The organism is Micromonospora sp. C51 (assembly GCF_018070435.1).
GTDB lineage: Bacteria > Actinomycetota > Actinomycetes > Mycobacteriales > Micromonosporaceae > Micromonospora > Micromonospora sediminimaris.
The window spans coordinates 455,920-513,084 of record NZ_JAGPXQ010000001.1; the positions used below are offsets into that span (position 1 = coordinate 455,920).

Annotated in this window: 55 protein-coding genes (1 of these 55 only partly in view); 25 read left to right on the top strand and 30 right to left on the bottom strand. The window is 69.9% G+C overall.

The features are described from left to right. Nucleotides 1–28: 28 nt before the first annotated feature. From KBX50_RS02095 to KBX50_RS02110, 4 genes are all read right to left on the bottom strand, one after another. Nucleotides 29–892, bottom strand: a complete 864-nt coding sequence (locus tag KBX50_RS02095; RefSeq protein WP_210934088.1) for an alpha/beta hydrolase — start codon at nt 890–892, stop codon at nt 29–31. 106 nt (nt 893–998) lie between these two features. After that, nucleotides 999–2,606, bottom strand: coding sequence for a tryptophan halogenase family protein (locus KBX50_RS02100; RefSeq protein ID WP_210934091.1), 1,608 nt, complete (start codon nt 2,604–2,606; stop codon nt 999–1,001). 56 nt (nt 2,607–2,662) lie between these two features. Continuing rightward, nucleotides 2,663–3,391 (bottom strand): tryptophan 2,3-dioxygenase family protein, encoded by a 729-nt coding sequence (locus KBX50_RS02105; RefSeq protein WP_210934093.1) that lies wholly within the window; start codon nt 3,389–3,391, stop codon nt 2,663–2,665. Between the two features lie 41 nt (nt 3,392–3,432). Then, the gene (locus KBX50_RS02110) at nt 3,433–5,058 is read right to left on the bottom strand and encodes a (2,3-dihydroxybenzoyl)adenylate synthase (RefSeq protein ID WP_210934095.1); all 1,626 of its coding nucleotides are present in this window, start codon (nt 5,056–5,058) and stop codon (nt 3,433–3,435) included. Between the two features lie 123 nt (nt 5,059–5,181). Here KBX50_RS02110 and KBX50_RS02115 point away from each other — a divergent pair, with 123 nt between their 5' ends. The 5 genes from KBX50_RS02115 (at nt 5,182) to KBX50_RS02135 (ending at nt 9,213) form a co-directional block, all read left to right on the top strand. After that, complete coding sequence (locus tag KBX50_RS02115; RefSeq protein ID WP_210934097.1) at nt 5,182–5,949, top strand: thioesterase II family protein; 768 nt, start codon at nt 5,182–5,184, stop codon at nt 5,947–5,949. After that, nucleotides 5,946–6,692: an SDR family NAD(P)-dependent oxidoreductase gene (locus KBX50_RS02120; RefSeq protein WP_210934099.1), complete on the top strand. Its 747-nt coding sequence runs from the start codon at nt 5,946–5,948 to the stop codon at nt 6,690–6,692. Before KBX50_RS02115 ends, KBX50_RS02120 begins: the two co-directional genes overlap by 4 nt. 49 nt (nt 6,693–6,741) lie before the next feature. Then, nucleotides 6,742–7,998 carry a pyridoxal phosphate-dependent aminotransferase gene (locus KBX50_RS02125; RefSeq protein WP_307870807.1) on the top strand — a complete coding sequence of 419 codons (1,257 nt, stop codon included), beginning with the start codon at nt 6,742–6,744 and terminating at the stop codon, nt 7,996–7,998. Between the two features lie 91 nt (nt 7,999–8,089). After that, nucleotides 8,090–8,659 (top strand): flavin reductase family protein, encoded by a 570-nt coding sequence (locus KBX50_RS02130; RefSeq protein WP_210934101.1) that lies wholly within the window; start codon nt 8,090–8,092, stop codon nt 8,657–8,659. A gap of 20 nt (nt 8,660–8,679) precedes the next feature. Further along, the gene (locus KBX50_RS02135) at nt 8,680–9,213 is read left to right on the top strand and encodes a helix-turn-helix domain-containing protein (protein WP_210934103.1); all 534 of its coding nucleotides are present in this window, start codon (nt 8,680–8,682) and stop codon (nt 9,211–9,213) included. Between the two features lie 11 nt (nt 9,214–9,224). Here KBX50_RS02135 and KBX50_RS02140 read toward each other — a convergent pair whose 3' ends face one another. Next, nucleotides 9,225–11,189: a multicopper oxidase family protein gene (locus KBX50_RS02140; protein WP_210934105.1), complete on the bottom strand. Its 1,965-nt coding sequence runs from the start codon at nt 11,187–11,189 to the stop codon at nt 9,225–9,227. After that, complete coding sequence (locus KBX50_RS02145) at nt 11,186–11,605, bottom strand: DUF6220 domain-containing protein (RefSeq protein ID WP_210934107.1); 420 nt, start codon at nt 11,603–11,605, stop codon at nt 11,186–11,188. The genes KBX50_RS02140 and KBX50_RS02145 overlap by 4 nt, the downstream gene beginning before the upstream one ends. 153 nt (nt 11,606–11,758) lie before the next feature. Between KBX50_RS02145 and KBX50_RS02150 the strand changes: the two genes are divergently transcribed. The 4 genes from KBX50_RS02150 to KBX50_RS02165 all read left to right on the top strand — a co-directional run bounded on the left by KBX50_RS02150 (nt 11,759) and on the right by KBX50_RS02165 (nt 16,536). Continuing rightward, the gene (locus KBX50_RS02150) at nt 11,759–12,994 is read left to right on the top strand and encodes a sensor histidine kinase (protein WP_210934109.1); all 1,236 of its coding nucleotides are present in this window, start codon (nt 11,759–11,761) and stop codon (nt 12,992–12,994) included. A gap of 5 nt (nt 12,995–12,999) precedes the next feature. Beyond that, nucleotides 13,000–13,671 carry a response regulator transcription factor gene (locus tag KBX50_RS02155; protein ID WP_210934402.1) on the top strand — a complete coding sequence of 224 codons (672 nt, stop codon included), beginning with the start codon at nt 13,000–13,002 and terminating at the stop codon, nt 13,669–13,671. A gap of 76 nt (nt 13,672–13,747) precedes the next feature. After that, nucleotides 13,748–14,962 (top strand): cytochrome P450, encoded by a 1,215-nt coding sequence (locus KBX50_RS02160; protein ID WP_210934111.1) that lies wholly within the window; start codon nt 13,748–13,750, stop codon nt 14,960–14,962. Further along, complete coding sequence (locus tag KBX50_RS02165) at nt 14,959–16,536, top strand: NAD(P)/FAD-dependent oxidoreductase (protein WP_210934113.1); 1,578 nt, start codon at nt 14,959–14,961, stop codon at nt 16,534–16,536. Before KBX50_RS02160 ends, KBX50_RS02165 begins: the two co-directional genes overlap by 4 nt. Nucleotides 16,537–16,596: 60 nt before the next feature. Here the strand turns inward: KBX50_RS02165 and KBX50_RS02170 are convergent, their stop codons facing one another. From KBX50_RS02170 to KBX50_RS02245, 16 genes are all read right to left on the bottom strand, one after another. Then, a complete protein-coding gene (locus KBX50_RS02170; RefSeq protein WP_210934115.1) occupies nt 16,597–18,399 on the bottom strand; it encodes a non-ribosomal peptide synthetase in 1,803 nt (600 codons plus the stop codon). 144 nt (nt 18,400–18,543) lie between these two features. Further along, nucleotides 18,544–19,113 (bottom strand): helix-turn-helix domain-containing protein, encoded by a 570-nt coding sequence (locus KBX50_RS02175; protein ID WP_210934118.1) that lies wholly within the window; start codon nt 19,111–19,113, stop codon nt 18,544–18,546. Nucleotides 19,114–19,177: 64 nt separating this feature from the next. Further along, a complete protein-coding gene (locus KBX50_RS02180) occupies nt 19,178–20,581 on the bottom strand; it encodes a cation:proton antiporter (RefSeq protein ID WP_247673032.1) in 1,404 nt (467 codons plus the stop codon). Beyond that, the gene (locus KBX50_RS02185; RefSeq protein WP_210934122.1) at nt 20,581–20,844 is read right to left on the bottom strand and encodes an MbtH family protein; all 264 of its coding nucleotides are present in this window, start codon (nt 20,842–20,844) and stop codon (nt 20,581–20,583) included. Before KBX50_RS02185 ends, KBX50_RS02180 begins: the two co-directional genes overlap by 1 nt. Nucleotides 20,845–20,962: 118 nt before the next feature. After that, nucleotides 20,963–22,660, bottom strand: a complete 1,698-nt coding sequence (locus tag KBX50_RS02190; protein WP_210934124.1) for a fatty acyl-AMP ligase — start codon at nt 22,658–22,660, stop codon at nt 20,963–20,965. Nucleotides 22,661–22,784: 124 nt separating this feature from the next. After that, entirely contained in the window at nt 22,785–23,345 is a 561-nt protein-coding gene (locus KBX50_RS02195; RefSeq protein ID WP_210934126.1) for a 4'-phosphopantetheinyl transferase superfamily protein, read from the bottom strand. Between the two features lie 9 nt (nt 23,346–23,354). Next, nucleotides 23,355–23,609: a phosphopantetheine-binding protein gene (locus KBX50_RS02200; RefSeq protein ID WP_210934128.1), complete on the bottom strand. Its 255-nt coding sequence runs from the start codon at nt 23,607–23,609 to the stop codon at nt 23,355–23,357. Nucleotides 23,610–24,113: 504 nt separating this feature from the next. Beyond that, the gene (locus KBX50_RS02205; RefSeq protein WP_210934130.1) at nt 24,114–24,713 is read right to left on the bottom strand and encodes a GNAT family N-acetyltransferase; all 600 of its coding nucleotides are present in this window, start codon (nt 24,711–24,713) and stop codon (nt 24,114–24,116) included. Continuing rightward, on the bottom strand, nt 24,710–27,430 hold the full coding sequence (locus KBX50_RS02210; RefSeq protein WP_210934132.1) for an aminotransferase class III-fold pyridoxal phosphate-dependent enzyme: 2,721 nt from the start codon (nt 27,428–27,430) through the stop codon (nt 24,710–24,712). Before KBX50_RS02210 ends, KBX50_RS02205 begins: the two co-directional genes overlap by 4 nt. Beyond that, entirely contained in the window at nt 27,427–27,687 is a 261-nt protein-coding gene (locus tag KBX50_RS02215; RefSeq protein WP_210934135.1) for an acyl carrier protein, read from the bottom strand. The genes KBX50_RS02210 and KBX50_RS02215 overlap by 4 nt, the downstream gene beginning before the upstream one ends. Nucleotides 27,688–27,789: 102 nt before the next feature. Beyond that, the gene (locus tag KBX50_RS02220; RefSeq protein WP_210934137.1) at nt 27,790–28,656 is read right to left on the bottom strand and encodes an alpha/beta fold hydrolase; all 867 of its coding nucleotides are present in this window, start codon (nt 28,654–28,656) and stop codon (nt 27,790–27,792) included. Between the two features lie 10 nt (nt 28,657–28,666). Then, a complete protein-coding gene (locus KBX50_RS02225) occupies nt 28,667–29,644 on the bottom strand; it encodes a nitronate monooxygenase family protein (RefSeq protein WP_210934139.1) in 978 nt (325 codons plus the stop codon). Further along, the gene (locus KBX50_RS02230; protein ID WP_139233173.1) at nt 29,644–30,471 is read right to left on the bottom strand and encodes a hypothetical protein; all 828 of its coding nucleotides are present in this window, start codon (nt 30,469–30,471) and stop codon (nt 29,644–29,646) included. The genes KBX50_RS02225 and KBX50_RS02230 overlap by 1 nt, the downstream gene beginning before the upstream one ends. Further along, nucleotides 30,468–30,716: a phosphopantetheine-binding protein gene (locus KBX50_RS02235; protein ID WP_198413196.1), complete on the bottom strand. Its 249-nt coding sequence runs from the start codon at nt 30,714–30,716 to the stop codon at nt 30,468–30,470. The genes KBX50_RS02230 and KBX50_RS02235 overlap by 4 nt, the downstream gene beginning before the upstream one ends. Further along, nucleotides 30,713–31,591 carry a diiron oxygenase gene (locus tag KBX50_RS02240; protein WP_093406872.1) on the bottom strand — a complete coding sequence of 293 codons (879 nt, stop codon included), beginning with the start codon at nt 31,589–31,591 and terminating at the stop codon, nt 30,713–30,715. The genes KBX50_RS02235 and KBX50_RS02240 overlap by 4 nt, the downstream gene beginning before the upstream one ends. A gap of 41 nt (nt 31,592–31,632) precedes the next feature. After that, a complete protein-coding gene (locus KBX50_RS02245) occupies nt 31,633–32,502 on the bottom strand; it encodes a hypothetical protein (RefSeq protein ID WP_210934141.1) in 870 nt (289 codons plus the stop codon). 941 nt (nt 32,503–33,443) lie between these two features. Here KBX50_RS02245 and KBX50_RS02250 point away from each other — a divergent pair. Then, nucleotides 33,444–34,313: an alpha/beta hydrolase gene (locus KBX50_RS02250; RefSeq protein WP_210934144.1), complete on the top strand. Its 870-nt coding sequence runs from the start codon at nt 33,444–33,446 to the stop codon at nt 34,311–34,313. Between the two features lie 36 nt (nt 34,314–34,349). On the opposite strand, the gene KBX50_RS02255 is transcribed toward KBX50_RS02250, so the two are convergent. The 5 genes from KBX50_RS02255 to KBX50_RS02275 all read right to left on the bottom strand — a co-directional run bounded on the left by KBX50_RS02255 (nt 34,350) and on the right by KBX50_RS02275 (nt 39,302). Beyond that, nucleotides 34,350–36,071 (bottom strand): fatty acyl-AMP ligase, encoded by a 1,722-nt coding sequence (locus tag KBX50_RS02255; RefSeq protein WP_210934146.1) that lies wholly within the window; start codon nt 36,069–36,071, stop codon nt 34,350–34,352. A 352-nt stretch (nt 36,072–36,423) separates the two neighbouring features. Further along, on the bottom strand, nt 36,424–37,029 hold the full coding sequence (locus KBX50_RS33500) for a response regulator transcription factor (protein WP_210934147.1): 606 nt from the start codon (nt 37,027–37,029) through the stop codon (nt 36,424–36,426). A gap of 296 nt (nt 37,030–37,325) precedes the next feature. After that, on the bottom strand, nt 37,326–37,691 hold the full coding sequence (locus KBX50_RS02265) for an MmcQ/YjbR family DNA-binding protein (RefSeq protein WP_210934148.1): 366 nt from the start codon (nt 37,689–37,691) through the stop codon (nt 37,326–37,328). A 265-nt stretch (nt 37,692–37,956) separates the two neighbouring features. After that, the gene (locus tag KBX50_RS02270; RefSeq protein WP_210934149.1) at nt 37,957–38,280 is read right to left on the bottom strand and encodes a plasmid stabilization protein; all 324 of its coding nucleotides are present in this window, start codon (nt 38,278–38,280) and stop codon (nt 37,957–37,959) included. Nucleotides 38,281–38,420: 140 nt separating this feature from the next. Further along, the gene (locus KBX50_RS02275) at nt 38,421–39,302 is read right to left on the bottom strand and encodes a hypothetical protein (RefSeq protein WP_210934150.1); all 882 of its coding nucleotides are present in this window, start codon (nt 39,300–39,302) and stop codon (nt 38,421–38,423) included. A gap of 180 nt (nt 39,303–39,482) precedes the next feature. On the opposite strand from KBX50_RS02275, the gene KBX50_RS02280 reads away from it, so the two are divergent. Next, nucleotides 39,483–39,713, top strand: coding sequence for a hypothetical protein (locus tag KBX50_RS02280; protein ID WP_210934151.1), 231 nt, complete (start codon nt 39,483–39,485; stop codon nt 39,711–39,713). Between the two features lie 192 nt (nt 39,714–39,905). After that, nucleotides 39,906–41,348 carry a cellulase family glycosylhydrolase gene (locus KBX50_RS02285; protein ID WP_210934152.1) on the top strand — a complete coding sequence of 481 codons (1,443 nt, stop codon included), beginning with the start codon at nt 39,906–39,908 and terminating at the stop codon, nt 41,346–41,348. Between the two features lie 65 nt (nt 41,349–41,413). Here KBX50_RS02285 and KBX50_RS02290 read toward each other — a convergent pair whose 3' ends face one another. Continuing rightward, entirely contained in the window at nt 41,414–42,859 is a 1,446-nt protein-coding gene (locus KBX50_RS02290; RefSeq protein ID WP_210934153.1) for a glucose-6-phosphate dehydrogenase, read from the bottom strand. Nucleotides 42,860–43,090: 231 nt separating this feature from the next. Between KBX50_RS02290 and pgi the strand changes: the two genes are divergently transcribed. The 10 genes from pgi (at nt 43,091) to KBX50_RS02340 (ending at nt 52,879) form a co-directional block, all read left to right on the top strand. Then, a complete protein-coding gene (gene pgi, locus KBX50_RS02295; protein ID WP_210934155.1) occupies nt 43,091–44,725 on the top strand; it encodes a glucose-6-phosphate isomerase in 1,635 nt (544 codons plus the stop codon). A 31-nt stretch (nt 44,726–44,756) separates the two neighbouring features. Beyond that, nucleotides 44,757–46,001 carry an RNA polymerase sigma factor gene (locus KBX50_RS02300; RefSeq protein ID WP_210934157.1) on the top strand — a complete coding sequence of 415 codons (1,245 nt, stop codon included), beginning with the start codon at nt 44,757–44,759 and terminating at the stop codon, nt 45,999–46,001. Between the two features lie 103 nt (nt 46,002–46,104). Continuing rightward, nucleotides 46,105–46,479 (top strand): YciI family protein, encoded by a 375-nt coding sequence (locus KBX50_RS02305; RefSeq protein WP_210934159.1) that lies wholly within the window; start codon nt 46,105–46,107, stop codon nt 46,477–46,479. Nucleotides 46,480–46,599: 120 nt separating this feature from the next. Continuing rightward, nucleotides 46,600–47,658 carry an AAA family ATPase gene (locus tag KBX50_RS02310; RefSeq protein ID WP_210934161.1) on the top strand — a complete coding sequence of 353 codons (1,059 nt, stop codon included), beginning with the start codon at nt 46,600–46,602 and terminating at the stop codon, nt 47,656–47,658. Then, nucleotides 47,655–48,638 (top strand): DUF58 domain-containing protein, encoded by a 984-nt coding sequence (locus KBX50_RS02315; RefSeq protein WP_210934162.1) that lies wholly within the window; start codon nt 47,655–47,657, stop codon nt 48,636–48,638. The genes KBX50_RS02310 and KBX50_RS02315 overlap by 4 nt, the downstream gene beginning before the upstream one ends. Next, a complete protein-coding gene (locus tag KBX50_RS02320; protein WP_210934163.1) occupies nt 48,635–49,585 on the top strand; it encodes a VWA domain-containing protein in 951 nt (316 codons plus the stop codon). The genes KBX50_RS02315 and KBX50_RS02320 overlap by 4 nt, the downstream gene beginning before the upstream one ends. A 37-nt stretch (nt 49,586–49,622) precedes the next feature. Further along, nucleotides 49,623–50,552, top strand: a complete 930-nt coding sequence (locus KBX50_RS02325; RefSeq protein ID WP_210934164.1) for a S1C family serine protease — start codon at nt 49,623–49,625, stop codon at nt 50,550–50,552. A gap of 7 nt (nt 50,553–50,559) precedes the next feature. Continuing rightward, nucleotides 50,560–51,255 (top strand): response regulator transcription factor, encoded by a 696-nt coding sequence (locus tag KBX50_RS02330; protein WP_210934165.1) that lies wholly within the window; start codon nt 50,560–50,562, stop codon nt 51,253–51,255. Next, the gene (locus KBX50_RS02335; protein ID WP_210934166.1) at nt 51,252–52,460 is read left to right on the top strand and encodes a HAMP domain-containing sensor histidine kinase; all 1,209 of its coding nucleotides are present in this window, start codon (nt 51,252–51,254) and stop codon (nt 52,458–52,460) included. Before KBX50_RS02330 ends, KBX50_RS02335 begins: the two co-directional genes overlap by 4 nt. A gap of 119 nt (nt 52,461–52,579) precedes the next feature. Then, the gene (locus KBX50_RS02340) at nt 52,580–52,879 is read left to right on the top strand and encodes a BON domain-containing protein (RefSeq protein WP_093407153.1); all 300 of its coding nucleotides are present in this window, start codon (nt 52,580–52,582) and stop codon (nt 52,877–52,879) included. A 67-nt stretch (nt 52,880–52,946) separates the two neighbouring features. On the opposite strand, the gene KBX50_RS02345 is transcribed toward KBX50_RS02340, so the two are convergent. Further along, nucleotides 52,947–53,516 carry an STAS domain-containing protein gene (locus KBX50_RS02345; RefSeq protein ID WP_210934167.1) on the bottom strand — a complete coding sequence of 190 codons (570 nt, stop codon included), beginning with the start codon at nt 53,514–53,516 and terminating at the stop codon, nt 52,947–52,949. 214 nt (nt 53,517–53,730) lie between these two features. Here KBX50_RS02345 and KBX50_RS02350 point away from each other — a divergent pair, with 214 nt between their 5' ends. Together KBX50_RS02350 and KBX50_RS02355 are read left to right on the top strand one after the other, a co-directional pair. After that, nucleotides 53,731–54,837 (top strand): L-dopachrome tautomerase-related protein, encoded by a 1,107-nt coding sequence (locus KBX50_RS02350; RefSeq protein WP_210934169.1) that lies wholly within the window; start codon nt 53,731–53,733, stop codon nt 54,835–54,837. Nucleotides 54,838–54,942: 105 nt separating this feature from the next. After that, the gene (locus tag KBX50_RS02355; RefSeq protein ID WP_210934171.1) at nt 54,943–55,113 is read left to right on the top strand and encodes a hypothetical protein; all 171 of its coding nucleotides are present in this window, start codon (nt 54,943–54,945) and stop codon (nt 55,111–55,113) included. 3 nt (nt 55,114–55,116) lie between these two features. Here KBX50_RS02355 and KBX50_RS02360 read toward each other — a convergent pair whose 3' ends face one another. Next, nucleotides 55,117–56,754, bottom strand: coding sequence for a glycosyltransferase 87 family protein (locus tag KBX50_RS02360; RefSeq protein WP_210934174.1), 1,638 nt, complete (start codon nt 56,752–56,754; stop codon nt 55,117–55,119). Nucleotides 56,755–56,972: 218 nt separating this feature from the next. On the opposite strand from KBX50_RS02360, the gene KBX50_RS02365 reads away from it, so the two are divergent. Beyond that, on the top strand, nt 56,973–57,165 hold the 5' portion of the coding sequence (locus tag KBX50_RS02365) for a PHB depolymerase family esterase (RefSeq protein ID WP_210934177.1). Its footprint extends 1,169 nt past the window's final position; only the first 193 of its 1,362 coding nucleotides appear in the window; it begins with the start codon at nt 56,973–56,975; the stop codon falls past the right edge of the window.

The window sequence follows — 57,165 nt, forward strand, 5'->3', positions numbered from 1 at the left end:
CCGTCATGAGAAATGCACACCGGATCGACTACCGGTCCGCGTCGATCAGCTCGGTCAGCGAGTCACCCAGCATTGTGCCGCGGACGCCGAGATCGAAAGCCAGATCGAAGTGGTTCCGCGACGGCACGACGAGGTCGACCACCTGACCGCCGCCGGCCCGGACGGCGTCGACGAACTCCGTCTGCTGCCGGCCGAACTCGTCGGTCTCGTTCTCCCCCCTCGCGACGACCAGCGGCGGCAGCGGCGCCGGCAGCCGGTGGATCGGGCTGTAGGCGTGGGCCGTCTCCGGGTCCAGCCCCAGCGCCTCGTTCACGTATGTCCGGCGGACCGGCTCCAGGTCGTAGACGCCGCTGAGCAGGACCGCACCCGCCACCGCCCGATCGGGACGGTCTCCGTGCCGCCGCCAGCCGGGCTCGTCGAGCAGCGACATGACGGCCAGGTGCGCCCCCGCCGAGCACCCGCTCAGGTAGATCGATCCGGGGCTCGCCGGCAACTGGTCGGCGTTTCGGCAGATCCAGCGGACTCCCTCGGCGGCCATCTCGACGATCTCCGGAAGCCGGTACGCCGGCGCCAGGCCGTAGCCCAACGCCGCGACGGAGATTCCTCGTGGCACCAGGTCCAGCGCCATGAAGGCCGATTCGAGTCGGCTCAGCTCCTGCCAGTACCCACCATGGATGAACACGAACAGCGGACCGCCCGTCCCGGGCGCCGGGAAATAGTCGAGCAATTGCTCTGGTCGCGGCCCGTAACGCACACCGGAACGCACTTCGAGTCGGTTCCGGGCCAACGCGCTGCGTTCGGCGTACTCACGAAGGAAGACATTGATGTCCGCGACGCAGGAACTCGGCGAGTACTGAATGTCCAGGGTTCGTTGGTCGTAGGTCAGATACACGTCATTTTCGCTTCCGGGCCGAAACGGTCGCTGCTGAACCTTCACCACCTTCCCCCGCGGCCGGTCGACCGCGGGGGAAGGTGTGCGTACGACGCGGTCGGAAGGTTCACTGCTTGGCGCGCATGGCGGCGAAGTACTCGTTCTGGGTGGGCAGCTCCTGGACCAGCTTCTCGGCCTTCACCCGGATGCGCTCGAACTCCGCCAGGGCCGCCCGCTCGTCGGCCAGCTCGACGGCCGGCGAGTGCCGCACGTCGATACCGCCCGTGCCCAGCAGGATGCAGTTGTACGAGTAGGGCGGCAGACCGTGGTAGTGCGGGTAGATCGACTCCGAGTCCGGCACCTTGTGCTGCCAGATCTCGATCCGCTCCGCGAGCGCGTCGGGGATCACCCGGGTCTTGGTGTCCTTCCAGTACTGGTTGTCCACCCGCTTTGCCCCCCGGTAGTGCAGGCAGAGGAACTCCCGCACGCCGTCCATGACGTGGGTGACGGACCGGTTGTACTGCTCGCGCAGCAGGTCGTCGCCGAGCCCGGACGGGAAGTACTTGACCATCTGTTCGATGGCGTGGTGGATGAAGAAGATGCCTGTCGACTCCAGTGGCTCGACGAAGCCGCTGGAGAGGCCGACCGCGACGCAGTTCTTCACCCACGACCGCTGGCTGCGGCCGATACGCATCCGGATGTGGTTCGCGGGCACGTCGGCCGCCTCGGGGCCGACGAACTCGCGCAGCACCCGCTCGGCCTCCTCCGGGGTCGCGTAGTCGCTGGCGTAGACGTAGCCGGTGCCGATCCGACTGATCAGCGGGATCGTCCAGATCCACCCGGCGTCCTGCGCGGTCGCGGTCGTGCACGGCCGCAGCGGCTTGGTCTCCATGTCCAGCGGCACCTGGAGGGCGACCGCGCTGTCGTTGGGCAGGGTGTCCTGGTAGGACACGAACGGTTCGCCGAGGGCCTTGTTCAGCAGCAGCGCCCGGAAGCCGGTGCAGTCCACGAACAGGTCGCCGGCGATCTCGCCGTGCTCGGCGGTGCGCACGTGCGAGATGAACCCCTGATCGTCGAGCGCCACGTCGACGACGTTGTCGACGACGTGCTTGACGCCCCGCTGGGTGGAGTAGCCGGTCAGGAACTTCGCCAGCAGGTGCGCCTCGAAGTGGTACGCGTACGGGATCTGCGCACCCTGGTACTCCGCGATCGTCGACCGGGCCGACGTCTCGTCGCGGGTCTGCTCGACGAAGCCCTGGTCCACCAGGCTGCCGTCGAGGTACCGGGGCGAACGCTCGGCATCACACAGCGATGCCATGACGAAGCAGTCCTTGTCGAACCGCGACGTCGTCGGGTAGCGCAGCCACCAGTCGCTGAGGGGGAACCCGTCGACCGAGGCCATCTGCTCGAACGGGTGGTAGAAGTGATGGCCCGGCTCGCGCCAGTTCTCGAACCGGACGGCCAGCTTGTACGTGGCGTTACAGGCGGGCATCCATTCGGACTCCTCCAACCGCAGGAACTCGAAGAAGTGCCGGATGTCGCTGAAGGTGGCCTCGCCGACCCCGATCGTGCCGACGGTGGCCGACTCGACGACCGTCACGTCGATCCGGTCACCGAAGGCTGCCGCCAGGTACGACGCCGTCATCCAGCCGGCCGTACCGCCACCGACGATGACGACTCGCTGTGTCCTGCCGGGGTCGCGCGTGCTCTTGGCGGCGGCACCACTGACAGTCATTGCGGTTCCTCCTTGTACCCGAAAACCCGGGACTCGACGAATGTGTCTGCTTCGGCTCAGTTCTTCACGACTCCGCCGTTGAGCCCCGGCGCGAAGACCTCCGGGAACAACGTCCGCTCGGTCGACCGCCACAGGTAGGCGGCACCGGCTGATCCGGCCGTACCTCGGGCAGCGCCGAGAAACTGCTCGGCCAGCTCGGCGTGCCGCGCACGCCACGACCGCACCGCGTCGTCGAAGGCCGCCAGCGCGGCGCGGACCCGCTCGGCCGCCCTCAGGCCACCGTCGGTCCGGACGCGGTCGCGGTACTCGACGAAGGCGCGCGACAGGGACTGTTCCTCGGACCGGGCGACGAGCCGGGTCCGCTCCCCCGGGGTGAACCCGGGTGTGTTCAGAAAACGCGGATCCCGGGCCCCGCAGAGGAACTCGATCTCCCGATACTGTGCGGACTGGAAGCCACTCGACGAGCCGAGGGTCGCCCGGATCTCGTCGAACGACTCGGGTGTCAACGTGCTCAGCACGTCGAAGTGCCCGCTGAGCACCCGCATCGCCGCCGGCAGTCGCTCGATGTGCGCGGCGGCGACGTCCGCCCGGTCACGGGTCAACGCGTCCCGGGCGGACTCGACATGTCGCAGGATGACCGCGAACCACAACTCGCATGCCTGGTGGGCGGCGAAGAAGAGGGTGCGGTCCGGCTCGTCGCGTACGCAGGCGATGTCGAGCAGCTCGTCCAGTCTGAGGATCTCCCCGTACGCGCGGTCGCGCCGGGTGTCCGTCGGATTGGTCATCGGTGTGCAGGCCCTCCTCAGCAAGGTGCCGGGACGGTGGCTCAGCGGTGCTGAAGCTCCCGCCGCCCCGCGCGCAGGGCACTCTTGTCGATCTTGCCGACGGGCGTACGAGGCAGTTCCGGCACCACGACCAGTTCGTCGGGCAGCTTGTACGGCGCCAACCCGCGGTCGCGGATGTGCTCCCGGATCGTGCGCAGCGACAACGTCGTCGCCGCCGCCTCCGCCTCGGCGGTGAGCACCACGAACACGCAGATTCGTTCATCGATGGCGTCGTCGGGGATACCGACGACCGCAGCGTCCCGCACCGACGGATACGTCAGCACATGGCCCTCCACCTCCTCGGCGGAGACCTTCTCGCCAACGTGGTGGATGATGTCCTTGAGCCGACCCTCGATGACGATGCGCCCGTCCTCGGTGAGCTTGGCCAGATCACCGGTCCGGTAGAAGCCGTCGGTGGTGAACGCCCGGAGGTTGTGCTCCGGCGCGGCGAAGTAGCCACGGATGGTGTACGGGCCGCGGGTGAGCAACTCGCCGGTCACCCCGGCCGGAAGCTCGCGATCCTCGGGGTCAACGATCTTGACCTCGTCGTCCGGGCAGATGGGCGTGCCCTCGGTGGTGTAGACCACCTCCAAGGGATCATCGAGGCGGGTGTGGGTGATCAGCCCCTCACCGATGCCGTAGACGTTCATGATGCGGCACCGCAGGCCCGACCTGACGCGTTCGGCCGCTGCGGGGCTGAACTTCGAACTGCCCACCTGGAGGGTCATGCCGCTCATGTCCACCGGCATGGTCTGCGCCGCCTCGGTCCACAGCAGGGCGAGTGCGGGCACCAACGCGGTGTGGGTGACGCCCTCCTGAGCGATCAACGGAAAGACATGGTCCGGGCTGGGGTTGGCAGCCAGGACGGCCTTGCCGCCGACGAGCAACGCGCCCAGTACGCCGGGACAGCCGAGCGCGGCGTTGTGCGGTACCGGGTTGGCGGCCAGGTAGACGCTGTCCGCGCCGAAACCGGTGACCTCGGCGCACGCGAAGATGTTGTAGGCGTAGTCGTCGTGGGTACGGGGGATCAACTTCGGCACGCCGGTGGTCCCACCGGAGAGCAGCAACAGGGCGACTTCGGCAGCGTCGACCGGTGGCAGTTGCCTCGGCTCCGACCTGGCCAGCTCGGCCAGCGAGGTGAACTCGGCGCTGTCGCCGGCGATCACGACGTGCCGCACGCTCGGCACCTCGGCGCGGACCTCGCGGGCCAGCTCACGGTGGTCGAACCCCTGGAACCGGTCCGGGCCCAGGTATGCCACCGCATTCGCGGCACGGGCCAGGTGAGTGATCTCGTCGCGGCGATGGCCGGGCAGGGCCAGCACCGGTATCGCGCCGATGCTGAACACCGCCAGCAGGACCGACAGGAATTCGTTGACGTTGGGCAGGTGCAGGACCAGGCGGTCACGACTGCCGATACCAAGGTCGAGCAGCCCCGCGGCGATCCGGTCGGCCTCGTCCGCCAGCTCCGCGTAGGTGACGCGACGGGTGGCGTCCACTGCGGCCACCTTGTCCGGATGGCGGCGGACGCTGTCGTCGAAGAGCTGCCGAAGGGAGAAACCCTGCCAGTAACCCACCTGTCGATAGCGTTCGGCGACGTCAGGCGGCCAGGGCACGAACCCGTCCAGCATCTGTCTGTCCTCCTTCGGTGTGGCGCTAACAGATTCCGGTAGCAGCCCAGAGCCCGCGTCACACCCGACAGAGCCTTGACAGATTGTCGGGAGGAACGGGCGGACTCGGTGACGCTCGATGTCGTGAGCCGAACACGGAGATCCGACCGTCGGTGGGTACGGACGCTCACCGGCGTCGAAGAGCCCACCGCGCGGCTGGTCTGCTTCCCGCACTCCGGAGGCACGGCCGCTGTCTACCGCCCCTGGTCCCCGCTGATGCCGGCCGGCGTGGCCCTGCACGCCGTGCAGTACCCGGGCCACGCCGATCGGCTTGCCGAGGAACCCGCCGGCAGCATCGCCGAGATGGCCACGCAGGTGGCCGCCGAGCTGCTGCGGATGCCGCCCGCCCGGTGTGGCCTGATCGGACACAGCCTGGGCGCGCTGGTCGCCTACGAGACGGCGCGGGTGCTGCGGAACAACGGCAGCCCCGTGCACCATCTGTTCGTCTCCGGCGCGGCCGGGCCGTGGCTGGCGGGCGGCGGAACCATTCACCAACTCGGTGACGAGGAGCTGTGGTCGGCGATCGCGAAGCTCGGCGGGATCGAACCGGAACTCGCCGACCAACCCGAACTACGCGACCTGCTGCTGCCGGTGCTCCGATCGGACATCACCCTGCACGAGACCTACCGGCCCGCGCCGGACGCCGCCCCGCTGGACTGCCCGGTCCGCGGCTACTACAACACGGAGGACCCGCTGGTCGACGCCGACCGGGTCGCCGCGTGGGCCGCGGTCAACGAGCGCGAGTTCAGCCTGCGTGCCTGGCCCGGCGGCCACTTCCGGTTGCTCACCCATCCGGAGGAGCTGGTCGCCGACGTGGTGGCGACCCTGACGGAAAGCGGTGTGCGGCGGTGACCCTCGACGGCAGGTCGGTCGTCGTCACCGGCGCCGCCACCGGTATCGGTCTGGGCATCACCGAGTGCCTGGTGAAGTCGGGCGCGAACGTGACGATCGTCGGCCGTCGCGAGCAGCCGTTGCGGGACCTGGCGGAGCGGTACCCCGCCGCCGTGACGGTGGTGGCGGCGGACGTCTGCGCGCCGGGCACCGCCGACCGGGTCGTCACCGTCGCCGCGGATACCTACGGTGGGCTCGACGCGGTGGTCAACAACGCCGGACTGGCCCGGTTCGGTCCGATCGACGCACTCGATCCGGCGTACCTCGACGAGATGTTCGCGGTGAACGTCCGCGCGCCCGCCGACCTGATCCGATGCGCGCTGCCGCTGTTGCGGGTCAGCAGCGGCAGCGTGGTCAACGTCTCCTCGGTCGGCGGCGTCCTGTCGATGCCGGGACGTGCCTACTACGGCGCGACCAAGGCGGCCCTCAACAGCCTCACCCGGTCCCTGGCCCGCGAACTCGCACCGGACGTACGCGTCAACGCCATCCTTCCCGGGCCGGTGGACACCCCGATGTGGACCGACACGGGGCTGGACGACGCCGGCATCGATCGACTGCGGACCGACCTGGTCGCGTCGACCCCGATGGGGCGTTTCGGCGACCGCGCGGAGATCGGCCAATGGGTCTGCACGCTGCTCGACCCGGCGCTGTCGGGCTGGGTCACCGGCGCGCTGATACCCGTCGACGGCGGCCGCACCGCATGAGACCCGCCCAGTCAGCACCAACCCTTCCCTGAACAGAGGTGGTCAGAGCGTGAGCCCCGAGATCTCGTCCGCTGCCAGCTTCATCCCCTCCTCGTGTCTGCACACCATCTTCCGCGCCGCCCAGGAAACCGAGCGGCGAACCGGTGTCGAGGTGGTGAAGCTGCACGTCGGCGACCCGTACTTCCATCCTGCGGGGAACGTCGCCGACGCGTTCGTCGACGCGGTGCGGCGCGGCGACACCAAGTACACCGGCCCCGACGGGCTGCCCGGGCTGCGCGAGGCGGCGGTCGAGAAGTTGCGTACGGACAACGGTGTGGACACCACGGTCGACCGGGTACTCGTCACGCCGGGCTCGTGTGAGGGGCTCGCCGCCCTGTTCCAGACCCTCACCGAACCCGGAGCCGAGATTCTCCTGCCCGAGCTGCACTGGCCGGTCCACCTGCAGCAGAGCCTGCTCGCCGGACTCCGGCCGGTGCTCTACCCGCTGGGGCCGGGTTTCCGACCCGAGGTCGAGCGGATCGCGGCCGTCGCCGGCCCTCGGACCAAGGTGTTGCTGATCAACTCGCCCGCCAACCCCACCGGTGTGGTGCTGGACCCCGGTGAGATCACCGCCCTGCTCGACCTGGCCCGCGCGCGCGGCTGGCACGTGGTCAGCGACGAAGCGTACGAGCACTTCTGCTACGAACGCGAGCACCTCTCCGTCGCCTCGCTGGAACGCGACGTCCCGGTCGAGGAGCGCATCGTGCACAGCGTCTTCAGCTTCTCCAAGAGCTTCGCGATGACCGGCTACCGCCTGGGGTACGTCGCGTTGGCCAACGACCGTGCCGCCGACGTCATGCGGGTGGTCCAGGAGGCGAACATCATCGGCACCAACACCCCGGTGCAGCACGCCGGGTTGGCCGCGCTGGCCAGCCGGTCCGACGCCGCCGCCACCAACCGCAAGTTGGTGCAGCGTAACCGGGACGTGGCCCTGCCACCGCTGGTCAAGGCCGGGCTGCTCAGCGAGCTGCCGGCCGGCGGCTGGTACGCGATGCTGGACGTGGCCCGGACCGGACTGGACGCCGAGACGTTCGCCCTGCGACTGCTGGAACGCAAGGGCGTCGCCGTGGTCGCCGGCAACGGCTTCGCCATGCGTCCCCAGCTCGACGATCAGGGCCACATCCGCGCCCACGACTACGCCCCCTGGGCACGGCACCTGGTCCGAGTGGCCTTCTGCGTCGATCCCGGGTGGCTGGAGACCGGGGTACGCAAGATCCTGGAGTTTGTCGACGAGTGCGGCGACGACGGTCATCAGCCCGCCGAATGAGCCGGTGCCCTGCCGTCGGGCCAGCACCCGGCCGGCAGGTACGGCAGTCCGGAAGACTCCCTGTGCGTTCGAGCGAGGAGGTGGGCACGCCATGCCGGAGCCCGTGACAGGCACCGTCGCGCAGCCACTGGTCGACCCGGCGCAGTTCCGTTCCCTCATGGCCACGCACCCCGCCGGGGTCGCCGTCGTGACGACCACGGCGACGGACGGTGCGCCCTGGGGTATGACCTGTTCGTCGGTGTGCAGCGTCGCGCTCCAGCCGCCGACCCTGCTGGTGTGTCTACGCGCCGCGAGCCCGACGCTGGCGGCACTGCTCGACGTGTCCGCCTTCGCGGTCAACCTGCTGCGCGACCACGCCGAGCCGGTCGCGCAGTTGTTCGCCTCCGGCGCCCCGGACCGGTTCGAGAAAGTCTCGTGGGTCCCGGATCCGCAGTCCGGGATGCCACACCTGATCGACGACGCCCACACGGCCGCGGACTGTCGGGTCAGCAATGCCCTGCCCGTCGGGGACCACGTCGTGGTCTTCGGGACGGTGCTGCGGGTACGCACCCACGCGGTCGCCCCGGTCAGCCCGCTGCTGTACGGCATGCGGCGGTACTGGTCGCTGGCCGTCACCCCGGCCCCCGAACGTGGCGGGCCCGACCTCGACGGCCGACGGTGAACGAGTCCTCTGGAGTTGAGATGAGCATTGTCCACACCGGCGCACCGTCCGGCACACCCCGTCCGACCGGCCCCAGGGCCCGGATCCCCGACTGCCCGCTGGGACGCACGGTGGAGGTCGTGGGCGCCTGGTGGACGTTGGAGATCCTGCACGAGATGTTCAACGGCCACACCCGGTTCGGCACCATCCGCCACAACCTCGGGACACCCGCCGAGCTGCTGCTGGAGCGTCTCGGTGAGCTGCGGACCAGGGGCCTGATCGAGCAGGTGGCCGATGCCCCGGACCTGGAGGTCCGGGAGTACCGGCTGACCCCCTTCGGTAGGACGCTCCGTCCGCTGCTGCTGGTCATCGCGGCGTGGGGCAACCATCGGCTCGTCCCCCAGGAACGCAGCGTCATCCTGGTCGACACGGAGACCGGTGTGGAGGTGGAGCCGGTCGTGGTGGACCGGCGGACGGGCCGGCGGATCGACAATGAGAACGTGGTGTTCGCCTGTGGCCCGAAGGCGAGCGAGTTGGTCACGGCGCGGTACCCGAAGATCATGCTGACCGCCTGAGGTTGTCGTCGTCAGGAGGGGTGGCGGTGTCCCGCCGCGTGTGCGCCGTGGAACGGCGTGCTGACGCCGTCGTACCGCAGGCGGAGCATCATGCCCTGGTCGGCGTGCGGCAGATTGTGGCAGTGGTTCATCCAGATACCCCGGTTGTCCGCCTGGAACACGACCTCCCACACCTCGCCGGGGCGGACGTCGAACGTGTCCATCCACAGCGGGCTGCCCGAGGACTGCTGGCCGTCGCGGGACAGGATCAGCACCGGGTGGCCGTGCAGGTGCCAGGGATGGGTCTCCAGACTCCGGTTGACCACGGTGAACCGGACGATGTCGCCCTCGGTGACCAGCTGGTCGGGGATCGACGGATGGCCAAGCCCGTTGACGGTCTGCGCGAACGCGGGTCGTCCGTCGACCATGGCCAGCCCACGGTCGAGCACGAGGGTGAAATGCCGGTCCGCGGTCGCGGTGCGCAGCGGCACGGAGGTCGAGGTCCCGTAGGTGAGCAGGTCCAGTTCCGGCCATCCGGCGGTGTCCTCCCCGGCCGCCGCACCGTCCGGCGCGCCCGGGTGGGGCCGTAGCCACACCGCGGCCACACCGTCGACGAACAGCGCGACGGCGGTCTCCGGCATGGCGAACACCAGGTCGCGCCGCCCACCCGCGGCGACCCGCAGCGCGGTCCGGCTCGTCTCACCGGGCCCGTGCAGGTCCCGGCCGTCGACCGCGACCACCCGGAACGGGGTGCCCGCCAGCGCGAAGCGACGCGGGTCGGAGTCGGTGTTGATCAGACGCAGCCGGACCGTCGCGCCGGCCGCCGCGACATGCTCGACGCCCGCGACCGCCGCGCCGCCGCTGAAGGTGTGCACGGGGACGACCACGTCGAGATCCGCCGGCTCGGGATCCGTGCGGGGGGTCACGACGAGCACGCCGTAGAGGCCGCGCCGCACGCCCACGTGGGACGCGTAGTGGGTGTGATACCAGTACGTGCCGACCTGGTCGGCGCGGAACCGGTAGACGAAGGCGGCGCCGGGCGCCACCGCCGGTTGGCTGAGGCCCGGCACCCCGTCCTCCCCGCATGGCACGTCGTAGCCGTGCCAGTGCAGGGTCACCCCCCCTTCGATGTCCTGGTTGACCAGGCGCACTTCGAGCAGGTCGCCCTGGGTCGCGCTGAGCTGCGGACCGGGCGCCGCGCCGTCGAAGGTCCAGGCGTCGACGTCCTTCCCGGACGGCAGGCGCACGGCGGCCTTGCGGGCGGTCACCCCGTACGCGCGTCGAACGCCGCCCGGCGCGGGAGTGTTCGGCCCACGCAGGTCGGCCACCGACACCAGCGATCCCCGGCTCGGGCCGGGACCACCGCCAACTGTGTGCGCCACGCCGGAGGAGAGCACCGACAGACCCGCGCCGGTACCGGTCGCGCCGACAGCCGCCACGCCGCCGGCGATGCCGAGGAAACCACGGCGGGACAGGCCCGTTCCGGCATTGGGGACCGCCTCCCCCACGACCTCAGCGCCGGGTGCCGGGAGCGACCGCGCGGTCAGCAGTACGGCCGCCACCACCAGACCGACCGTGATCAGCGCTGTCGGCAGGGTCAGCGGGTACCCCACGAGGTAGGTGGTCACGAAGCCGGCCACCGCTGCGTACCCGGCGGCGAACAGCGCGACGACACCCACCTTCTCGCCACCGGATCGCCGGGGCACTCCGGTGGCCCGAGCGAGCAGCATCGGTCCGGCGGTCACCGCGGCGGCCAGCGCGGTGACCGCGAGCAGCGGCATCCCCAGCAGGACCTTCTCCTGGACGAACCACCAGCCCCGCCCGGCCAGCACCGCCACCGACACCGCCTTGGCCAGGGTGAACACCAGGGCAGCGCCGAGCAGCACCAGGGCGGCTCGGGCGCGACCCCGTACCGCGGTCACACCGGCGGCGAGCCACGCGGCGGCGCCGAGCAGCGCCCAGGCGTGATCGAAGACGGTCAGCGCCGCCGTGGTCATGACCGGGTCGCGTGGCTGAGCTCGGTGCGCGGCCAGGCGATCTGGCGAGCCTCACGCACCACCCAGATGGTGGCTCCGACGATGATCAGCCCGTTGACGGCGTGCACGCCGAAGATGAGGTGACCCGTCTCGGAGCCCTCGCCGAAGGACCTGGCGACCTCCCGGATGAGCGACTGGATGAGCACCAGCCCGGCCACCAGGGCCGTCCTGCCGATGACCCGGCCCGGCATCCGGGCGACTGCGGAGACAACCACGAGCACCACAGCGGAGAAGAGGATCAGGTAGCCGAGAAAGCGATGAGGGGAGAACGCCTCCTCGATCGGCGCGGAGTCGAATGCTCCGCTGGCGGCTAGATAGAACTGTGCGACCTCGGCGAGCAGCAACAGTGACGCCAGGCCCGCGAAGAGCTTCTTCATGGCACCGATCCTGGTGCCGAGGCCACCCGTCGCGCATGCCCCGAGACGTGTCTCCGGCTACGCGGATTCGCGTAGCCGGAGACGGTCCGGATACGTCGCAGGGCGTAGTTGGCCACGCACCGGAGAGTGCGAGAGGTGCCGTAGGATCGCGGCATGACCCTGCGGGTGCTGCCGGAACGACTGCGGGCCTGGCTCGCCCGTCGGCCTGCCTGGTTCGCGGACGTCCTGTTGGCACTGTTCGTCACGGTGGTCCAAGTCCAGAGTGTCAGCGAGCACGGTGCCGTCCTTCCCGAGCCGATCGCCCGCCCCGCCTCGGATTTCGGGTACGCCGGCTACGGCCTGGTGGTGTTGAGTGGTGTGGCCATCGTCGCCCGACGCCGCTGGCCGGTCGCCGTGTTCGCGCTCACCGGAGCGGCCAGCCTGGTCTACTTCGGTCTCGGGTTTCCCGACCGGATGGCCTGTCTCGGCCTGTTCGTCGCCCTGTACACCCTCGCTGCCTTCGGCGACGGGCGTCGGTCGCTGCTGATCGCCGGCACCGGCACCGCGGTGCTGGCCGTCGGTTGGTTGATCGCCGGTGCGGATGTCCAGCCGAGTGAAGCCCTGGGCTGGGTGCTCTTCCGGATCGGGGCGTCGGTCATCAGCATCACGCTCGGCGAATCCGTCCGGTCCCGCAGGGTCATCGCCGCCGACGCGCAGCGACGGGCCGAGCTGGCCGAGCGGTCCCGCGAGGAGGAGACCCGGGCCCGGGTCGACGCCGAACGGTTGCGGATCGCCCGCGAGGTCCACGACACCGTCGCGCACGCCATCGCCATCATCAACGTGCAGGCCAGCGTCACGGCGCATGTGCTCGACAAGCGGCCGGCTCAGGCGCGCGACGCGTTGCGGGCCATCGAGCAGACCAGTTCCCGGGCGCTGCACGAGATGCGCGCCGTGCTCGGCGTCCTACGCGAGGACGACGGACGCGAACCACACCCGGGTCTCGACCAGGTCGACGCGCTCGCCGGCAAGGCCCGCGAGGCCGGTCTGGACGTCACCATCGAACAGAGCCCGGCCATGGCGCCACTGCCGAGCGCGGTGGACAGCGCGGCCTACCGCATCGTCCAGGAGTCGATCACCAACGTGATCCGTCACGTCGGGCCGACCCGGGTGACCGTGACGATCGAGACGACGTCCGACGCGCTACGCATCCGGGTGCTCGACGAGGGTGCCCGGGACCCTGTGCTGGTCGCGGTGGGTGCGGGCGGTCCATCGTCGGGCGGGCGTGGGATCGTGGGCATGCGGGAGCGCTGCCAACTGCTCGGCGGGGAACTGCACGCCACCACACGTACCGGTGGCGGCTTCGAGGTCGTCGCCCGCCTGCCGCTCGCGCCGGTTGCGTCCCTCCCGTGACCGGCGTGCCCATCAAGGTGCTGCTCGCCGACGACGAGCGGCTGGTCCGCTCCGGTTTCCGGCTGCTGCTCGACCTGGAGGACGACATCACCGTGGTGGGCGAGGCCACCAACGGCGCCGAGGCCGTCGAACTGGCTCGCGCCACCCGACCCGACGTCGTCCTGATGGACATCCGCATGCCTCGGCTCGACGGCATCCGCGCCGCCGCGCAGATCGTCGAGATGCCCGGCATGGAGCAGGTCCGCATCCTCATCCTGACCACCTACGACACCGACGAGAACGTGTTCGAGGCCCTTCAGGCGGGTGCCAGTGGTTTCCTGCTGAAAGATGCCGGCCCTGCCGAGCTGCTGCACGCCATCCGGGTCATCGCGGCCGGCGACGCACTGCTCGCCCCACGGGTCACCCGCAGGCTCATCAGCCAGTTCACCGCGCAACGCAAGGCAGCGCAGGCGGGCGAGGAGCGGCTCGCCGTGCTCACCGAACGCGAGCGTGAGGTGCTCACACTGGTCGCGCAGGGGCTGAGCAACGACGAGATCGGGGCCGCCCTGTTCCTCAGCCCGGCCACCGCGCGCACCCACGTCGGCCGCATCATGGGCAAATTGGGTGCCCGTGACCGTGCGCAACTGGTGGCGATCGCCTACCAGACCGGTCTGGGCCAGTACACCGAGCAGCACTGATCCGGTCCCGTACCGAGCCGGAAAGGAACAGGCAAGAGTCCACACGGGAGCGTCATCCGCCTGCCACCATCGGGCCATGAGCGAGCCCGCCCTCGGCGTCCGGTCCCTGGACCTGGTCGATCCAGCCACCTTCGTCGACAACGACGTGCACGGGTTCTGGCGGGACGTGCGGGCGGAGAGCCCGGTCTACTGGCATCCGGCCACCGACAGCAATCCGGGGTTCTGGGTGGTCTCCCGGTATGCCGACGTCCAGGCGCTTTACCACGACCCGGCGCTCAGTTCCGAGCGCGGCAACGTCCTGGACGTCGTGCTGCGGGGCAACGACTCCGCAGGCGGAAGCATGCTCGCGGTCACCGACGGACCGTCGCACCGGAAACTACGCAACCTGATGTTCAGCGCCTTCACGCCGCGGGCGCTCGCGGAGGTGGTGACAAACGTCCAGCTCCGCTCCACCGAACTCGTGTCGGCGGTCGTCGGCGCGGGCTGTTTCGACTTCGCCGCCGAGGTGGCCGAGCAGATCCCGATGAACACCATCTGCGACCTGCTGTCGGTGCCGATCGCCGATCGCAGGGACCTGCTCGGATGGAACAAGATGGCGCTGTCGTCGGACCGGGCCGACAGCAGTGACCTGGACGCGCTCAGCGCGCGCAACGAGATCCTGCTCTACTTCGTCGAGCTGGCCGAGGAGCGGCGGCGCAAGCCGGGTGACGACGTGATCAGCATGCTGGCGAGCGCCGAGGTCGACGGGGTGGCGCTGACCGTCGAGGAGATCGCGGTCAACTGCTACAGCCTGATCCTCGGCGGCGACGAGACGTCCCGGATCTCGGCAATCTGTGCCGTGCTGGCCCTGATCGAGTACCCGGACCAGTGGGACGCCCTGCGGACCGGCGCGGTCGACGTCGACTCGGCCGTGGAGGAGGTGCTGCGCTGGGCGACCCCGGGGATGCACGTGGCGCGTACCGCGCGCGCCGGTCTCGCGATCCACGGGCACCGGGTCGAGGCCGGCGACATCGTCACGCTGTGGAACATCTCGGCGAACAACGACGAGTCGGTGTTCCACCAGCCGCGACGGTTCACCCTGTCCAGGTCGCCCAACAAGCACCTTTCGTTCGGCCACGGTCCGCACTACTGTCTCGGCGCTTTCCTCGGCCGCGCGGAGCTGCGGGCACTGCTGACCGCCTTGACCACCCAGGTGACCCGGATGGAGCTGTGCGGCAAGCCCCGCCCCATCTACTCGAACTTCGTATCCGGCTACGACACCCTGCCAGTCCGTTTCGAGATGTCGAGGTGACCGTGAAGAAAGCCGTCTGTGTCATCGGCGCGGGCCCGTCGGGTCTGATCGCGATGAAGGAACTGATCGACGAGGGCCACACCGTGACCTGCTTCGATCACAACGCCGAACTCGGCGGTGTGTTCCGCGCCGGTGCGGGCACCGACGAGCCGGGTGCCTACGACTCGACGCTGCTGACCATCTCCAACTACATGATGGCGTTCTCCTGCTTCCCGCCGCCGGAGAAGCAGGAGCGACGGTTCTGGACGGCGGTCGAATACCGGAAGTACCTCCACGACTTCGCCGACGCCTTCGGCCTGCGTCCCCTCATCCACCCTCGCACCGATGTGCTGAGCGTCGCGAGGAGCGACAGCGGCGAGGGCTACGTGGTCGAGACCGCGCCCGCGGACGATCCCACCGCCCGGGTCAGTCACCAGTTCGACGCGGTGGTCGTGTCCAGTGGCACCCACCGGGTTCCCAACAAGGTCAACCTGCCGGGGCAGGAGGACTTCGCAGGCGTGGTCACCCACTCGGCCTTCTACCGCAACGCCGAACCGTTCCGCGGAAAGCGGGTTCTCTGCGTGGGCATCGGCGAGACCGCAGCCGACGTCGTCAACGAGATCGCCCAGGTGGCGGCGAGCTGCACGCTGTCGATACGCCGTTGGCAGTCCGTCGTCGCACGGTTTCCGGGTGACCGGCCGCACCCGAACGACGCCTACACCTCGGAGATGCTGAACGCGCTACCGCTGTCGGCTGCCACCGCCGTCCACCGCATCGGCACGCGGATGGGCAAGCGGTTCGGCAAGACCGCCGCAAGTCGGGCGATAGCGGCGTGGAACTCGAACAACAAGAGTTTCTTCAACCACTTCCTGACCAAGAACGATGCGTTCATCCATCGGATCGTCGATGGCACGCTGACGGTCAACGCCTCCGGCATCGAGCGGCTCGGTGCGGACTACGTCCTGTTCAAGGACGGCCGGCGGGAGACGATCGACACGATCATGCTGAACACCGGGTACACCGAGGACTTCACCCTCCTCAAGGACGTGCACATCACCGATGTGCGCCAGATGTACAAGCACATGATCCACCCGGAGCTCGGTACGGGCGTGGTCTTCATCGGATGGGCGCGGCCCGCCGCGGGCGGGGTTCCGGCCTGCTCGGAGATGCAGGCCCGTTACTTCGCGCTGCTGTGCAGTGGCAAACGGACGTTGCCGCCGCCGGAGCAGCTCAACCAGCTGATCAAGCGGCAGGCGACGTACGAGGACGAGTTCTTCACCGGCAACCCCGAGCTGCGCACGCTTGTGCACTACAACCGGTACATGATTGATTTCGCCAGGGTGATCGGGTGTTCGCCGTGGCGTCCCGAGGTCTTCCGCAATCCACGGCTGGCCTACCACCTGTGGTGCGGTTCGCAGGTGCCGCTCGTCTTCCGCCTGCACGGGCCGCACAGCGACCGCGAGACGGCACAGCGTCGGATTCTGGAGCTGCCGGTCGCCTTCAACCCCGCGGAGATCATCCTGGCCACCGCGCTCACCGGTGTCACCCGCGCACTGGGCGCGGTGGGCCTGGCCAAGCGCGACGGGGTCTACTGACCTGGCCCCGATGCTCGGGTGCTGCCCGCGATCGACCGACGGGCAGCACCCGAGACCTGCCTACCTGGACCGCGCCATCAGCTCGACCAGATCGGCCAGGCTCTCGGCCTCGAACACCGAACGCATCGGCACGGTCACGCCCAACTCCTTGCGCATCCGGCTGGCCAGCTTGGCGGCGAGCACCGAGTGCCCACCCAGCTCGAAGAAGTTGTCCTGCGGCGTCACCTCGGTGATCTCCAGCGTCTCGGCCACCAGGCCGCACAGCAGATCCTCCAGCGACGGCGCGGGACCCGATCCGCCGGCTGCCGGCTCACCGTCGGGCGTACCGGCCGCCGGTGACGGGGCAGGGCGCTGCTCGGCCGGGGCCGTCGCCGCCCGCTCGGCCAACGCCTTGCGGTCGATCTTGCCGTTGGGCAGGGTGGGCATCCGGTCGAGCACGACGACGGCGGACGGCACCATGTGCTCGGGCAGTGCGGCCCGGGCGTGCTCGCGGACCTGCGTCGCCACCATCGGCTGCTGTCCCGAGGCCGTCACGTAGGCGACGATGTGCTGCGACGAGGCGTCGGTGCCGCCGAGTACCGCAACCGCCAACTCCACCGCCGGGTGGCCTTCCAGCCGCGTCTCGACCTCGCCCAGTTCGACCCGGAAACCGCGAACCTTCACCTGGTCGTCGACCCGGCCGGTGAAGTAGAGCTGGCCGTCGGCGGCGCGTCTGCCCCGGTCGCCGGACCGGTACATCCGGCTACCCGGCGGGCCGTACGGGTTGGCGACGAAGCGTGCCGCGGTCAGGCCCGGACGGTGCAGATAGCCCCGGGCCACGCCGCTGCCGGCCAGGTAGAGCTCCCCCTCGTCGCCGTCGCGCAGATCGCGTAGGTGCCCGTCGAGCACGTACACCGCGCTGCCGTCCCAGGACGAGCCGATGCTCACCGTCTCCTGCACGCCCTCGACCGGTCCACCGATCGACGTGCCGACGGTCACCTCGGTCGGACCGTAGCCGTTGAACAGCCGCCGCCCCTGCGACCACTGCGTCGCCAGAGCTCTGGTGCAGACGTCTCCGGTCGAGGTGAGCGTGCCGCCGGGCAGCAGCCCCGCGCTGTCGGTGATGCTCAGCGCCACCGGGGGCAGCGTGGCGTGGTCCACCTCGTACTTCAGCATCGTGTCGCGCAGCGCCTCGCCGGGCATCAGGTCGTCCTGCTCGGCCATCACCAGCGTCGCGCCGTGCATGAGGGCCATGGTGAAGTCCCAGAACCAGGCGTCGAAGCTGAACGAGGCCCACTGCAGCACCCGCTCGCCGGGGCGGATGCCGTACACCCGGGTCTGGGTGGAGACCAGGTCCGCCACCCCGGCGTGGGTGAGCGCGACTCCCTTGGGTACGCCGGTGGAGCCGGAGGTGTAGATGACGTACATCAGGTTGTCCGCGGTCAACGGCGCCAGCCGCTCCGCCGCGGTGACGTTGTCCCCACGTTCACCCGCGCACTCCGCCACGAAGGCGGGGTCGTCGAGCACCATCTCCGGCACACCCAGACCCAGCGTCGCGACGCCGCTGGTCCGGATCGACAGCATGGCACGTGCGTCGGTGACCATGTGGGTCAGCCGCTCGCCCGGGTAGGTCGGATCGAGCGGCAGGTACGCGCCGCCGGCCTTCAGCACGGCGAGAACCGCCGTGATCAGGGTGTCCGAGCGCGGCACCGCGACCGCTACCAGCGAATCCGGACCGACACCGGCCGCGATGAGCCGACGGGCCAGCCGATTCGCTCGTGCGTTCAGTTCCGCGTACCCGACGGCGGTGTCGCCGAAGATGACCGACGGAGCATCACCGGCCGTCAGCACGCTCGCCTCAAAGAACTCCGAAACAGTGTCCACTCCGCCTCCGACGCAGCTTTCCTGCCGATGTGGTTCCGAACATAACGGTGGTGGCACGGCCCTTCGCCGTACGCTTTCTCGGATCTGTCAATCTCCTTGCGGGTGGACGGACCGCGAGGTCGAATTCACCACGTACGCACCGACTCACCTCGACCGGTCCTTCTTCGACACCGCAGTGACGGCCCGCCGCGGGTCCACCCGAGGTGTCGACGCCCGTGATCCGGGCTCCACGAAGAAACCGCGCCCCCAGACGGTACGGATCGCGAGACCGACGATCTCCAAACGCCGGCGCAGCCGCATGACGTGCAGGTCCAGCGCGTTGCTCGACGAGCTGGCCCCGGAGCCTTCCAGGATCTCCCGCAGCTCGGTCCGGTAGACCAGCTGGCCGTACCTGGTCAGCAGCGGTGTCAGCATCTCGCACTGCATGAGAGAGAGCGTGACGGACGCGTTGTTGAAGTACAGCATTCCGGCCGGGTCCAACACCGGCTTCTCGTTGAGCACTGCCCGGGCCGCCAACTGACGAACCCGGACCTGGAGGTCTTCCCGTCCGATGGGCGGGCGTACCCAGTCCTCGTAAAGGCTGAGTTGGTCCGGCGGTGCCGCGCCGTGTTCCACGATCAGCAGACAGAGGTGCTGCTGTTCGTGGCATTCCGCGCGGATGTCACTTTCCGCAGGCCAACGAACGAACTTAACCCGGTTCTTGACATCGACCATCGCCTGCATCCCCCATAGCCACCATGTCTCGATGGGAATTAAGAAATGCCACCCTTGAGACTCCTCACAGGTCTGTCTTCTCTGCGTCCCAGTGCTGAACCGGTGCGCCGGTCACCAGCGGGTGGTCTCGTCGGTCCGGCCCGGAGGGCGACGCCGGCGACCCGAGCCTTCCCTCGCGCCTGAGCGACCAACGCACCAGCGGCCCGGTCACCGCCGTGGTGAGCACGGCGACGAGCACGAGGACGCTGTATCCCAACTGGTTGAGGAAGCCGGCCTGGTAGCCGATGCTCAGCACGACCAGCTCGGTTACCCCTCGGCAGTTCATCAGGATGCCGAACCGCAGCGCCTCGCCGTTCGGCATACCGGCCAACCGAGCCACCCCGCCCGCCCCGACGATCTTGGTCAGGACGGCCGCCACGAACACCCCGGCGAACACCAGCCAGGTGATCGGCGCGGTGCCGATCAGCCCGACCGAGGTCGTCAGGCCGACACCGGCGAAGAACAGCGGTAACAGGATGAGCAGGGTGAAGCCCTCCAACTGCTGACAGATCCGTTCCACGACCAGCGAGTCGCGCGGTACGGCGACGCCGAACAGGAAGGCGCCGACCACCGGATGGAGCTGGATGGACTCAGTGAGCACCGAGTAGCCGATCGCTCCGGCCACCAGCACCACCGTCAGCGACTGACCAGAGCCCAGCCGTCGGACCAGCGCCAGCAGCAGCGGGCGGACGCACAGGACGGTCACCAGAACCAGCGCGGCCCCGAGCAACAGGACGCGCAGCCCCCCGCCCGCGCTCTGCCCGGCCAGCAGAAAGGCCAGCACCAGCCAGAGCAGACCGTCACCGATGGCCGCTGCCGAGATGGACAGCACACCGACGCTGGTGTGCCGCAGTTTCAGGTCGTCGAGGATGCGCGCCAGCACGGGCAACGCGGTCACCGCCATGGCCAGTCCGACGAACATCATCGTGCCCGCCGGCGAGCCCTGCGAGCCGACGAACAGCCCGCCGGCAGCGGCGACGATGCCCATGCCGGCCAGCCACGGCAGGCCCATGCCGGCGACCACCACCGCCCCGACCACACCCTTGCGCTCGATCCGGTCGGTACGCAGTTCACAGCCGAGCAGGAAGACGAAGATGACCAGACCCAGTTGCGCGACCTTGTCCAGCCCTTCCGTCACCGCCGCGGGGAACAGGAACCCGGTAGCCGCCGGCCAGACCGCGCCGAGCAGGGACGGGCCGAGCACCAGACCGCCCACCATCTCGCCGACCACCGAGGGCTGACCGAACCGGCGGGCCAGCCCGGCGCACACCTGGCAGGTCACCAGGACCACCGCGACCGCGAGCAGGAACCGGGTGAGCGAGCCACCATCGTGCGGCCCTGCCGTGTCCCACAGCGGCACCGTGCTCACCAGCACGACGAGGCCGACGGTCGCGCCGAGCAGGGTCCGGGCCCGGGCGGACAGGTTCATCACGCCCGCGAGCCGGTCGACGGGGCCGGGTCCGGTCGACGGCCGGCACCGCCGTACTCGGGCACGGCGTCCCGCAGGCTCTTCGGCCGCATGTCGGTCCAGGACCGGTCGATGTGGTCCACGACCTCCCGTCGGGGCGCCGGACCGTACACCACCTGCCAACCGGCGGGGACGGTGATGCCGGTCGGCCACAACGAGTACTGCTCCTCGTCGTTGCACAGGGCCAGGAATTCTTGACTGTCGTCGTCGAACGGATTGGACACGCGGACAACCCCTCAGGATCTCGACTGTTTCCGGATGGCGACGGGTAAGGGTTGTGGCAGGCGCCGGTCCTCGTGGCTGGTGTGGTGGTGGCCGGCGAGGTGGGTGAGTGTCCGGTTGTCAGGCCGGTGCGGGTGCCGCCTTCTCGATGAACAGTTGTCGCGCTTTCGCTCGTTGCAGCTTCCCGCTGGTGGTCTTGGGAAGGCTGCGTCTCGGTACGAGGTGGACCTGGGCCACAGGCACACCGCTGCGTGCGCTGACCGCGGACCGCACCGCCTGGCGTAGTTCTTCCTGCTGATCTGCGGGCACGTACGACTCGACGATGAGGTGCAACTCTTCCGAGTCGCCGTCCTCGGGTCGATGGCCGACGGCGACGACCGTGCCGAGGCGGACGCCCGGCACCGATTCGGCAGCCTGCTCGAAGTCCGACGGGAAGTAGTTGGCGCCGCGGATGATGATCAGATCTTTGGAACGCCCGGTGATGCGGATCTCGCCGTCTCGCAGGTAGCCGACGTCGCCGGTCTTCCACCAGTCCGGCTCGGCGATGGCCGCAGCGGTCTCCGCCGGCAGGCCGAAATATCCGATCGTGCGCGACGGGCTGCGGAACTGGATGTCGCCGATCTGGTTGTCGCCCAGCGGCTCACCGTCACCGTCGACGACACGGATCTCGGTACCCACGACGGGCACACCGCAGGCGACGACCTGCATCCCGCTCGCCTCCCCCGGGTCGACGTCGATCACCTGACCGTGGGTGACGGCGGCCGTGCGGTCGATGGTGTCGACCCGGACCGGCACGTTGTGCGGCGACATGCTGATGGTCAGGGTGGCCTCTGCCATGCCGTAGCAGGGCATGAAGACGTCCTGCCGCAGACCCCAATGGCGGAAGCGATCGACGAAACGCCGGATGGTGCCGGGGTGGATGGGTTCCGCTCCGCAGAATGCCATCCGCCAGGACGACAGGTCGACGCCCTCGAGATCGCCGTCGCGGACCCGGTCGGTCGTGTAGCCGTAGGCGAAGTTGGGCGCCGCCGCGAGGGTGCCCCTCATCGCGGTGATGTTGCGTAGCCACTCCACCGGTGAGCGCAGGAACTGCGTCGGCGGCATGAGGACGCTGCTGCCGCCGGTGTAGATGGGAACCATGATCCCCGAGATCAGGCCCATGTCGTGGTACAGCGGAAGCCAGCTCACCGACGTGTCCTCGGCCGACCATCCCGTCGCCACAGCGCTCTGCGCCAGGTTCGCGGCCAGGTTCGCATGCGAGATCATGACGCCCTTGGGACGGCCGGTCGATCCGGACGTGCACTGGATGAACGCCAGGTCGTTCTCGGACGGCAGACGGAACCGTTGCAACGAAGCCTCGGCGGAGGCGGCACGCTCCTGCAGCAGGTCCGCGTCGATGAACACCGTGTCCGTCACGGCCTCCGACGCCTGAACCACCGCGGCCCTGGCCAGGACCGCCGCCGGCCGCAGGTAGGCCACCAGATCCTTCACCTGGCCGTCGAATCCCGCCGCCCGCCCGAAGCTGGTCGGCACCGCGATCGCCGTCGGGGCGGCGCCGAGCAGCTGACACCCGAGGAACGCCGTCACGAAAGTCCAACTCGTCGGTAGGCAGAACAGCACCCGGTCGCCACGACGCACGCCGTACTCGGCGAGGACGGCGGCACAACGCAGCGCGTCCTCGAACACCGTGTCGTAGCGGCGCGGCTCCACCTGTCCCGGTTCGGGTACCACCGACATTCCCGCCCCGTCCGAGCCGCGCTCCGCCTGGGCCGCCAGGGCATGCATCACCGTCGGATAACTCGGCACAACGTCACTCATCAACCCCGCTCCTCACAACCTGGGACGGCCTCACTGACAGCCCTCAACCACATCCAGCACATCGCGCTCCCCCGCACGCCGCGTCGTCCCGGCGGACCGCCGCGTTCGCCGGCACCGAAACGCCTCACCGCCGCACCGCCAAGGCAAACGCGAGGCCGTCCGCGTAGCGGGCCCACACCGGTACCGACAGGCCACCGAAGGTGGCGATCAGCCCATCACCGGCCCGGAGCAGCTTGATTCGCCAGAACAGCAGGCCGTCACCGACGGCCGTGCCGTCCAGCGCCTTGAACGCCGCCTCCTTGGCGGAGAACAGTTCGACCGGGCGGTACCGGCCATCGGGCGCGAGCAAGGTGCGCCGCTCCCGCTCGTACAGGACAAAATCGACCATGCGCCCGGTGACGGCCGCGTCCTCGATGTCGACGCCTACCCCGGCGGCACCGGGGACCACCACCGCGACCGCCACCCGGTCGGTGTGCGCGATGGACCCGGGGTAGCCGCGCGGAAAGGCCGGCCTGCCGCCGGCGACGCGCGGCACGCTCCGGACGGTCGAACCCGCCGCGGCCAGCGCCGCCGCGGCGGCCTGACGGCCGGCCGCGAACTGCTCGTCGGGCCCGTACGGCGGCGCTACCGGAGACCATTCGAGGTACGTGCCCGGTGTGACGAGGGTTCCGAGTCCAGCGGTCACCGAGTCACCTCAGACGCGCAGCGCCACGACGTGGTCGGCCAGCGAGCTGATCGAGCGCAACACCTCCGGTTGGATGTCGTCGTCCCACTCGAAGCCGAACGCGTCCTCCATCGCCACGAGCAGGCTGACCAACGCGGCGGAGGACAGCCCCTGTTGGCGCAGCGACACCTCGTCCGACACGGTCCGGACGAAGCTGTCCGGACCGTGCATCCCGATCAGCAGCTCGCGAATGCGTTGCCGGGCCTCCGCCACCTGGTCAGCCATTGTTATCGACCTCGTCGACGAACCTCGCCACCGACGTCGGCCACTCAATGCTCGTCGGATTCTTTTCGATGCGAAAACTGCTGAGTGTCACATTCGGCGGACACCCAGGAAGGTCACCAGCAGACACCACATCCCCCTTGTTCGTCCCCTGCGCGCCCGAGGCGCATTCGGGTGACTGCGTCACGTTCCGCCGGCGCACTCAATGGGCGCACCTCAGTCAGGTAAGCGTCCACCGGGCACCGCCTCCATGGCGTCGCCTGGTGGCGCGACAACCGCGCTGATCTCGTGGCATCGCGCGGACTGCGCCCTTTCCCCAAACCGGCGGAGCACTACCGTACGCTATCATCTGATCGACGTACTGCAATCCATTAATTCTGCATACCCCGTTGTGCGCTTCCCACGTAACAGGCTACGAAGAATGGGTCGAACCACACCTGTGAACCGTCGGGGAGGAAATTTCCATTTCCCGACGGTCCACCGATGTTGACAAAATCCGGACGCGACCTAACGCGCGTCGCGCCACATGAAAGAGGTATTGATGCCGAGAATCGCCTCCTGGGAGACCACCCGGAAGCCGAACCTCTCGTAGAGCACGACGTTGCGGTCGACATCCGCCTGGAGGAACGCCGGCACCTGCTGCCGGTCCACGTCAGCGAGAAAGGCCGTGAGCAGTGCCGAGCCGATCCCGTACCCCTGCTGGTGCGGGTGGACCGCGATCGGCCCGATGTGCCAGTGGGGTTTGTGGGGTTCGTGCCTGGCGCGCCCACCCACCACCTTCAAGGCACGCGGCAGCCCGAAACCCATCGTGCGGACCTGCGAGGGCACCGACTTGATCTTTTCGCGGACCGTCATCTGGCAGTGCGGCCACTCCGCGGCCTTGAGCACCCCGGCGAGTTCCCCCTCACGCTCGGCGACGAGCACATGGCTGGCCGTGTTGCCGAGCTTGAGGGTACGGGCGGCATGTTCCATGATCCGGGCGGCCTTGTCGCGGTTGCCGCCGGCGATCGCCAGGTTGCTCGGATTCAGGGCGAACGCGAGGCCGACGATCCGGCTCGCCTCGTCCATCTCGGCGGGCATGATCCGCCGTACGGTCACCACGCTCATATGCCAACCTCCGGGTGGGTCGTCAGTCCGGTGGAATGCCGCACCATCCACGGCGTCGTCGATACGGCCGCCGTGGTGATCCGGGTGGGATGGAAGCCGTGCCGACCGGCCAGTTCGAGAGCGGACAGCACACCGTCGACGGAGAGTCCGCCGTAGGACGGGCTCGCCGTGCCCGGTTCGAGGCCGAGCAGGATGGTCTCGGCCAGGCACGAGTAGACGATGCCCGGCGGCAACGTGATGCCCGGAAAGTTGGGCGTCTGCCCATTGGGGAGCCGGACGCGGCCACCGGACACGAGGGTGACGTTCGGCAGACCCGCCACCGCCGGGTGAGCGTCCCCCGGCACCGCGAGATCGCAGACGAGGACGTCCCGGTCGGCCGCCAGGTGGGTCGGGAGGATGACCGGGTCGGCCGCGTTCGTGGCGCTCACCACGATCGGGCAGTCACGCAGGGCGTCGAGGTCCTCGGCGACCGAGACGTCCACCAGGTGGGCCATTCGTTTCGCGACCGCGGCGAGCCTGCGCCCGGAGCCGGGTCGGCCGACGAGGACGAGCGAGTCGCAGTGTGGGGCGACCAGGTCGGCCATCACCGCGCCGATGTTGCCGATGCCGCCCACCAGCCCGACCCGACGCGCACCGGAACCGCTGCTGCTCAGATGGCGCTGGAGCAGGTCGTACGCGCAGGCGGCGGTGAGTGAGTTGCCAGAGGTGACGCGTACCTCGTGCTCGATCACGTCCCGCCCGGCGCCGGTGACGATCGAGGTGTAGCCGCCCAGACCGACCACGTCGCCGCCGAGGGCGACGCCCAGTTCCACCGCGTCCAGCACCGTTCGGGACAGCCAGGGCCGGTGCCCCGCGCGCAGCGCGTCGACCGCCTGGGCGGCGGTGAACGGCACCGCCACCACGCTGACATCGGCCTCGCGACCCGTTGCTGAGGTCACCCGGTGTCGGACGACCTCGAACGGGTCCAGTTCGCCGCGCATCCGGTCCAGGGCCGCCGCGCACCGACTCTCCGACCACTCCGCCAGTTCGGGTGCCAGGGACCGAACCGTGGCGGCGTTGTCGAGATTGGCGAGGAACACCACGTGCGGAACGTCCGCGTCGCGGCGCGCCCGGCGCAGGCGGGGAGGCGACGGCACGTGCTGACGCGGCCGCCAGGCTCCCGTCGGTGGCACGGCCAGGTGCGACAGCAACGTCGCGTAGTCGCCCTTGGCGAGCAGGCCGGCCACGTCGTCGAACGCCGCGACGGCCCGCTCGATGTCCTCGGGTGCGAGCAGGGCGGACGGTTGCACGCGTACGGTCGTGGGCGCGGACAGGGTCGGCATGACCCGGACCCGGTGCGCGTGCAGCAACCGACCCGCGATCAGGAAACCGAGCGACTCGGCGTCGAACACCGCACGCAACAGGGCCGACTCGGGCTGCGGCAGGCGAAACTCCACGCCGATGAGCAGCCCTCGGCCGCGGACCGCCACGACTGCTTCCGGCCACCGCGCCGCCACCTTGGCGAGTCGGTCCCGCAGCTCCGCGCCGGTCGCGGCGATCCGATCGCGGTGGCTCTCGTAGAGCTCCAGGGCGGCCGTGGCGATCAGCGCGGAGAAGTCGTCCTCGGCGAAGGTGGACGTGTGGTGGCGACCGAAGTCGGCGACGTAGCGGTCGGCGGAGACCATCATCGCCGAGATCTTGGCCAGTCCACCGCCGAGCGACTTCGACAACAGATAGTAGTCGGCGACCACACCGGAGGGTTCGGACGCCAGGAACGTACCGGTGCGGCCCATGCCGCACTGGATCTCGTCGAACACCAGCGCCGCGTCGTGCCGGTCGGCCAGTCTCCGCAGTGCGGCCAGGGTCTCGCTCGGAACCTCCCGTACCCCGGCCTCACCCTGGACCGGCTCGGCGAAACAGGCCGCCACCGGAGACAGGCTGCGGCCCCGCGACTGCGGCACCCCGTCCGCGTCCAGGGTGACGGTGCAGATCTCGACCAGCCGGTCGTCCAGCGCTGCCACCACCGCCTCGGGCGTCCAGTCGGCCAACCGCACTCGCCGGGGCCCCGGCACGTGCAGGTCCTCGGGCACGTTGGAGCCGTGGGTCAGGGTGCCCGCGGCGGTGGTCTTGCCATGGAACGCGTCGCGCAGCGAGACCAGGACCGGCTCGGCCCGCAGCAGCTCGGTGACCTTCTCGACCGCCGCACCGACCACCTCGCCGCAGCGGCGCCCGGCCGCCGGCCCGCTGCCGCACGGAAGGTCGGCGAGGTTGTCGCGGTGCAGCCGGCGCAGGGACCGTTCAAGCTCCTCGCGCAGCGCGCCGAGCCGCCTACGTCGCTCGACCACGGCGTGCTTCACCGCAGCCTCCACCGCCTCCGCACCGGTGGACCCGAGCGTCACGACATAGTCCACACCGGTGGTGGCCCGCACGAGTGCCGACAGCTTCGCGGCCAGCACGGCCGCCCCCGGGCGGATGCTGGCCTGCGCGTTGAAGGGAAGCTGCTCGTCGAGGCACCGTCGGGCCACCGCGACCAGCGCCGGGTGGTTGTGCCCGAACAGGGAGGAGCCGGCACCGCCGACCAGGTCGAGGACCTGGTCGGCGGTCTCGGCACCGTCCGCCGACTCCGGCGTGAGATGGTCGCCGTGCCCGCGGCGGTACGCCACGTCCAGGTTGAGTGCCTGGAACAGGCGGCCCAGTTCCGGGCGGGCGTAGCGGCCGAAATCGAGGTCGGTGCTCACGGCTGGCCGATCCCGTTTCCGACCCGTACGGTCATCGACGCGGTGACCTGGTCCACGACGTCACGCAGCGTGCGCATCGACGCCGCCTGTCCGTCGGACATCTGCACCTCGAAGAGAGACTCCATCTCCACGATCAGATCGATCGACCGCACCGAGTCCAGGCCGTAATCCGCCAGTGGCGTGTCCGGATCCAACTCCGGCACCTGCAACCGACGACGGAACAATTCGTCAACCACATCCAGAACTTCGCGATCCATTGCGCTCCCCCTCCTCACGCAAAGCGCCATCCCGCCCGGCGCCTTGGCAGCCGCCTCGTCGGTCGAGCGCACCTCGACCGGGCTTTTCCGACCGTCACCCGGTCAGGCACGGGTTTCGACCTCGTCGATGAACTTCGCGACCAACGCCTGGAAACCCGCCGCGTCGTCCAGGAACGGCAGATGGCCCGCCCCCGGCATGATCTCGTAGCGACCGTTGGGAAACTTCTCCGCCAGTTCCTTGGCCCCGGACGGGCTCAGCAACACGTCGTCGTCACCGATGACCACCAGGGTCGGTGCCTCGATCCGAGCCAACACATCCGCGCTCGTCTCACCGGTCAACGCCAGCTTCAACCCGTTGACCAGATCCTCCTTCGTCGACAGAGCCAGGAAGCTCTCCCGCAACCCGAGGAAACCCGGCGTACCCAACTCCTCGATCATTTCCGCGCCGAACACCTCCGGGTACAGGTGCGCGTACAACGCCGCCATCCCGTGCTGCTCCAGCGTCAGCAGCCACGCCCGCTGCACCAGACGATGACGACGCATCCCCCGGGGACCGAGCGCCGGACCGGCCAGCACGATCCCCTTGACCCGGTCCGGGTGCTTCAGGGCCACATCCCGCGCCAACACCGTGGAGATCGACGTCGACAACAGGTACGCCTGGTCGATCTCCAGCGCATCCAGCAGCCCGACGACGTCCTCGACGTGCTCGTCCCACGTCGGATACTTCTCCGGGTGCGACGACCGGCCATGACCGCACAGGTCGTAACTCACCACGCGATGGCCCACCGACAACTCGTCCGTGAACACCCGCCACGTCGGAGTCGTCATGAAGAAGTTGTTGAGCGTCAGGACCACCGGACCCGCACCGGTCGACTCGTAGTACAGCTCGACACCCTCTCGTCCACGGGCCCGCACCGCATCCTCGCGGTACGCCACCTCAAGACGTTCGAGAACCTCACCAGCAGACATCAGATCCCCCTTATCCCAGTTCAATGCGTTCAGCAGCAGGAAGTACGCCGGCGAACCCGGCGACGACATCGGCTGCCGACGTCTCGTCGGAGACCGATTCGCAGGACAGGCCGCAATACATCGCCATCTCCTCGATGCGGCCGGTGGTCGCCACGGTGGGCACCGCGGCGCTGAAGCGGGGCACCAGGTACGAGCGCTCCTCGACTCTCGTGCGGCCGATGAACTTCTTCGGTTGCCCCGGGTCCTCGGTCACCGGTGTGGCCAGCACCCGGTGACGCCGACCCGGCCACCCGATCTCGTAGACGTCGGTGATCACCGTGTCGGCACCGTCAGCCGCGCACACCGCCGTCTTGAAGTGAGGATGGGCCCAGGACTCCCGGGCGACGACGAACGCCGTCCCCAGCAGCACACCGTCGGCTCCGGCGGCTATCGCCTGCTCGGCGTCGGCCGGGGACCCGATGCCACCCGCCGCGACGACGCAGGCGCTGGGCGCCCGGTCGCGCAGCTCGGCGACCAACTCGTCGCGGCGCGACACACCGAGCAGGTGTCCGCCTGCCTCGATGCCCTGCGCCACCACGACAGCGCCCCGCTCCGCTGCCCGTACGCCATCCTCCACGGTGCCGACCTGGACCACGAGAACCCGGCCGGTGGCGGCGACCCGCTCGAACACCGCTTCCTCGGGCATGCCGAACAGCGACACGTGGACGTGCGGCGGCGTCTCGGTGAGCACCTGCGTCAGCTGGCGGTCGAGGTCGTCGGGACCGACCACCTCCGGGATGAGATTCACGCCGACCGGTCGCGACGTGCCCGCCACCAACCGGCTCAGCACCGCCGACAGTGCCTCACCCATCAGCTTGTAGCCGCCCACGCAGCCGGCCGCACCCGCGTTGGAGACCGCGCACGCCAACTCCGTGCCCGCGACGCCACCCATGCCCGACTGGAGCAGGGCCACGTCGGTGCCGAGCACCGTCGCCACGCTCGACCGCATCAGCCCAGGCTCTCCACTGCGGACAGCGCGGCCTCGACACCACCGAAACGCGCCGTCAGCGTGTGCACCCACCGCTCGACGCCGAACGCCAGACAACTGGTGTGGGCGGTGTCGTCTCCGGCCTGGATCTCGCACCGCTCGCCGAAGAAGTTCCGGTGGTAGTTGACCGAACCGATGGCCAGGCCATCGACGACGAACTCCTCCTTCACCGGGAACAACCGCTGCATCTTCGCCTTGCCGCTGTTCTTGTCGAAGAACGGATCCGTGGCGACCTCGAGCTTGACGTCGAGACCGAGTTCGGCGCACAGCGCCAGCACCGCGTCCTTGGCCCGGCCCAGGTGCTGCTTGGCGCCCTCCTCCTGGCCGACGAAGACGATCTCCCGCATGGAGAAGCCGAGCAGCCGCTGTAGGCCGTCGTAATGCTCCTCGTTGCGGAAACAGGTGCCCAACGTGGTCCGCAGGACTCCGTCTGCGGGCAGGACCGACCCGGCCAGGTCCAGGTAGATCGCGTAGCAGGCGGCCGAGGGCAGAGCGAACTCGGCGGGCCGCAGCACGTCGGCCGGCACCTGTTCCAACGGCCGGGACGCGGTAGCCAGCAGGGTGCCGACCCGCTCCGGGTCGAGCCGGGCGGCCGCCAACCCCAGATGTGGAAAGTTGTCGTAGTAGTCGAAGGTGTCCAGGTCCCGGGTGCGCAGCAGGAACGGGAACCGGAACTCAGCGGCACCCCAGCCGTCCCCGAATCGCCGGAACACCGCGTCGATCGCTCTCAGCAATCGCAGCTGGCCACCGTCGAGGACCCGCAAGCCATTGTCGGTAACGGTAGTCATGAGGCCGCCTTCTGCTTCAAGAACCGCGCCCCGATCGCGTTGAGGGTGCGGAAGTCGTCGAGGTCGAGTTCTTCGGGGTCGATCGACTCGCCGGTCAGTTCCTCCAGCAGGAAGATGAACTCGACGAAGGCCAGGGAGTTGATCGCCCGGCTGTCGATCAGGTCGAGGTCGTCGTCCAGCTTGTCGAGTTTGGGATTGCGGTCCAGGATGAACTCCCGCACCGCCTGCATCGGTTCGGTCCTCACTTGACCAGTTCCCTGCCCACGCCGGCCTTCGTCAGGAAGCTGCGCGTCCGCTTGAGGATCCGCTCGTGCGCGGCGTGTCGGGCCGGGTGCTCCAGCGCGCGGCGGCGCAACGCCAACGCGTCCGGGATGCCGGCGTCGCGGTAGGCCGCCGGGTTGTAGAGCGTGGCGATGCTGTACCGCAGGTAGTTCTCCAGGTACTCGGCGACCAGCGGCACCTCGGCCGGGTCGCGCTTGGCCACCTGGCCGAGCAGGTTGGTGAAGATCATGCGCCCGAACGCCACGTGCCGGCTCTCGTCCTGGTGGTGCACCCGGTTGATCTCGCGGGCGATGTGCGGCAACGACTCGTCGGTGGCCATGTACGCGTTGTAGTGGTCCACGATCTCCTCGAAGATGAGGATGCGGGCGAACACCACCAGCTCGCGGGCCACCGGCGACAGGTGTTCCACCGAGTCGGCCTGCAGGGACGGCTGGGCCGGGTACAGCTTGCCGCCGTAACGCAGGCAGAACTGCGCGAAGAACCACATGTGCTCGTTTTCCTCACCGATGAAGTGGTGCAGGAACTCCGAGACGTTCGCGTACGTCCGCTCGTGGATGCGCATCACGACTTCGCTCATCAGCTCGCGGATGCCGTGGATGTTGAGGCTGAAGAAGTTGATGGCCTCGTACTTGGTCAGCGCGATCTGCTGCTCACGGGTGAGCTCGTCCCACATCGGTGTGCCCGCGAGGGTGGTCAGGCTCTCGCTCATCCACGGCAGGTCCGGCTCGATGGCGTCCGGCCAGTCGAACAATGTGTACGGGTTGTAGTAGCCGGACTCGGCCATGTGCTCGAGCCGGTCCAGCTCCAGCTCGATCGGTTCGATCTCTCGTACCGCCATTGTCAGTCGTCCTCCCCGATAGGTGGTTCAAGAGGTCAGGTTCACCGCGCCGACCTGATGTCGGCACGCAACAGCGCCGGTTGTGGCGACCCGCATTCGTGGTGTCCGAAGGACGCGTTGCCGGAGGCGGTCGACGGGATGACCTTGTTGTAGATCGATCCGAGACACAGCTCCTGGAACTGCTCGGTGTCGGCGGACAGCCGCGCCGCGAGCTGGGCCTTGGCGATGTCGACCGTCTTGGTCACCCCGTCGTCGTCGGTCACCTCGACGCACGCGTGCGGCAGGTCGAGCGCGCCGCCGAGCACCCCGGTGAACCAGCCGCGCTTCGCCTCCGCGCGGTATCCCGCCGCACGGAACCGCTCGGCCAGCAGCAGGCTCGCCGCGATGCAGCTCGTCACCCCGAGCTCGTGCACCAGCGCGTAGTCGGCCTGCATCGGCACGGGGATCATCTGCCAGCGGTAGCCGGCGTGCAGGTAGTCGCGGGTCAACGTCCGCAGGGTCGGGGACACCAGAGGGGTACGCGCGCCGGTGTTGGTGACGGTCGCGGCGTACTCCGCCGACCCTTCGCTCGGCGTGAGTGGCGTGATCTCCTCCAGTTGGCCCCCGAACCGGACCACGTCGGGCCCCTCCAGCCGCCACGGCGCCACCCCCGAGCACTCGTGGCACTCCAGTCGGACCCGGAAACTCCAGGTCTTCGGCCGCAGCAGGTCGTCGACCGACCGGCCCGCGAACCGGAACAGCATCCGGAACGCCAACTCCGGCTGCGTGTTCGACCGGTACGAGTACATGCCGAGGTTGTAGAGGTCGTTGGGGTCGAAGTAACGTACGCCGTCCCGTTCCTCGACCGGCAGTCCGGCGTCGACCAGTCGATCCACGTCGGTCGAGTCACAGTGCAGCATTTCCCGGGCCACGGACTCCGGCTGAGTCTTGCGGGAAAACTGATCGGGAACGAATTCAATCGATTCGGCGACTTTTTCCCACGGTGGACAGGCAGTCGCTTGTTGCTGTGGCACGGTCTCTCCCCCAGGCAGCGTCAACCGGGTCTGCGACCGGGTCAACGCCGGTCGCGACCGCACAGGATTACGAAACACCCGACAATGGGCCATCAGTATGGTTCGCGACATTCAGCCGGGCCCTGCCTGGCCCTGCGGAACACCAACGCACGCTACCACCCGTCCAACGTCCCGCAATCCGTTAATTCTGCATATGCCGCTGTGCGCTTCCCACGCATCGCACGATTCCGACGATTCCTCCGCGATGCCGGCAGCGCCCCTTCACAGCTCAGCCGGCACTAACACTCCCACGACCAGCGGGAAAGCCTCTCGAAGGCTTGTCTGCGCAGCTCAGAGGGTCTCCACTGGTGTCGGGGATCCGATACGGAGCCGCCATCAACAACCATGTGGCAAAAGTCACACAATGAAAAGTGTATATGGCTTGGGAATGAAGAGCGGGTCACCGATCAGGGCTGCGACCACAACATCGCCGAAACCGCCCCCGCCAACGCCAGGATCGACAACCGGTGGCATATTCGTTATGCAGGTTGCACGGGAGGCCGAAGACGGGCCACCTCGTCACCACGTCGGATAGCCGACATGCCGCAGAAATTAAACCGCCATGACTGCGCCACCTCACATGCATTTCTCATGGTCGTATTCCGATCCGACGCCGGTATCGTAGGGTGCGGCACAACGGACGCCCAGCGCGGCGTCGAGGTGCGGCGTGGCGGGCGCGGATCGGCGGGCCACAGTCGCCCGATCAAGCCATCGAAGGAGCCGACATGCCGTTGGATCGGATACTCCGCAGGCTCATCGCCTGGCAACACGCCGACGGTGCGCCGCCTCCGCTCCGTACGATGCCTGTCGAACAGGCCCGCGAGCGCTACCGCGCAAGTGCCCTCCGCCCCCGACGCCAGGGCAGTGACCCGGATCAAACGGTAGCCGTCGACGAGAAGATCGACAGTTTGGACGGCACGCCGATCCGGTGCAGGGTCTACACACCGCGATCCGACACCGACCGGGTGATCACCTACCTGCACGGCGGCGGATGGGTGACCGGTGACCTCGACACGCACGACCTGGCTTGTCGGGTGCTCGCGACATCACTGGGCGCGGTCGTCGTCTCCGCCGACTACCGCAGGGCGCCGGAGTTTCCGTACCCCACTCCGCTGCACGACGCCATCTCGGCCGCGCGCTGGACCGGCCGGATGTTCCCCGACCACGACCACGTTCTCGCCGGTGACAGCGCGGGTGCCCAACTCGCCCTCGGCGTCGCCCTGGACGCCCGTGCCAACGGTGACCCGCGCGTCGCCGCGCTGCTGCTGATGTATCCCCCCGTCGACCCGAGCCTGCGGATCGCCGCCGCCGGTACGCACACCGAGGGGTACCTGCTCTCCGTCGAGGACCTGACCTGGTGCTACGAGCAGTACCTTCCCGATCCACGGCATCGGAGCGATCCCGCCGTCGATCTGCTGCGCGCGGACCTGCACGGTCTACCACCGACGGTCGTCGCCACGGCCGAGTTCGACCCGCTGCAACGCGAGGGCGAGCTGCTGGTGGAGCACCTGCACACCGCGGGCGTGCCCGCCCGGCACGTGCCCGGACCGGGCCTGGTGCACGGCGCCTTCCTGATTCAGGACATCGTGCCCGCGGCGGCGACCAACGCCCAGCAGGTCCTCCGGGAGGTCGACGCCGTCCTCACCGCCACCCACCGGCACACCGCATGATCGGCCGCCACCTCGCCGCCCGGCGGCCGGACGTGTTCACGAGGTCGCGGTCACCAGCGGCTGCCAGTCGGTGTAGACCGGGTCCAGGCCGCCCCCGAGGAACAGCCGGCGCATCTCCGAGCGCTTGACCTTGCCGCTGGTGGCACGCCGGACACCGCCCCGGCGCAGCAGGACGGTTCCGCCGGGGCGGACACCGAACTCGCGGGTGAGCGTACGCGTGATCTCGTCGGCCAGGTGGCGCAGCCGGTCCTCGGACGGGCGTCCGTTGACCTCGGAGACCACGACCAGGGCGTTGCCGGACCCGGATCCGTCGAGCGGTACCGTGAAGACCGCCCCGATGATGCCCAGACCGGGGATCTGCGCCCGCAACGCCCGCTCGATCTCCTGCGGGTAGAGGCAGCGTCCATCCACGACGAGCAGTTCGGCCGTCCGCCCGGTCACGTACAGCTCGCCCTCGTGCATGGTGCCGAGATCCCCCGTGCGGACGTAGCCGTCGACCGTGACCGTCCGGTCGGTCGCGGCCTCGTCACGCCAGTAGCCACGGGAGACGCTGGGACCGCGTACCCAGATCTCGCCGATGGCCCCGGCGGCCAGTGCCGCACCGGTGGTCGGGTCGGCGATCAGCACCTCGGCGTCGCGCGGTGCGCCGCAGCTGACCACGCCCGGGCCCGCGTCGGTGGGGGTGAACCTGTGCCGCTCCAACCCATGCTCGTCGACCCTGGTCACGACGGCCTTGCGGAACGGGTCCACCGAGACCAACAGCGTCGCCTCGGACAGGCCGTAGCAGGGGCACACCACATCGTCGCGCAGCCCGGCCGGAGCGAACCGCTTCGCGAACGCCTCCAACGTCTCGGCGTGCACCCGTTCCGCTCCGTTGACGCCGATGCGCCACCGGGACAGGTCGAGCCCGCTCAGTTGGCTGTCGGTGACCCTGGCGCGACACATCTCGAAGGCGAAGTCCGGGGCGGCGGAGACATGGATGTCGTACTTGTCGATCATGCGCAGCCAGCGGTGCGGCTGGCGGATGAAGGCGGCGGGGCGCATCAGTACGCAGCTCCCGCCGACCAACAGGGCAGGCATCAGGTGACCGAAGAGTCCCATGGCGTGGTGCAACGGCACCCAGCCGCCGAGCCTGGTCTCGGTGGTCAGCCCATACACGCGGCGCTGGCTCTCCACGTTGTGCAGGAGATTGCCGTGGCTGACCGGCACGCCCCGGGGCTCGCCTGTGGTACCCGAGGTGTACTGGATGATGGCGAGCGTGTCGTGGTCCAACTCGCTCGGTGACCACGACTTCGCCTCCGGGACGGACGCACCGTCGGTGGCCAGCAGGGGTAGGTAGCTCAACCCGACCGACTGCGCCCACGCCAGGACGGCAGGGCGGTTCACCGTGTCGGTCAGTACCACCGACGCCCCGGCGTTCTCCGCGATACCTCGGGCGCGTGACCGCTCGTGGGGATACCGGCCCGGCAGCGGTGCCGGCACTGCGACCATCCCGGCGTAGAGACAGCCCACGAGGGCCGCGGCGAAGTCGAAGCCGGTGGGAAACAGCAGCAGCACCCGGTCGCCGGCCGGGTAACGGGCCTGGAGCCAGGCCCCGATTCTCCTTGCTTCGGCATCCAGTTGGGCGAACGACCAGCGCTGGTCGCCGTCCGCACGATCGATGTCATCGACAACGATCAGCGCGGTGCGCTCCGGTGTCGAACGGGCGTGCTCACGGATCGCGGCGGCGGCACTCGCGGTGAGCGACAGATCCATCATTTCCCCGGTTCCTCTCCCTGCCGTGTGCACGAACCGTAAGCGCCACGAATGACTCGTCGAGGCGCTCCAGGAGGCCAGCGAACGACGGAAGACGCGTCGGTTGCGTCGTGTGCCGTCGGTGAGCGGAGAATCGCTCCGATCCGCAGGCTAGCACCGGCCAGATGGGTCATCCACCAAACCGTCGCCACTACTGAGAAATACATACTCCGAGTATTAGGAATACATCTGGATAGGGTGCCTCCTACACCGGGGCTTCGCCAGCATAAAGCTGCCTTTCACCGCAAGGAAAGGTTCCGTAAAGAAATTCCGACCGGGTGCACTGATTGGACCGAGGGCTACTCACCCGACCCACTCAGATCCAGTGCGACTCCCGGGCGATCCGCAGCGCGTCGATCCGGTTGCGCGCATTGAGCTTCGCGACGACCGACGACAGATAGTTACGCACCGTGCCGTCGGAGAGGCGCAGCCGAGCCGCGATCTCGCCGACGGTGTCCCCCTGATAGACGTGGGTGAGTACCGAGAGCTCGCGTGGCGTGAGTGGGCAGTCCCCATTGCCCAGGGCGGCCACCGTCAGTTCCGCGTCGAAGACGCGTTCGCCGAGGTGGACGCGGCGGATGGCGTCGAAGAACTGGCGCGGCGGAACGTCGCGCTGCACCAGCCCCGCGATCTCGCCGGCGAAGGCCCGGCGCACGACCGGCCGGGTGAACGAGGTCGCGAGCAGCATGCTCCGGCATCCCGGGACACTCGCCACCTTCTCGGCGAACGCGACCGCGTCACTCTCCTCGCGCTGAAAGCTGATGATCACCACGTCGGGCCGGTGCATCTCAGCGAAATCCAACGCGTCCAAATAGTTACTCATGGATCCGACGACGCAGAACTCCTCCTCCTGCCCCAAGAGGGCAGTGAGTGCAAAACGGGACAGATGCAGAACGTCGGACACGAGCACGTCGATTGCCACTTATTCCCTCCAGACGGTTCCCCGACCGCGCCGTTGGGGGCCCAGCGCGCACCCTCGACGTCATAATGTCACACGCGTACGAAAATCTGAAGGTCGATATCTGACAGCGCCGGACGTGCAATTTGCTACCACTGTGGACATTCGCTGGATCAAGATTGCGACAAGCATGACACTGTCAAATTCGCGATAGTTGTCCGGCCTTCGGCCGATCGGACCAGGAAGGTCGTCGGATCGCGGCGCCTCCGACCGGAGACGGTGGCGGACAGTCGCGCCACGTCGCCTGGTCGGCGTCCGAGTCAGGGGAGGCGGTTCGTTACCGGATGGTCCGGTACGCGCATCCGCCACGCGTCGGTGATCAGCTCGTCGAGCCGCTCGACGGTGACCGCCGCCAGACGCACCATGACCAGGGGCAGCCCGTCGTAGGCGGGAGTAGTGAAGAACAGTGCCGGCTCGCCGAGGAGCAGTGCCTGCTTCTCGGCCTCGTCGCCGACGTACAACACGGCGATGTCGGTGCGGATGACGCGCGGCTCGCCTGGCCGGCGCTCGGGATAGGACCAGACGAAGCCCTTGTCCGCGACCCGGAAGTCGAAGCCGTCGCTGTCGATCTCCACGGCGTGCGGTAACGCCAGGGCCAGCCGGCGTACGTCGGAGGCGTCAGCCATCGCCTACCCCTGAGCTCACCGATCGCGGCATGCCGAGAGGTTAGCCGCTGACTCCGACATCGACACCGCGTCGGGCGTCTCCCCTGCTCGCGGGCCGGTTGCTGCGGACCGGTTGCTGCGGGCCGCCGCGAGGGTGGTGCTGGGCGGGACCATCCGCTGGTCGCTGCCCGCAGGCACCGGCCGGCGGCCCACCGCCTCGTCGGGCTCGGCGGGCCGCCGTGCCAGCTCAGGAGTTGGGCCAGCTCCGGGGTCCCGGTCGAGGTTCCTAACGGGCCAGCGCCTTCTCCAGCTCCGCCTTCGACATCGACGAGCGGCCCTTGACGCCACGCTTCTTCGCCTCGTTGTACAGCTGCTCCTTGGTGCGCCCGCCGGCGCCACGGTGTGAGCGCTTGCCACCGCGGTGGCCGGACGAGACGTCGTCGAGCGACGATCGGCTCGCGGTCCGCGCCTCACCGGAGCGGGCCCGCTCCTTGTTGACCGTACGGGCCGCGATCTCCTCGGCCCGGCTGGTGGACACGCCGCGCTTCTTGGCGCTGGCCTTGATGTGCTCGTACTGCCGTTCTCTTTTCGGGCTGGATCCCGCAGGCATGGGTTGCCTCCCTCCACCGACAGTGTTCACCGCTCAGGTGCCCCACCGTCGGCAACCGAAACACCCGGCGCCCGGAGCCGGCGCAGCAGCGGGACGGCGGGACGCACGATGTCCGCCCCGCCGCCCGGGCTGCCGATGACTCAGGAGGTGAACTTGTCCAGCGCCAACTCGATGGCACCGCTGTCCGGCTGGGCGTACGCCCGCATGGTCTCCTTGTTGTAGGAGATGAAGCTCGGGCACCGCACCGCCGGGGCGTTGACCCGCCCGCCCTCACCGATCTTCTCGCCGGTCTTGGCGGCGTAGAAGGTCAGCGTGTAGCGCGAGGAGACGTAGTCCACGGTGACCCGCTTGTCGTCGCGGTCCTTGTACTGGCACTTGCGGGGCGTGCCCTCGCTGCCCTGCTCGAAGGTGAGGCAGCCGACGACGGAGACCGATGCCCACTCGGCGGTCTTGGCGTAGTACGGCTTGTCGAAGCCGACCGACTTGCTCAACCAGGACTCCGGACGCTCCGGCGAGTTGGCGAACGTGTAGACCTTGGTGCCCTTCGCCCCGGTGTAGGGCGCGGCGTTGAGGATCGGGCTGCCTTCGCACACGGCGGACATGTCGCTGGAGTTGCGAGCGGTGACCGCGTTGTTGTTGTCGGGCTGCTCCTCCGCGGGCGGAGCGATCGACGGCGCGCCGGTCGGGGCACCGGGCGCGTCGCTCGGCTGGCCGGCGACCGGCTCCCCTTCGTCGTCGCCGGCCAGCACGAAGAAACCGATGACGCCACCGCAGGCGACGAGCACCGCCATCACGGCGGCACCGATTCCCAGACCGAGCCAGAGGCCCTTGTTCGAGGACTTCGTCGGCTGGGGCCCGTAGGGCGGGGGTGGCGGGGGCACCGGTGCGCCGTACGGCGACGGGTAGCCGGCCGGGGTGACCGGCGATCCCGGCGGACCGACCGGAGAGCCGGGTGGGGTGCCCCAGGGGGCGGCGTTCGGATCCGGCTGTTGCCCACCGTACGGAGGGTGGCTGTCACTCATCTGATGCCCTTGTCGAAGTCGAGAGGTTACCTGGCCGATGATCACAGCCAGGGTAGTGAGCAGCGCAAGTTCGGACGCCATCGACTCCCCGGCCACCCGGCCGACGGACGCCGCGCGTGGGTTGCCGGTGTGCCGACGTCGCACGGCGGGTACCTGTCGGACACCGGAGAGGAGGACGAGATGACGACCGACCCGAGGTACACGCCGATCGCAATGACCGGGACCGGCAAGCTGGTCGACGACGACGGCGACACCGGCACCGAGCTGGTCGGCGCGGACGACGCGGCGGCCGATGCCGTACGCGCCGGCGCCGACATCGATCTGGCCACCGCAGAACGGGACACCGATCCGACTCCCGTCGGCGCTGCCGATGCCGAAGCCGACCGACGACGGGCCGCTGGCGAGGACTGAACCAGACCTGTACCGAACTGTGGCCCCGGGACGACGTTCCGGGGCCACAGTTGATCCCAGGCTTCGACGTATCGAAATATTGCATCATCGTTTCGAAGCCACGTAGGCTGCCGTGGGAGCGCTCCCGGCCCCTCGTCCCTGCCGCCGGAGTGCCGTGCCCCCACCACCACGACCAGATTGCGATGGTCCACCATGAAGCAACCTCCGCGCCGCCTGCGGCGCCTGTTGGTCGCGGCCGGTGCCGTCGGCGCATTGACCCTCGGCGCGTTGACGGCCCTGCCCACCACCAACGCGATGGCCGCGACCGGCTGTTCCGTGACCTACACGACGAACAGCTGGTCCGGCGGGTTCACCGCGAGTGTCACCGTCACCAACCTCGGCGACCCGGTCAACGGCTGGACGCTCGGCTTCAGCTTCCCCGACAGCGGCCAACGGCTCACCCAGGGCTGGTCGGCCACCTGGAGCCAGAGCGGCAGCTCCGTCACCGCGCAGAGCATGACCTGGAACGGTTCGCTCGGCACCGGAGCCAGCACCAACATCGGCTTCAACGGCAGCTTCACCGGCGCCAACCCGGCACCGAGTTCGTTCAGCCTCAACGGCACGGCGTGCACCGGCTCGACCACCCCGACCACTCCCCCGCCACCCACCACCGCGCCGCCCACGACGCCGCCACCCACCACACCGCCGCCCGGCGGTCAGACTCCGGTCGCCATCAACGGGCAGCTGCGGGTCTGCGGGGTCAACCTCTGCAACCAGTACGGCCGGCCGATCCAACTGCGCGGCATGAGCAGCCACGGCATCCAGTGGTTCGGCAACTGCTACAACAACGCCTCCCTCGACGCGCTCGCCACCGACTGGCGCGCCGACCTGTTCCGCATCGCCATGTACGTGCAGGAGCAGGGCTACGAGACCGACCCCGCCGGCTTCACCAACCGGGTCAACAACCTGGTCGAGGAGGCCACCCGACGCGGCATGTACGCGATGATCGACTTCCACCTGCTGACCCCGGGTGACCCGATGTTCAATCTGGAGCGGGCCAAGACCTTCTTCGCCGCCGTCTCCGCCCGGCACGCCGCGAAGAACAACGTGATCTACGAGATCGCCAACGAGCCCAACGGGGTGAGCTGGTCGACCATCAAGAACTACGCCGAGCAGGTCATCCCGGTGATCCGGGCCAACGACCCGGACGCGGTGGTCATCGTGGGCACCCGGGCCTGGTCCTCGCTGGGCGTCTCCGAGGGCGCCAACCACACCGAGATCGTCAACAACCCGGTGAACGCCAGCAACATCATGTACGCGTTCCACTTCTACGCCGCGTCCCACCAGGACAACTACCGGGCCGAGGTGGAGCGGGCCGCCGCCAGGCTGCCGCTGTTCGTCACCGAGTTCGGCACGGTGGACTACACCGGTGACGGCGCCGCCGACCTGACCAGCAGCGCCCAGTGGCTCGACCTGCTCGACCGGCTGAAGATCGGCTACGCCAACTGGACCTTCTCCGACAAGGCCGAGGGCAGCGCCGCGTTGCGGCCGGGCACCTGCAACGGGAGCACCTACACCGGCACCTCGGTGCTCACCACCTCCGGAGCGTTCATGCGCGACCGCATCCGCACCCCGGACAACTTCCCCACCAGCTGATCCGAGCGCACCACCACCACGCGGCCCCGGCGGTTCACCGCCGGGGCCGCACTGGTGCGCAGGGCTCAGCTCACGTCGGGCACCCGGCCGATCAGCGAATCGGCCGGCCCGGCGGAACCCGCCCGGTACTCCTGGAGCGGCACCGCACCGGCCTTCCAGGCAGCCAGCACCGGCTCCACGATGCGCCAGCACTCCTCCGCGACGTCGGCGCGAACCGACAGGGTCGGATCGCCGTCGAAGGCGCCGCGCAGCACCTCGCCGTACGCGGGCAGATCGCCGGGGCCGAAGTCCGCCGTCAGGTTCGCCTGTTCCAGCTCGAAGGGATTCCCGGGACCGTTGATGTTGAGATCCAGGCCGAGCCGATCGGGTCCGAAGCCGATCCGGAGCCGGTCGGGCCGTTCGTAGCCGGTCAGCCCGTCGGGCACCCGGGTCGGCTGCTTGAAGGTGATGATCGCCTCCTTGCGTACGGCGTCCACCGCCTTTCCGGAGCGCAGCCGGAACGGCACTCCCGCCCAGCGCCAGTTGTCCACCGTGACCGCCAGCTCCGCGAGGGTCTCCGTGCCGCGCGCGGGATCGACACCGGGCTCGTCGACGTAGTTCGGCAGCCGCCGCCCGTCGATCTCTCCCGCGGTGTACCGACCCCGCCGACTGGCCACCACCGGATCGTCGTGCCACAGCCGGGTGGCCCGCAGCACCTGCGCCTGGCGCCCCCGCAGTTCCTCGGCCCGCAGCGTCGGCGGCGGATCCATGGCGAGCAGGGCCAGCACCTGGAGCAGATGGGACTGCACCATGTCCACCAGCGCCCCGGCACGGTCGTAGTAGCCCGCCCGCCCTTCCAGGCCGAGCGTCTCGTCGAAGACGATCTCCACGCAGGCCACGTGCGAGGAGTTGAGTACGGGCTCGAAGATCCGGTTGGCGAAGCGCAGGCCGAGCAGGTTGAGCACCGTCGACTTGCCGAGGAAGTGGTCGATCCGGTGGACCTGGCCCTCCGGTACGAGGGTGGCCAGCAGTTCGTTGAGCGAGCGGGCCGAGATCCGATCGACTCCGAAGGGCTTCTCCAGCATCAGCCGGGTGCCAGGAGGCACACCGATCCGGGCCAGCGCGGCGGCCGAGCGGGCCGTCACCAGCGGCGGCAACGCAAAAAAGATCACCAACGGCCCGGTGCAGCAGCCCAGCAGCGACCGCAGGTCCTCCTCGCGCGTCACGTCGGCCGGCACGTAGCGGGTCTGCTGGATCACCTCGGACTCCACCGGACCCACCGCGCCGACGGTTCCGAAGGAGTCGGCCACCCGGCGCCGCCAGCGCTCGTCGTCCCAGCCGTCCATGCCGCTGCCGATCAGCCGCAACCCGGGCACGGCTCCGGTGGCCAGCAACCGGCCGAGCCCGGGCAGCAGCAACCGCCCGGTCAGGTCACCACTGGCGCCGAGCACCAGCAGTGTCTGCCGTACGCCGGTGGCGGCGGCGGGTTCTGCGGGGACAGCTGCGGGGGCGCTCGATGCCGGCGTCGTCATGCCACCACCATGCCCTGTCCCGGCGACCGGCACGCACCGGACCCCGTGGACTCGCCGACTGTTCGCGCACCGCACCCAGGTCCGTGCGGATCGTCACCCCGGTGGTGTCCGGAGATCCCACCGGTCGTGGTGTCGGGCTGGCGAGCCGATCTTCATGTGGCAGTCTGGTCTCACCGCCGGCCGGGACGAGGCCGGCGGCGTGCCCGACCCTGCGAGGAGACGATCGATCCGATGGCTGCGGACGTCACCAGCACCGACGAGTGGCAGGCCCTGCGCAAGCACGCCGACGAGATCCGCGGGACGCACCTGCGGGACCTGTTCGCCACCGATCACGAACGGGGCCGGCGGCTGACCGTCGAGGTGGCCGACCTCTACGTCGACTACAGCAAGAACCTGGTCACCGACGAGACGTTGCGCCTGCTGACCGCCCTGGCGCAGCGGGTCGGGCTGACCGACCGGATCGCCGCCATGTTCGCCGGTGCCCACATCAACGGCACCGAGGATCGCGCGGTGCTGCACACCGCGCTGCGGCTGCCGTCCAGCGCCACGCTCACCGTCGACGGGCAGGACGTGGCGGCCGACGTGCACGCGGTGCGGCAACGGATGGCCGAGTTCGCCGAGAAGGTGCGCTCCGGGCAGTGGCGCGGGCACACCGGCGAGCGGATCCGCACCGTGGTCAACATCGGTATCGGCGGCTCCGACCTGGGGCCGGTGATGGCGTACGAGGCGTTGAAGGCGTACCGCGACGGCGGTCTGAGCTGCCGCTTCGTGTCGAACATCGATCCCACCGACATCTACGACACCACCGCCGACCTGGACCCGGCCACCACGTTGTTCGTGGTGGTGTCGAAGACCTTCTCCACGCAGGAGACCCTGGCCAACGCCGAGCAGGCCCGGCGCTGGCTGCTGGCCGGCCTCGACGCCGATGCCGACGCGGTGGCCCGCCACTTCGTCGCGGTCAGCACCAACGCTCAGCGGGTGGCGGACTTCGGCATCGACCCGGCCAACATGTTCGGCTTCTGGGACTGGGTCGGCGGCCGGTACTCGCTGCCCTCGGCGGTAGGACTGTCGGTGATGCTGTCCATCGGGCCGGCGCGCTTCGACGAGATGCTGGCCGGCTACCACGCCGTGGACGAGCACTTCCGCACCGCGCCGCTGGCGGCCAACGCGCCGGTCCTGCTCGGCCTGCTCAACGTCTGGTACACCAACTTCCTGGGCGCGCAGACCCACGCGGTGCTGCCGTACTCGCAGTACCTGCACCGGTTCCCCGCCTATCTGCAACAGCTGACCATGGAAAGCAACGGCAAGTCGGTACGCACCGACGGCCGCCAGGTGTCGTACGACACCGGGGAGATCTTCTGGGGTGAGCCCGGGACCAACGGGCAGCACGCCTTCTACCAACTGCTGCACCAGGGCACCCGGCTGGTGCCGGCGGACTTCATCGCCTTCAGCGAGCCCAACCACGACATCGGCGACATGCACGACCTGTTCATGTCGAACTTCTTCGCCCAGACCGCAGCGCTGGCCTTCGGTCGGACCGCCGAGCAGGTCGCGGCCGAGGGGACTGCCGCCGAACTCGTGCCACACCGGGTGATGGCCGGCAACCACCCGACCACGTCGATCGTGGCCGACCGACTCACCCCGGCCACGCTCGGGCAACTCGTCGCCCTCTACGAGCACATCGTGCTCACCGAGGGCGCGATCTGGGACATCAACCCGTTCGACCAGTGGGGTGTCGAGCTGGGCAAGGTGATGGCCAACCAGCTCGCTCCGCTGCTCACCGGCGACCAGGCCGACCTGACCGAACTGGACTCCTCCACCGCCGCCCTGATCCGGCGCTACCGCGTCCAGCGGCAGCGGGACTGAGCCTGGGAACCGTCCGAACGCTGCGTGAGCCGTGACTGGTCTGACCGTTGAGCAGGCAATCACCCGTGCCCACCAGGAAGAGTGGGCACGGGTGGTCGCCAGCCTCGCGCGCCGCTTCGGCGACCTCGACGTCGCCGAGGACGCGACGGCCGAGGCGTTCGTGGCGGCCGTCGAGCGGTGGCCACGCGAGGGCGTACCACCCAGTCCCGGCGGTTGGCTCGCCACCACCGCCACCCGCAGGGCAATCGATCGGCTTCGTCGCGAGTCGCAGCGCGACGCCAAGCACCGGGCGGCCCGGATCCTCTACGACGACTCCCCGGCCGAGCCGACCGGCGCGGTCGAGGACGACCGGCTCCGGCTGGTTTTCACCTGCTGCCACCCGGCGCTCGCGATGCAGGCCCGGGTGGCGCTGACGCTGCGCCTGCTCGGCGGCCTCACCGTCGGCGAGATCGCCCGCGCCTTCCTGGTTCAAGAGACCACGATGGCGCGGCGGATCACCCGTGCCAAGGTAAAGATCAAGGCCGCACATATTCCGTACCGGGTGCCCTCGGCCGACGACATCCGTGAACGCCTCGTCGGTGTGCTCGCGGTTGTCTACCTCGTCTTCAACGAGGGCTACCTCGCCAACGCCGGGGACGAAGCGGTACGCGTCGACCTCAGCGACGAGGCGATCCGCCTCGGCCGGCTGCTCCGAACCCTCCTCCCTGACGACGGCGAGGTGGCCGGCCTGCTCGCCCTGATGCTGCTCACCGACGCCCGGCGGTCGGCGCGCGTCTCCCGCACCGGGGAACTGGTGACCCTCGATGAACAGGACCGCGACGCCTGGGACCGCGCCCGGATCGCCGAGGGCAACGCGCTGCTCCACGAACGGATCAAGGTGGTGGCGGCCGGCGGTGACCCACCCGGGCGCTACCAGTTGCAGGCCGCGATCAACGCGGTCCACACGAATGCCCCCTCGAGCGGAGAAACCGACTGGTCCAGCCTCCTCGCCCTCTATGACCAGCTGACGCTGCTCGACCCCTCGCCGATCGTGCGGCTCAACCGGGCCGTCGCCGTCGCCGAGGTCGACGGCCCCGCGGTCGGCCTCGCCGAGGTCGAGCCGCTCGTCGCGGCCCTCGACGGCTATCACGCCTTCCACGCCGCCCGAGCCGACCTGCTGCGACGGCTCGGACGCGACGGCGACTCACGGGTGGCGTACGACCGGGCCATCGGTCTTGCCGGCAACCCCGCCGAGCGGGCCCACCTCACCCGCCGCCGCGACCTGCTCGCCCGCTGACCGGTGGGAAATCTTCTGGCACCTTGTCCGATGGGCGGCGGGTCGCTCGTAGACCAGGTGAGAGGCGGCCGGAGAACGCCGCCGGGACGTAGGGAGCTGTGCGATGGCGCGATACTTGATCTCGTTCAACGATGGGGCGATGGACCACATCCCTGACGAGGATTGGCCCGACGTGGGCAAGGCCGCGCACGCGGTGACCCAGGAGGCCGTGAACGCCGGGGTGTTCGTGTTCGGCGCCGGGCTGCAACGGCAGCAGGCGAGCGTCGTGGCCACGGACGGGCTGGTGACCGACGGCCCGTACCCGGAGACCAAGGAGGTCATCGGCGGATTCATGGTCGTCGACGTAGCCGCACGCGAGGAGGCGCTGGCGTGGGCCGCCAAGATCGCCGTCGCCTGCCGCTGCGCGCAGGAGGTACGGCAGCTCATGCCGGACCCGGAAACAGACGAGATGCTCCGCCAGGCCGGCAGGCGAGGCTGACCTTCCGCCGTTCGGTTGTCTTTCGGTCCGTTCTGGCCCAATGGGTCACGTGCGGGTGCCCGGACTCCCCCCGTTGTCCGGGCACCCGCGTCACGACGACGCGACCGAGGAGCACAGCCCATGCGGAGCACCATCAACAGCGCCACCGTGAGCGAGCTGGACGCCCCAGGCGAGCACACCGACCACACCCGACTGCTGGAGCGGACCCTGTTCGAGGTGAAGCGGGTGATCGTCGGCCAGGACCGGCTGGTGGAGCGGCTGCTGACCGCGTTGCTCGCCCGGGGCCACTGCCTGCTCGAAGGGGTGCCCGGCGTGGCCAAGACCCTCGCCGCGGAGACCCTGGCCACGACGGTGGGCGGCAGCTTCGCCCGGATCCAGTTCACTCCTGACCTGGTGCCGTCGGACCTGCTCGGCACCCGGATCTACCGAGCCTCGACCGAGACGTTCGACGTCGAGCTGGGGCCGGTCATGGCCAACCTGGTTCTCGCCGACGAGATCAACCGAGCCCCGGCCAAGGTGCAGTCGGCCCTGTTGGAGGTGATGGCCGAGGGACATGTCTCGATCGGTGGACGGACGTACCCGGTCCCCACCCCGTTCCTGGTGCTGGCCACCCAGAACCCGATCGAGTCCGAGGGTGTCTACCAACTGCCCGAGGCGCAACGGGACCGCTTCCTGATGAAGGTCGTGGTCGACTATCCGACCGACGACGAGGAACTGGGCATCCTCTACCGGATGGGCACCGGCACCCCGACCGCCCGGCCGGTGCTGGACCCGACTCGGCTGGTGGCGTTGCAGGCCCGGGCCCGCGAGGTCTTCGTCCACCACGCTCTGGCCGAGTACGTCGTACGGCTGGTGCTGGCCACCCGCGATCCGCGCCGATTCGGGCTACCGGAGGTGGCCGCGCAGCTGGCGTACGGTGCCAGCCCCCGCGCCACCCTCGGTCTGATCGCCGCCGCCCGGGCCCTGGCGTTGCTGCGTGGCCGGGACTACGTGCTCCCCGCCGACGTGCGGGAGATCGCCGGCGACGTGCTCGCCCACCGGCTGGTCCTCGCCTTCGACGCGGTCGCCGACGACGTCGACCCCGGCGAACTGGTGCGGCAGGTCGTCGAGGCGGTGCCACCTCCGCAGATCGCTCCCACCCAGGAAACCCAGGGGCCGGGCCTGGGGACGGCGGCATGAACGAGGACGCGACGAGCCTCGGGCACCTGGCGCCGCAGCGTCGGCTGCGCCGGCTGGAACTGACCATCACCCGCCGGCTCGACGGGTTGCTGCACGGGCAGCACCTGGGCCTGCTGCCCGGCCCGGGCAGCGAACCGGCGGGCAGCCGGGAGTACCGCCCCGGCGAGGACGAGGTACGGCGGATGGACTGGTCGGTGACCGCGCGGACGACCGTGCCGCACGTGCGCACCGTCGACGCCGACCGGGAGCTGACCACCTGGGCGCTTGTGGACGCGACGCCCAGCATGGACTTCGGCACCGCCGAGTTGGAGAAGCGGGAGCTGGCGGTGGCGGCCGTCGCCGCCGTCGGGTTCCTCACCGCGGGCTCCGGCAACCGGCTCGGCGCGCATCTGCTCGGCGACGCCGGAGTGCGCCGTTTCCCCGCCCGCACCGGCCGGTACCACCTGCTCAGCCTGTTGCGCACCCTGTTGGAGGTGCCACGCGGCCGGCCAGCCAGCAACCCCGTGCCGCTGGCCGAGGCCATCGACGGGTTGCGCCGGTCGGCCGGCCGTCGCGGGCTGGCGGTGGTCGTCTCCGACTTCCTGGACGGCCTGCCCGACGAGGGGGTGGCCGGTGCCGGAGGCGGCCCCCCGGACTGGGAGCGACCGCTACGGCGGCTGGCCGCGCGGCACCAGGTGCTCGCGGTCGAGGTCCGCGATCCGCGCGAGCTGGAGCTGCCCGACGTCGGCCTGATCACGCTGCTCGACCCGGAGAGCGGGCGACGGCGCGAGGTCGCCACCGGCAGCCGCCGACTGCGTGACCGCTATGCGGCAGCCGCCGCCGCACAACGGCTGGCTGTGGCGCGGGCGCTGCGCCGGGCCGGCGCGGCGCATCTACCGCTGAGCACCGACCGGGACTGGATCGCCGACATCGTCCGGCACGTCCACGCCCAGCGCCGGCTGGCCCGGGCGACCCGACCGACGAACGGAGGAGCCGCGTGAGCTGGGAGTCCCCCGAACGGCTGTGGCTGCTGGCCGGGGTGGCCGCCCTGGTGGTCGGGTACCTGCTGCGTCAGCGCCGACACAGCCGGTACGCCGTCCGGTTCACCAACCTGCGCCTGCTGGACAAGGTGGCGCCGGCCCGCCCGGCGTGGCGCCGGCACGTACCGGCCGGGCTGTTCATCGCGATGCTGGCGCTGCTGGTGGTCGGCTTCGCCCGCCCGACCGACGAGGTACGGGTGCCCCGGGAACGGGCCACCGTCATCGTGGCCGTCGATGTGTCCCGGTCCATGCTCGCCGACGACGTACCGCCGGACCGGCTGCTCGCGGCCCGGGAAGCGGCCCGCGAGTTCGTGGCCGACCTGCCGGCGGAGTTCAACGTCGGGCTGGTGGCCTTCGCCGGCAGCGCGTCGGTGATGGTCGCACCGGGCGGCGACCGGGAGTCGGTCACCGCCGGCATCGACCAGCTCGACGAGGGTGTCACCGGCCTACAGGGAACGGCGATCGGCGAGGCCATCCACGCCTCGCTGGAATCGATCCGCACCCTGGACGCGCAGGCCGCCGAGGATCCGCCGCCGGCACGGGTGGTGGTGCTCTCCGACGGGGCGAACACCTCGGGACGGGACCCGGCGCAGGCTGCCGCCGACGCGGTGCAGGCGGGCGTACCGGTCGACACCATCTCGTTCGGCACCCCCGACGGTCGCATCGGTGGCGGCCAGTCGGTCCCGGTCGACGGGGAAACGCTTCGCGCCGTCGCCGAGCAGGCCGGCGGCGGCTACTACGAGGCGGGCAGTGGCGACGAGTTACGTGCGGCGTACTCCGACATCGGCTCGTCGGTCGGTCACCGGCTGGAGCGTCAGGACGTGTCGGCGCGGTTCATCGGCACCGGCCTGGTGCTCGCCCTGCTGGCCGCCGCCGGCTCCCTGTTCTGGTTCTCCCGACTGCCCTGACGGCCGTCCTACGGACCTCTTCGAGGAGGGACATCGCATGCACAGCACGATTCCGGGGTTGGGTGAGCCGCGCGGACCACGCTTCGTCTCGCCTGCCCTGTCGACCGACGATCAGCCGACCGGGTCCACTCCGGTCGCGGCGATCCCGGTCCCGCTGACCGGGCCTGACAACCCGGCACACGGCCTGGCGGACCAGAGCGCGGAACCGGCGTCCGGTGCGTCGCGCTGGCCCCGGCTGCTGCTGGCCGGGTTGGCCGTGGTGGCGGTGTCGGCCGGCGCCGGCGGCGTCGCCGGGCACCTCACCGCCGGCGACGCACCGGCAGCCGACCCGGGAGCCGCGCCGGCCGGTGCGACCGGTAGTACGACCACCGACCTGGTCACCGCCGCCGACCAGGTGCTCGCCGGGGTGGTGTCGGTGCGGGTGACCAGCGGCGGCCGAGGTGCCTCCGGATCCGGGTTCCTGATCGACGACCGGGGGCATGTGGTGACCAACAGTCATGTGGTGGTCGGTGGGAACACCTTCCAGGTGGTCGGCCGGGACGGCCGTCGGCTCACCGCACGGCTGGTCGGCCGTGACCCGGGTACCGACATCGCGGTGCTGCGTGTCGATCCCGGCAACGCGCTGCGCCCGCTACCCCTGGCGTCGGCCGGCCGGACCCGGGTCGGTGAGCCGGTGCTCGCCGTCGGCTCGCCGCTCGGGCTCTCCGGCACGGTGACCGCCGGGATCGTCAGCGCGCTGGACCGGCCCGTCCGTCTCGGCGGTGGCGCCCGGCAGCCGGCGGTGCAGACCGATGCGTCCATCAACCCGGGCAACTCCGGGGGCCCACTGGTCAACGGTCGGGGCGAGGTGGTGGGGGTGAACACCGCCATCGCCACGCTGGAGGGCAGCGGCAACATCGGGATCGGTTTCGCCATCCCGGTGGAGCGGGCAGCTCAGGTGGCGCAGGGGCTGATCGCGAGGGGATAACTGACAGATGCGGCTGCTCGTGGTGGAGGACGAAGAGGATCTGGCCGGCGCGTTGCGGGTCGGGCTGGCCCGCGCCGGCTACGCCGTCGATCTCGCCGCCGACACGGCGCGGGCGTACGACCTGCTGCTGGTCAACGCGTACGACCTGATGCTGCTCGACGTCAACCTGCCCGACGGCGACGGGTTCGCGCTGTGCCGGGCGATCCGCTCCGGCGCGGTCGAGGTGGCCGGTGGGCGGGACCTTCGGGTGCTGATGCTCACCGCCCGCGGTGCCTTGACCGACCGGGTCCGTGGCCTGGACGAGGGCGCCGACGACTACCTGGTGAAGCCGTTCGCGCTTGTCGAGTTGCTGGCGCGGGTGCGGGCGCTGCTGCGCCGGGACACCGGCGGCACCGGGGTGGTCCTCACCGTGGGCGCGTTGACCCTGGACGTGGCGCGGCAGGAGGCCCGGCGGGGCAGCCGCCAGCTGCACCTGACCCGGAAGGAGTTCGGCGTCCTGGAGTACCTGATGACCCGACCCGGACGGGTGGTGCCGGCCGAGGAGTTGCTGGAGCACGTCTGGGACGCCAACGCCGACCCGTTCACCGAGACCGTCCGGGTCACCGTGGGTACGCTGCGGCGCAAACTCAGCGGTGGCGGCGACGCCCCGGCGATCGAGACGGTCGTCGGGCGCGGCTACCGGCTGCGGGAGGTGCTGACATGACTGTCTTCCGGTCGATCCGGTTCCGGCTGACCGTGCTCTACTCGACGCTGTTGTTCGCGCTTGCCGGCACCGGCCTGCTGGTGGCGTACGTGGCGGTGGACCGGGCGGTCGATCCCAAGCCGATCACCAAGCGGTACGAGGCGCAGTTGGTCAAGCTCAAGAGCGACGGGCGTACGGTGCCGACCGGCACCACGCTCGAGGTGGCCGAGGTGCAGCAGATCGAGGACGAGGTGAACCTGCGGCTGTTGCAGACGGTCCGGGACTATTCGTTGATCGCGCTCGGCGGGCTCTTCGTGGCCAGCCTCGGCATCGGTTGGGTGCTCTCCGGCCGGGCGTTGCGTCCGGTCGGCGCGATCGCCCGTACCGCCCGGGAGATTCAGGCCACCGACCTGTCCCGCCGGATCCGCCTGGCCGGTCCCCGCGACGAACTGCGCGACCTCGGCGACACCATCGACTCGATGCTCGACCGGTTGGATCATGCTTTCCACGCCCAGCGGCAGCTCATCGATGACGCCTCGCACGAGTTGCGCAGCCCGCTGGCGATCATCCGCGCCAATCTCGACGCCTCGCTGACCGCACCGGAGGCCGGTGACCAGGAGCGTGCCGCGGCGGTGGCGACGATCGACCGGGCCACCACCCGGATGTCCCGGCTGGTCGAGGATCTGCTGGCCACGGCCCGTCGGGACGCCGACTCGATGTCCGACACGGACGTGGACCTCAGCACCGTGGCCCGCGAGGCCGGTGAGGACTTCGCCGCCCTGGCCACCGGCCGTGGCCTGCGCCTGCGGTACGCGCTCGACCCGGATCTCACGCTCATCGGCGACCCGGACACGCTGCGCCGGGCCGCCGGCAATCTGCTGTCCAACGCGGTACGCCTCTCCCCTCTCGGCGGGGCGATCAAGGTGGCCACCGGCCGGGTGGGCGACTGGTTGTGGTTGGCCGTCGCCGACGAGGGCCCCGGCATCGCCGAGGCCGACCAGGCACGGGTCTTCGACCGGTTCTGGCGGGGCGAGGCCGGTAGGGGTGGCTCCGGTGGTGACCGGCGGACCGGGTTGGGGTTGGCCATCGTCCGGCAGATCGTCGAGTCACACGGTGGACAGGTGGCGGTGTTCTCCCGGCCGGGTACGGGCAGCACCTTCGTGCTGTGGCTGCCGGCCGCCGACCGGAGCGGAGACACCCGGCCGCCGGCCAGTACGCCGCTGTGACTGTCATCCAACTGTCATCCAACCGTGCGGTCGACTCCAAGGTCGTTGCGCAAGGTGGTGGTCGATCGAGACGGCGCGTCGGGTCGCCGGCATCAACGACGAAGGAGACCACTGTGGTGATGCCGTGGCCGTGGCCGATGCCCGACGATCACTCCTTCCGCGCGCTGTGGGACGAGCCACAGCATCACGACGAGGATGTCCGCCTCGCCGCCCTGGTCGCGCAGCGGCTGAGCGCCGACTGGTCGACCCGCAGGCAGCAGATCACGGTGATGGTGCAGAACCGGGTCGTGATCCTCACCGGCCTGGTCGCCAGCGCCGAGACCCGCCGCGCGGCCGGCGAGTTGGCCTGGGACATCGAGGGCGTGACGGATGTCTGCAACGCGCTACGGCTGGCCGGTCACCGGCGCGGTCGCCGCTGATGAACTTCGGCTCGTCCACGGTGCCACGGCACCGGTGCCGTGGACGAGCCGGATCCGGGCTGGTCGCCTACTCCGACGCGTCCGCTGCCGCCCGGTGGCTCTGCAAGCGGGCGAGCGCGTCGGCGCGGGTGTCCGCGACCGGGAACACCTCGTCCAGCCGGGTGACCCGGAGCACCTGACGGATCAGCGGCGAGGTCGACGCCACGCAGAGCTGTGCGCCGCGGTCAGCGGCGGCGCGATGGGCGCGAACGAGCAGCCCGAGCGCGGTGGAGTCGACAAGATCCGTCCCGCCGAGGTCCACCAGGACGTGCCCGCCCATGTCGGCCGCGTGCCCCAACGCCATGCCCAGCGTCTCGCCGGTGTCGACGTCGACGTCACCGGCGACGGTCACCACGGTGACTGCACCGAGGTGCTCGATGCCGAGGATCCCGCCGGGCACGCCGGCAGCGGCCGGGCCGAGTTGGGTGCAGTGCGCGCAGCGGTGCGGACCGTCGGCCAGCGGGGAACCGCTCCAGCCGTGCTCGGACACCAGCGGCCACACCACCTCCGCGTCGGAGTGCGTCCGCGGCCCGGCAACCGTGTCACCGCAGCTGTCACAGGTCAGGGTGACCAGGTGGTCATCGAGGACGACGGCCATGGCGCGCTCCTTCCCAGGTCGGAGGGGGTTGAGGTCCCAACCCTGCCGGGGCCAGGTGGCGGGCACCGCGCGGACACATGACGGTTGGGTGACGAATCGCCTTCCCGCTGCTTGCGGGTCGGATGGGCGACGTCGGCGCCGCGTATGTCGTCCGCTTTGCGACGATAGACGTAGAGCGATCAGTTGATCCCTGTGTGCGACGGGAGGTCGAAGGATGCGAAAGGCACTACCCACCGACGAACCGGTCGGCACCCTGGACGTGGTGCACCGGTTTTACGGCCCGATGCCCACCGGGGTGACCGTCTCGCACCGCGGTCGGATCTTCGTCAACTTTCCCCGCTGGGGCGACCAGGTGCCCGCCACCGTGGTGGAGTTGCGACGCGGGCGCGAGGTTCCCTACCCCGACCTGCGGTGGAACACACCGTCCGGCGACGACGACCCGTCCGCGTTCGTGTCGGTGCAGAGTGTGGTGGTCGACCCGGCCGACCGGCTCTGGGTGCTCGACACGGGCAGCCCGATGTTCCAGCCGACCTCGCCCGGCGGGCCGAAGCTGGTCCGCGTGGACCTGAGAACCGACACCGTCGCCCAGGTGATCACCTTCCCGCCCGAGGTGGTGCTGCCCACGTCGTACCTCAACGACGTGCGCTTCGACCTGCGCCGTGGGGAGGCCGGGCTGGCATACATCACCGACTCCGCCGATGGTGCCCCCAACGCCATCATCGTGGTCGACCTGGCCAGCGGGGCATCGTGGCGGCGACTCGACGACCACCCGTCCACGAAGGCCGCGCCGCTGGAGGACTTCCGTCCGGTGGTCGAGGGACGCCCGTTCCTGGTCCGGCCCCCGGACGCTCCCCCGCAGCCGGTGGGTGTCGGCGCCGATGGCATCGCGATCTCCGCCGACGGCACCCGGCTGTACTACTGCGCCCTCGCCACCCGCCGCTGGTACAGCGTCGCCGCCGACGCCTTGGCCGACCGCGCCCTGAGTGACGCGGAGGTCGCCGCGACGGTGATCGACGAGGGCGACAAGGGCGGCGGCGCCGACGGCCTGGAGTCCGACGACGCCGGCCGGATCTATCTCACCAACTACGAGCACAACGCGGTGCTGCGACGCCGGCCCGACGGCGAGTACGAGACCGTGGTGCACGACGCCCGGCTGCTCTGGCCGGACACGCTCAGCGTGGCCACCAACCGGCACCTCTACGTCATCGCCAACCAGGTGCACCGGCAGCCGCCGTTCAACCGCGGCCGGGACCTGCGACGCCGGCCGTACGCCCTGTTCCGGACCCGCATCGACGCGGGCCCGGTGCTGCTGCGACCGTGACGACCAGCACGCCCCGATCGGGTGGAAGCGGCAGCTGATCGGGGCGGCGGGCCGTGCGCCGCACCTAGCGTCGGAGGGAAATGCCGACGAGCTGAGGAGCGGGTCGTGACCGAGCCGGAGGAAGAACGCGAGAAGAGCGCGAAGACCGACCCGGTGCTGTTCTCCCCGGACGGCGACCCGCACCACAACCCAGCACAGACGCCGATACCGGACGAGCACCCGCCGGTGACGTACTCCCACGACGGCGACACCGACGTGATCGACGGCGAGCAGTAGCGGCTACCCGCCGGCGCGTACCGCGGCGGTCAGCTCGTCGTCGTAGCGGGCCAGGGCGCGTCCGTCGGCGGAGTAGGCGATCAGCTGCCCGTGCGCCATGGTGGCCGACCGGAACGAGAACGTCCGGACCCCGGGATAGGCGGCCAGCAGCGGGATGGTTCGCGGCGGACCGCCCGGAGCGGAGTGGTAGTCCAGCCGCGCCACCTGGTCCGAGACCACGCCGTTGACGCGCACCTTGGTCTTTTCGCTGCGGGTGCCGAAGGTGACCGGGGCATCGGTGCCGTAGCGGCCGCACTCCACCGGCCCCCGGCAGACGAAGAAGTACCGCGAGTTGACCACATCCGGGAGGCGGTACGCCTTGAAGGTGGGATCGGCCCCGGCGGGCAACGGCTGCACGGCGAAGAACGCCAGTGCGCCGAGAGACGCGACGCCGACCCGCAGCCACCCGCGCGGGAAGGCCCGGTTGGCATGGGTACGGGCGGTGGTGAGCGCGACCGCGCCGAACCCTGCCACGCAGAGCGCGACGGTCCCGATGGCACGGGCATTCTCGAAGAGGAACTGCACACCGGGTCGCATCGACACCGGGGCCAGCACCACACCCAGCGACAACACCATGCTGGCCAGCAGCAGGGCACCGGCGACCCGCCGGGCCACGCCGACGGCGCCCACCAGCAGCATCGCGGCCAGGACGGTCCACACCTGGTGGTGGGTCCAGGAGACCGGGGACGCGGCCACGGTGGCGCAGCCGACCAGCACGGCGGCGTGCCCCGGTCGCCCCAGCCGGGACAGCGCCCGCGCCCGGAGCAACGCCAGGGCGCAGATGACGGCCACCAGGGCGGCCCAGACCAGCGGAAGGGACCCCTCGTCCATGCCGATCCGAAGCAGCATCCCGTGCACCGACTGGTTGCCCAGCGACGCCAGGTTACCGATCCGGGAGGTCTGCGTGACCGTGCCCGCCCAGTAGGTCAGGCTCTCGGCGGGCAGCACGGCCAGGGCGAGCGCCGCGCAGCCGACGAAGGCGGCCAGCGCGCGGACGGCGTCGCGGTACCGGCCGCAGGCCAGGAAGTAGAGCACGAACAGCAGCGGCGTCAGTTTGATCGCCGCCGCCACGCCGATCAGCACACCGCGCATCCGCGACGGCGGCGCCATCCCGTCGAGCAGCGCCATCAACACGATGAAGATGCTCACCTGACCGAACCGCAGGTTGCTCTGCACCGGCGCGGCGATCATGAGCACCGTCGCGACCGCCGCGATGCTGACGGACGCCGACGCCGTCATGCGATTCCCGGCCGCGCCCCGGCTCGGCACGGCGGTGCGGCCCTCGGCCAGGGCGCGACCGACGGGTACGGCGATGGCGACCACGGCGGCACAGGTCGCCGCCAGCCAGAGCGCTTCGACCACGCCGAGCGGCACGGTCGTGATCGGCCAGAGCACGAGCGCCGCGAACGGCGGGTACGTGAACGGCCCGCCGTTCGGCGCCACGTACCCGTACAGCGGACGCCCGGCCCGCAGATCGGTCAACGCTCCGTGATAGATGTGCAGGTCGGACAGGCGGTCGGGGCGCCGCAGCACCAGCGCGACGGAGACCAGTGCCGCGACCGCGAATCCCACCCACAGCAGCGCCGCCCGACGATCCCGCATGGACAGAGAATAGATGTACCCGCGACCACTGGGCGCGAGGCGGCGCGCCGCTCGGCGCGGCCCCACCACCGCTCAGCGCGGCTGCCCCACCACACCTTGTGACGCCACGACGCAGGCGAAGAGAATCATCGATGTTCTGAGAGCCGGACGAGGTAGGGCACCGGGCAGCCCTCGATCGGAACACCACCATGTCCCCTTCCGTCCGGAGGACCCGTTCCATGAGAAAAGCGATCCGACTGTGGTGTGCCGCCCTGGCAACCATCGTCCTGACCGCGTTCGCCGCGCTGTCGCTCCCGACATCGGCGGCGGCGGCGACGCTGACCGAGGTGACGAACTTCGGCACCAACCCGAGCAACCTGCGCATGTACCTCTACGTACCGGACCGGGTCGCGCCACGGCCGGGCCTGCTGG

Coding starts and splice junctions, on each gene's coding strand:
- KBX50_RS02350 (WP_210934169.1), top strand. CDS start 53,731: ATGCGAAAGGCACTACCCACCGACGAACCGGTCGGCACCCTGGACGTG.
- KBX50_RS02105 (WP_210934093.1), bottom strand. CDS start 3,391: ATGACCAATCCGACGGACACCCGGCGCGACCGCGCGTACGGGGAGATC.
- KBX50_RS02305 (WP_210934159.1), top strand. CDS start 46,105: ATGGCGCGATACTTGATCTCGTTCAACGATGGGGCGATGGACCACATC.
- KBX50_RS02285 (WP_210934152.1), top strand. CDS start 39,906: ATGAAGCAACCTCCGCGCCGCCTGCGGCGCCTGTTGGTCGCGGCCGGT.
- KBX50_RS02315 (WP_210934162.1), top strand. CDS start 47,655: ATGAACGAGGACGCGACGAGCCTCGGGCACCTGGCGCCGCAGCGTCGG.
- KBX50_RS02130 (WP_210934101.1), top strand. CDS start 8,090: ATGCCGGAGCCCGTGACAGGCACCGTCGCGCAGCCACTGGTCGACCCG.
- KBX50_RS02265 (WP_210934148.1), bottom strand. CDS start 37,691: ATGGCTGACGCCTCCGACGTACGCCGGCTGGCCCTGGCGTTACCGCAC.
- KBX50_RS02110 (WP_210934095.1), bottom strand. CDS start 5,058: ATGCTGGACGGGTTCGTGCCCTGGCCGCCTGACGTCGCCGAACGCTAT.
- KBX50_RS02180 (WP_247673032.1), bottom strand. CDS start 20,581: ATGAACCTGTCCGCCCGGGCCCGGACCCTGCTCGGCGCGACCGTCGGC.
- KBX50_RS02335 (WP_210934166.1), top strand. CDS start 51,252: ATGACTGTCTTCCGGTCGATCCGGTTCCGGCTGACCGTGCTCTACTCG.
- KBX50_RS02135 (WP_210934103.1), top strand. CDS start 8,680: ATGAGCATTGTCCACACCGGCGCACCGTCCGGCACACCCCGTCCGACC.
- KBX50_RS02275 (WP_210934150.1), bottom strand. CDS start 39,302: ATGAGTGACAGCCACCCTCCGTACGGTGGGCAACAGCCGGATCCGAAC.
- KBX50_RS02240 (WP_093406872.1), bottom strand. CDS start 31,591: ATGGCGGTACGAGAGATCGAACCGATCGAGCTGGAGCTGGACCGGCTC.
- KBX50_RS02250 (WP_210934144.1), top strand. CDS start 33,444: ATGCCTGTCGAACAGGCCCGCGAGCGCTACCGCGCAAGTGCCCTCCGC.
- KBX50_RS02160 (WP_210934111.1), top strand. CDS start 13,748: ATGAGCGAGCCCGCCCTCGGCGTCCGGTCCCTGGACCTGGTCGATCCA.
- KBX50_RS02100 (WP_210934091.1), bottom strand. CDS start 2,606: ATGACTGTCAGTGGTGCCGCCGCCAAGAGCACGCGCGACCCCGGCAGG.
- KBX50_RS02345 (WP_210934167.1), bottom strand. CDS start 53,516: ATGGCCGTCGTCCTCGATGACCACCTGGTCACCCTGACCTGTGACAGC.
- KBX50_RS02255 (WP_210934146.1), bottom strand. CDS start 36,071: ATGATGGATCTGTCGCTCACCGCGAGTGCCGCCGCCGCGATCCGTGAG.
- pgi (WP_210934155.1), top strand. CDS start 43,091: ATGGCTGCGGACGTCACCAGCACCGACGAGTGGCAGGCCCTGCGCAAG.
- KBX50_RS02360 (WP_210934174.1), bottom strand. CDS start 56,754: ATGCGGGATCGTCGGGCGGCGCTGCTGTGGGTGGGATTCGCGGTCGCG.
- KBX50_RS02150 (WP_210934109.1), top strand. CDS start 11,759: ATGACCCTGCGGGTGCTGCCGGAACGACTGCGGGCCTGGCTCGCCCGT.
- KBX50_RS02205 (WP_210934130.1), bottom strand. CDS start 24,713: ATGAGCGTGGTGACCGTACGGCGGATCATGCCCGCCGAGATGGACGAG.
- KBX50_RS02175 (WP_210934118.1), bottom strand. CDS start 19,113: ATGGTCGATGTCAAGAACCGGGTTAAGTTCGTTCGTTGGCCTGCGGAA.
- KBX50_RS02140 (WP_210934105.1), bottom strand. CDS start 11,189: ATGACCACGGCGGCGCTGACCGTCTTCGATCACGCCTGGGCGCTGCTC.
- KBX50_RS02340 (WP_093407153.1), top strand. CDS start 52,580: ATGCCGTGGCCGTGGCCGATGCCCGACGATCACTCCTTCCGCGCGCTG.
- KBX50_RS02220 (WP_210934137.1), bottom strand. CDS start 28,656: ATGTCTGCTGGTGAGGTTCTCGAACGTCTTGAGGTGGCGTACCGCGAG.
- KBX50_RS02330 (WP_210934165.1), top strand. CDS start 50,560: ATGCGGCTGCTCGTGGTGGAGGACGAAGAGGATCTGGCCGGCGCGTTG.
- KBX50_RS02200 (WP_210934128.1), bottom strand. CDS start 23,609: ATGGCTGACCAGGTGGCGGAGGCCCGGCAACGCATTCGCGAGCTGCTG.
- KBX50_RS02280 (WP_210934151.1), top strand. CDS start 39,483: ATGACGACCGACCCGAGGTACACGCCGATCGCAATGACCGGGACCGGC.
- KBX50_RS02310 (WP_210934161.1), top strand. CDS start 46,600: ATGCGGAGCACCATCAACAGCGCCACCGTGAGCGAGCTGGACGCCCCA.
- KBX50_RS02230 (WP_139233173.1), bottom strand. CDS start 30,471: ATGACTACCGTTACCGACAATGGCTTGCGGGTCCTCGACGGTGGCCAG.
- KBX50_RS02215 (WP_210934135.1), bottom strand. CDS start 27,687: ATGGATCGCGAAGTTCTGGATGTGGTTGACGAATTGTTCCGTCGTCGG.
- KBX50_RS02290 (WP_210934153.1), bottom strand. CDS start 42,859: ATGACGACGCCGGCATCGAGCGCCCCCGCAGCTGTCCCCGCAGAACCC.
- KBX50_RS02270 (WP_210934149.1), bottom strand. CDS start 38,280: ATGCCTGCGGGATCCAGCCCGAAAAGAGAACGGCAGTACGAGCACATC.
- KBX50_RS02225 (WP_210934139.1), bottom strand. CDS start 29,644: ATGCGGTCGAGCGTGGCGACGGTGCTCGGCACCGACGTGGCCCTGCTC.
- KBX50_RS02145 (WP_210934107.1), bottom strand. CDS start 11,605: ATGAAGAAGCTCTTCGCGGGCCTGGCGTCACTGTTGCTGCTCGCCGAG.
- KBX50_RS02190 (WP_210934124.1), bottom strand. CDS start 22,660: ATGAGTGACGTTGTGCCGAGTTATCCGACGGTGATGCATGCCCTGGCG.
- KBX50_RS02325 (WP_210934164.1), top strand. CDS start 49,623: ATGCACAGCACGATTCCGGGGTTGGGTGAGCCGCGCGGACCACGCTTC.